Source organism: Arhodomonas sp. AD133 (genome assembly GCF_051195215.1).
GTDB lineage: Bacteria > Pseudomonadota > Gammaproteobacteria > Nitrococcales > Nitrococcaceae > Arhodomonas.
In genome coordinates this window covers 1-56811 of sequence record NZ_JBNAZM010000016.1, presented here as the reverse complement: position 1 = coordinate 56811, position 56811 = coordinate 1, and the positions used below count along the sequence as shown (strand labels likewise).

Genomic DNA, 56811 nt, shown 5'->3' with positions numbered 1-56811 from the left:
CTTCTCGCCCTGCCCCTGGAGGAGGCGCTGCGCATGGCCTCCCTCTACCCGGCCGCCTTCCTGGGCATCGATGCCGAGTACGGCCGCATACGTCCGGGCTACCGCGCCGATTTCGTCGCCCTCGACGACGATCTGCGCGTCGTCGGCACCTGGATCGACGGGGTAGCCGATAGCGATGCCCCGGCCGCCCCCCCGGCGCGCATCGGGGTGGGCAGCGGACCCGGCTGACCGGTCACCCGCGTCCGGCCATGACGATCGTCAATCGTGCCGGCGCATGAACAGCCCGATACGGGCATCGCATTTCATCGTGATAACGTGCCTTCAAGAACGCGACCGGTGTTTGCGCCCGTTTCCGGCCGCCGACACCGGGCGCGTCACGTTGTCCGTGCAACCCCCGGGGGCGCACGCATTTCTACGGCTGCCGCCACACGAACGCCACCTGGCTACCCCACTGGCAGATGTCGGTGAACCCCAACTGCGTCACGAGCGCGTCGTAGGTGGTCTCATCGATAGCGGCCGCCACCATCAGCGGCTCGAACGCCCCGCGGTCGAGCCGAGAGAGCTTGTCCAGGTCCGCCTTGACCGCGCGCACGAATCGGTCCATCGGATATTTGTGGGTCTGCGCCTTGAGCTCCACGGCCCAGTGTTCTGCATTGAAAGAATTGTCGTTAATGAGCCAGTCGAGACGAACGCTGCCCACCGTCACTTCGCGACGAAAATCGTATTGCATCCCGCTTTTGACATCGAGCCAGCTTGGGAAATCGATCTGCAACCAGTATTCCCAACCGCCTTCGACATAGAGAATCGGTTCGAGCAATCGATCGGACAACCACGCCGGCAGGTCGCTCGGCAAACGGGTGATATCGTACGGTTCCATCGAATTGCCTCCGTTTCATTTCTCATCTCGTGATTCCCAATACAAAGAACGCAGCGTGCCCGGCAATCGCCGTGTCCAGCGAACCCGGCTGCAATGCAGCCGGGTTCGGGCAGTGACGACCGTCATTCGTCCCTGGGCGTGAACTTGCCGAGCTGGGCGTTGTATTGCAGGGTGATGTCGTTGACGCCACCACCGAACTTCGCCACTGTGTGCGTGCCGAAAATCCGGCTGATGATCGTCTCGCTGCGGAACTCCGACTGCAGCCAGACATAGACGTAGGTGAACGGCGTCATCGTCACCGACTGGGTCGCCAGTACCGGCGTCGCCGAAATGGGCTTGCGCTCTGCAGGCTCCTGGTTGATCAGCGCCGACTGCGTAAGCCCGAACGTCAGGGACGGATCGGCGTTGAAGGGCACGTGGTTGTGCGCGGCAAACGTCCCACGGGGCACGCTCCCGTCGGAAACCGGCCCCTCGAACACCGTCTCCGGCGTCAGCGTGTAGAACGCGCCATCCTGGGCCGGCACCCCGGTCTCGGAGATCTTGACGATGTTGGCACCGTGCTTGAACGCCGCGTTGGAAGCGTAAATGCCGTACTCTTCCGACCAGGTCACCTCCGTGCTCTGAAACGGATCGATGGACAGCCAGATCACGTTCGGCGACTCCCCGTTGACGGGCTTTGCCAACATGATCCGTTGCTTGGCGTCCTTGACCTCACGCAGCGCCTTCTTGTCGAAGAGCAGTTGCAGGCTGTAGTCGACCATGGGAATACTCCTTCATGCGAACTGGAAAATAAGCGCCATTGTCCTGACACCGTTCGTCGCTTTCGCCGTGCTTTCAAGGAAACGGCTAATTGCGACGATTTCAGTCTCTCCCGGGACCTGCTTTCGGCGTTAGTCAGCGCGTATCGGGAATTCGGTTAGTTGTTTCGATTATTGGGCCCAGCGTATCCGGTTACTTGCGGAACCCGACGGAAAAACGGGTGCCAACCGGAACATTCCGGTTTCGACATGATCAGTGCGCGCTTCCGCGGGAATCAGCGGGCACCCGCCCGGCGACGATATTCTCGCGGGGACACGCCATAACGCCGCCGGAAACTCTTGCCGAAGCTGGACAGGTCGTCGAAACCGCAGCGGTCAGCAATCACACCGATGGGAACTTCCGGCGCGGCGTTCTCGAGCAGCCAACGGGCCCGGTCCAGACGAGCATCGCGAATGCATTGCCCTACCGTCTGTCCGCGACGCGCGAACATGCGGTAAAGCGCTGCCCGCGAGCAGCCTATTCCCCGGGCAACATCGGCGGCGGTGAGATGGTGATCGCCGTAGTGGCGCTCTATGAATGCCCGTGCGTGGTCGAACAGGCTCTGCGCGTACCACTCGTGGGGCGGAATCGTGCTATCGGAGTGCGAATCGTCCATGGCGCGCAACGACCTCTCCCTGTGGGTGGGCCGGCGTGCTGGCGCCGGTCACGTCACCCACGAGCCTGGAAAGCCGGACCCGCCACGAAAATACCTCCAATCGCGTAGTCGCGGTGGATGCCCAACGCGGAGGTCGTGGTTACTAATCCGATCACAGGTAATGCCACATGTCAGAGCGCTTGTGCGATTCGGCTGCCAGGCGCGCGAGCGAAGGCGTGGCAAGGCTCACGTCGAGTGAGCGCAACGCCGCAGCCGAATCGCACAAGCGCTCCCTTCGGGCGAGGCAGTCGGGCGCTCTCGCGGCGTTGCTCGTCGCTCACGTAGCGCTTGCTACACCACGCGCCTCGCGCCTTGCGAGAACACCCGACTGCCTCGCTGACATGTGGCATTACCTGTGATCGGATTAGTATGGCCCGTCGCTGCCTGACGATCGCACCCCGGAAACTAGCCGTACGAGCGAGGCCACGTCGTGAACGCCGAGGGTGCGCATGGCCTCCTCGCGGTGCTTGTCCACGGTACGCGGACTGATGCCGCCGAGATCCCGGGCGATGCGCTTGCTGGTCATGCCGGCGACGATGCCCGCCACGACCTGGCGTTGCCGTGGCGAGAGCCGATTCATGACGGTGGTATCGAAAAGACGGGCCAGCGGGGTTGGCCGCCAGGGTCTCGCGCACGGCATAGGCGATCAACCGCGCGGCGCTGTCGAATCCGAGCTTGCGGCAGATATTCGTTCGGTGCTTGCGCACGGTCTGCTCGGCGATGTCCAGGGTTTGCGCCAACCCGCGGCAGCTCAATCCAGTCCCGATCAGGCGCAACACCTCCCGCTCCCTAGGTGTAAGCTTTTCCATGCCCCCGGAACCGATTGGGACGCGAGCCGACCAGGATCACCCGCGGCTGACGCTTCCCCGCACCCCCGTGAATATGCTTATTTCGATTGTGTTAGCAGTGACACGTCGCCGATGCAGTCGCCGCAGACGCCTATTCGATCCGGGTTGGTCCGAGCTAGCATGAACAATGGCGCGATCGGGCGGGCATGTCATGGGCAACATCGTCACTCTGCGTTTCTACGAAGAGCTCAATGACTACCTGCCTGCCGCGGTGCGCCGACGGGCGTTCGAGCACTGCGTGCGGGCAGACGCTTGTGTCGGTGACACGATCACCGCCTGCGGCGTGCCAGCAGCGGCGGTCGACCTGGTCCTGGTCAACGGCGAGTCCGCCGGATTCGGCCACCGGCTCCGCCACGGCGACCGCGTGTCCATCTATCCGGTCTTCGAAACCCTTGATATCGAGTCGATGACCCACCTGCCCGGCCGGCCATTGCGCCGGCCACGCTTCGTCGTTACCGCCGCACTTGCCGACCTTGCCCGTGCGCTTGCGGCGAGCAGCTATCCGACGGTCCTGGCAGGCCCGGCGGATGAATGTCTCGATCTCGTGGTTCGCGGCTGGATTCTGGTAAGCGACGACGCCCGCACGCTCGCGCGGCTCGAACCGCCTCGCGCCTTCCGCATCCGCACCGTGAAACCCGGCGACCAGGTCCGCGAGATCGGCGAACGCCTGCAACTGCCCATCGGGTTCGGACACCGCCCACAGTAGCGCCTCCAAGCGCTGGCACGACGATCCGGACGATCCCCCGCGAGATGGCGGTAGTCCATTGCGGCGGCGAGCGCGCGGGAACCAACGGGTGCGCCAGCGAGTCGGGGCAGGCGTACACGGTTTTACACCGCACGCTCCTCGAAACGCATAAGGAGGCATAGATGCAGCGACCACAAGCGTTGCTTCGCGCATTCGCGATGACTTTGGCCATCACACTGGGCGGAGCCGGAGTGGCTTCGGCGGCCCTGCCCGACACCGGCGGCTCCGACGGCAACCCGAGCCTCGCCCCGCTGGTGGACGAGGTTTCGCCGGCGGTGGTCAACATCGCCACGTCGGCGACCGTGAAAGCCAAGCAGAATCCCCTGATGCAGCATCCCTTCTTCCGGCGCTTCTTCGATCAGGGCGAGATGCCGCAGCACCAGCGCCGCGTGCAGTCCCTGGGTTCCGGGGTAATCGTCAACGCGCGGGAGGGCTACATCCTCACCAATCATCACGTCATCGCGAACGCGGACGAGATCAAGGTCGGTCTCAACGACGAGCGCACCTTCAAGGCCGAGGTCATCGGATCGGATCCCGACACGGACATCGCGGTCATCCAGATCGACGCCGACAACCTTCACGCCGTGGACATGGGGGATTCCGGCGACCTGCGCACCGGCGACTATGTCGTTGCCCTCGGCAACCCCTTCGGCCTCAACCACACCGTGACCACCGGCATCGTCAGCGGCCAGGGGCGGACCCTCGCCGGCCGCGCCTCCGAAGTCCGCATCCAGGATTTCATTCAGACCGACGCCTCCATCAACCCGGGCAATTCGGGCGGCGCGCTAGTGAACCTCGACGGTGAGCTGGTGGGCATCAACTCCGCCATCCTCTCGCGCTCCGGTGGCAACATCGGTATCGGTTTCGCCGTGCCCGTCAACATGGCCGAAACGGTGATGGATCAGCTCGTCGAGTACGGCGAGGTACGCCGCGGCATGCTCGGTGTGCACGTCCAGGACGTAAGCATGGATATCGCTGAGGCCATGTCGCTCGATGGAACCGACGGTGCCCTGATCTCCCAGGTGAAACCGGATTCGCCGGCGGACAAGGCGGGCCTCGTCACCGGTGACGTCGTCATCGCCGTGGACGGCGAACCCATCGAGAGCGCAAGCGAGCTCGCGAAAGTCATCGGCCTCACCAAGCTCGGCACGGACGTGGAGCTCACGATCGTGCGCGAGGGCGACGAGCGCACCATGACCGCCACCATCACCGAGCCGGCAAAGCGGACGGCTCAGACCGGCGGCAGCGGCAACGAATCCGGTGAGGGCGTTCTCGAGGGTGTGAAACTCACCGAGCTCGACCCCCGTTCACCGCTCCACGGCGAGGTGCAGGGCATCATGGTCGCTGGCATCACGCCGGATGCGCCCGCCGCGCGTTACCTCGAGGAAGGCGACGTCATCACTTCCGTGAACCGCCAGCCCGTCAGCTCCCTGTCGGAATTCCGCAAGATCGCACAGGGCGAGGATCGGCTACTGCTCCACATCCGCCGCGGCGACGCCGCGCTTTACGTGGTCGCACGCTAGTCCCGTCGCAAGCCCCCGGCCCCGGGGGCCTCCGCCCCGCCGTCACACATCCGCCGGCGTCGGCCCTCCCGGGCCGGCCGCCTCCTTCATAACCCAGTCCCTGAAGGCCGCAACCTTCGGGCGTTGCAGGTAGGCGGCAGGATAGACGACGTAATAGCGGAACGCCGTCGCCTCGTCGTCCGCTTTGGGAAATGGCCTTACCAGCCGCCCCGCGGCGAGATCGTCGGCGACCAGCGCCCCCGAGACCAGCGCCACGCCGTGCCCGTCGATCGCCGACTGAACCGCCATGCTCTCCAGGCTGAAACGAGGGCCGCGATCGGCGTCCAGCACGTCCTCGACGCCGGCCGCCCGCAGCCACATCCGCCAGCTCGGGGCCGCGTCGCTCTCCGTCTGCCACTGCACGTGAAGCAGCGTGTGGTGCCGCAGATCCCGCGGCGCACGCAATGGATGGTCGCCGTCCAGTAAAACCGGGCTGCACACGGGAATGGCCGCCTCGGCCAGCAGGCACTCCACGGCCAGACCCGGGTAATGCCCGCGACCGTAACGCAGCGCGACGTCCACGTTGTCCTCGTAGAAGTCGGCACGCCGGTCGGTAGCGTCTATGCGCACGTCGTAGTCCGGATACGCGCGACGAAACCCCTCCAGCCTGGGCACCAGCCACTTGGCGCCGAACGACGGCGCGACACTCACGGTCAGTACGCGATCGTCGTGATGGCCACGCAATATGCGGTCGGCTTCGGCGAGCTTATCGAGCCCCTCCTGGAGGGCCGGCAGGGCAGCCTGCCCCGCCTCGGTCAGCCGCAGCGCCCGGGTCAGGCGGCGGAACAGCGGCGTTCCCACGTACGCTTCCAGTGTCTTGATCTGCTGGCTCACCGCCGCGGGTGTGACGTGGAGCTCCTCAGCGGCCTTGGTGAAGCTGAGATAACGCGCCGCGGCCTCGAAGGCGCGAAGTCCGTTCAAGGGTGGCAGTCGGCGGCTCATGGCAACATCCCGAATGGTTAAGAATTACTTTTCCATAATTCCATGAATACTCGTTTGTCCATGCGTTTACAAGAGAGGATATTGACCTTAACGCGATGAACGAGACGAATCGCGATCAAGAGTAACTAAACCATTAGACTGCCCTGTGGCAGGCGGGAGGTCACCATGACCGGCATGACGCGCACATCCCTCGGTGAACGCTACGGACGGGCGCTGCAACTCGACGACCGGCAAATGCAGCGCTATGCCGAACGCGCCCGCGCGGCGCGGTCAGCCGTGTACGCCGAGTTCTTCAAAGGGATCGGCCGTGGACTTCGTGCGGTTGCGGCCGGCTTCGATCGGCGCCGGCGGAGACGGGCCTCGCTGCGGGAGCTTAGTGCCCTCGACGATGGCCTTCTGCGGGACATCGGCATTCGGCGGTACGACATCCCCACCCTGGCCGACGCAAGCACCGCCGCAGGCCGCCGGACGCGGGGGATGCGCCGTCGCGGCATGAACGCGACGGTCTCGCCGCTGAACACCAACCGGAGACCGCGACACCGTCGTTGGCGACACACGGCGTAACGCATTACCGATGACGATAGCTATCCCCGGGGCACCGGTGCGAGCCCATAGGCGCAGGCGTCGCTGGCACGCTTGGAAGGCCGCGGGCTCGCCCCGCCCCTGGACTCGCACGAAATTACTAACCTTTTCGAAAGGTTAGTATAACCCGGGCATGTAACCGGTGGTCATGACCAGCAACGGGACCGGCGCCACCGCGATTCCCACCGTCGCGAGATACCGCGCGAAAGAATACACACCGCTCATGCCGGCCACCAGCGCGATGCCGCCACCGCCGCCGATTAGCGTGTTGCCCGGGACGTTGAGCAGCACGGCGAGGGTGACGTAACGGTGGCCCAGCAGCAGTGGAATGAACCGGGGCGGCGCCCGCTCAGTGAGCAGGGCCAGGCGCGCCTCGCCGTCCAACGGTACCATCTCCGCCACCAACCGACGCGCCCGTTCCAGCCCGAAGAACGCGAACACCGCCGCGATGAACGCCAGCGGCACGAACCGTCCGACCAGATATGCCGTCGTCAACGCCACGACCATGCTGAGGTAGACGAGAAGGGCGATTGGCGGTCCCAGCGTGAGCATCAGCGCCAGCCCGATCTCCGCACCGGGCACGAACGGCACCGCCGAGGCGAGCATGTACACCGCCGTCGTGGTCATGATCATGGCGTGCACCCGCGCTTCGTTGCTCGGGCGAACATCCACCTCCACCACGCCCACCAACCCGTCGCCCACCAGCCAGCCACCGACAATAAGGCCGACATACAGCGGCACCAGCAATATGGCACGGCGGCGCATTACGGCTGGCAATCGCGACGGGGATCAGGGCCACCGAATGCGGCCTCGCGAGCGGCGGCGACGTTCGCGTAGGCGGGCTGAACATCGGCGATGCGGCCCTCGAAACGGAAATCCCGGTCAATGGTCCAGTACCACCGCTCCCGGCGCCAGTTGATATGCGCCTCGATGCGGCCATCGCGCACCACACCGACGTAGACGAACCGGCCGCCTTCTGGATTCTCCAGCTCACCGCGGAAGTGAATACCGTCACCGGTCACGCGAACCCAGTACGCCCCCGGCGGATAACCGCAGGGCACACAACTGCCGGACCAGAAGCGGCCGTCGCGAAAATGCAGGGTATCCCGGCTGTCGGCAGGCCCTCCCGCCGGCCCGAAGTCGCCGACGAAGTCCATGCCGTCCAGCGGGCCGCGCGCGCCCTCCCCGGCGTCGGTGGCGAGAGCCGGCGCCCCCGCCATCACCGCAAGCAACGTGACGAGCGTTAGCAGCGGCACCAGCGCACGGCGCGTCTGCGGAGCGGGGAACGGTCTCATGGCGGCCTCCGTTCGTCCGCCGCCTCACCTTCGCAATTGTAGCCGGCGGTGCCGCACTGCCGCGCACCAAGAGCCCCCGGTGCCGACGATCGGGCAGTTGCGCCACGCGCAATCGCACCGTCTCCGGCGTGCTCGCATATGCAATAACGATTGCTTAACGCTTCGATCAGAAATATCCGCTGGTTGGCAGAACCCGGTCGGTTCACGCTGTCGCCCGGCGAGGCTATGAACCGCAATGAAACCAGCGAGTCGATACCCGACCATGACGGAAAGCTCCCTGATGCCGCTCGCGGCATTTGCCATGATCGCGACGATCACCCCGGGTGGTGCCACCACGCTGGCGACCGCCTCCGGCGCCCGCTTCGGTCTGCAACGCTCCGTACCGCTCATCGCCGGCATCGCCACAGGACTCGCGTTGCTGGGCGCTTCGGCGGCACTCGGCCTGACCAGTCTGCTAATGGCCATTCCCGTGCTCGAGCGCGCCCTCCGATTCGTGGGTTCCGTCTACCTACTGTGGCTCGCCTGGCGCATCGCCAGAAGCGGACGGCCATCGGATACGACGGACCTGGAAAGACCCGTGGGGTTGATCGGTGGTGCCCTGTTGCTCTGGCTGAACCCGAAAGCTTGGGCGATGGCGCTGGGGGCGGCAGCGACATTCACAGAAGCTGCCGCGAGCCCACTTGCGCTGGCCCTGGTTCTTGCCGGCGCGCTCGGCACGGCTGCGACGATCTCGCTGGCGCTGTGGTCCGTTGCCGGCGCCGTGCTGTCGCGGCTGCTTCGAACGGAACGCGCCTGGCGACTGGTCAACACCGTGCTTGGAGTGCTACTGGCGTTGTCGATCATCCAGATATGGCGATAGGGGCCGCGGTCATCCCGCGCCCGTCGGGCGCACCGCCCCAAGTCCGAGCACGCGGAGTGAACGTGGGGGCCTCCCCCGTGAGTCAGGCAATCCGTGCGAACAGGCCCCGCGCGATCACGTGGGGTTCGCCACCGACGCAGAGCTCGCCGCGGACGGTCATCACCCGGGTACCGGCATGCAGGCACTCGGCCCGGGTCTCGACCACAGAACCCATCGACACACAGCGGAGATAGGTCACATCCAGGTTGACCGTGACGATACGGGCGTCACGCGACAGCCGGCACGCAATACCCTGCGCGAGCGCAACGTCGGCGAGCGTTGCCAGGAAGCCTCCGTGGGCACATCCGTGTGCGTTGCAGTGCCCTACGCTCACGCGCACCCGCAAGGCGGCCCCATTTTCGGATACGCGACGAAAAACGCTGCCAAGGCATGCGGTGAATCCGCCCCGGGACCACTCCTCGAAGCCTTCGCCATACCATCGGTGCCGGTCATCGGCATCCGGCGCATTCATATCATTCACCCAGTGCCGCCGCCATATCCAGAGCGTCGTCGAGACGATCGTTGCCCCAGAACATTTCCTCGCCGACGAAGAAGGTGGGTGCGCCAAAAACCCCGCGTGCCCGGGCCTCACGGGTCTGGGAGCGCAAGCGTTGCTTGTTGTCCTCCTCTCTGGCACGACGGATTAGCGATCCCGCCTTCAGGCCGAGACGACCGAGCGCACCGGAGACGGCTTCGTCGGAGCCGACTTCGCGGTCATAACCGAAGTTGAGCAGCATGATCTCGCGACAGAAGTCACGTACCCAGGACGAATCACCGCCGGCCAGGGCCACACGCGTGGCGAGCAGACTGTCGCGGGGAAACTCGCTGGGCCTGCGCCACGGCAGGCCATACTTACGGCACTGGCGCTGCATGTCCTTCCAGACATAGCGCCCCTTTTCCTCCTGCACCACGAACACCGGCCCGGTCCAGCCGAGCTCCCGGAAGATGGGCCCGAGAAGGAATGGCTTCCACGTCACTTCGACACCGCGAAGGGCGGCTTCCCGGTCAATGCGCATGGCGCTCAGGTAGCTGTAGTTGCTGGCGAGATCGAACCAGAATTCCAGCCGGGATCCGGTAGTCTGCTGCTGACGTTGAGCCATCATAATGATCGACCTCCTGGAACCCGATCGAAAACCACCAGGCACCGGACTTCGACGCTCTGGCGCAACGGCGCGTCGTCCGGCACCGCCGGCAGATCGAAGGCAGCATGGGGCGTGAAGCGGGCGGTGCCACTGATCTGGGAGTCGTACTGCTTGAAGATCAACACCTCGTCGCGGTCCATTTCCGGGAAATAGCACCAGCGGTGCCCCGGGGCGTGCGTCATGAGGTATATCTCCCCCGAGCGCTCCTGATAGCGGATCTCCGCGCTGACGAAGTCCCGCGACGAGACGGTCCGTGCGTCGCAGACCGCGAGCGGCGTATCCACGACGGGCCCCGCAATCGAGCGCCAGATGTTGACGATGGCGAAGCGGGAAACCCGCTCGATGGCCGCTCGGTCCTCCAGCACCAGGCCGAGCCGCGCGAGCCCGGACGCTTCCGTGTAATCGTTATGAATGCGTCCCACGGCGGCCGGATTGCGGCCGTTGCCATGGCGCCCGAATGTCAGTGCCGGCCGGCCAACCTCGCGTTGACGAAGCGTGTGATCGAACACATAACCCCTGGACGCCCCGGTGGCCAGGCACGCCAGCTCGACGGCTTCCGGGTAATACCGCCGCACCACTTCGTCGTCATCGTGAAAGTCGCGGACCGCACTCGGCGCATGCCACAGCTCGAATCCCTCGCTGTGCAGTCGCGTGCGTCGCCCGCGGCGGGCATTGCGGATGTCGACGTTGCGCACGTCGTAGGCATTGGGGTCCTGCGGCCGCCCATCCCCGCGCTCGTACATGTCGATGGCAGGCCTGGCTTCGCTGCTTTCGAGGTAGCCGAGCGTTCCCGTTACCGTTTCCTCGACCGGAGGAACGGGCATCCAACTCGAGCTCGCCTCTCGCCCAGCGTATGCCGCCAAACGGTCAGTCTTTGCCTCTGCAACCGGGCGTTCCGGAATCGTCGTGCATCGCATGGAGTTCTCCTTCGCCAAGGTACGGCACGACGAGCATTCAACCTACGCACTACCAGGGACTCAAACGCATTTTTCGCCACGGCCACATGCAGTCAATGCATGCGACACAGGACGGCGTCCCGACGCGAATGACTCGCATGTGAATTTGGACCCGGAACACACTCCGCCGGGAAACACGGCATGAAAGCAGAACCGTGCCCGGGTCAGGCCATTATGGGGCCAGAACAGCGCTTGGAACTGCGTGGCACATGCAAGAGACTTCACATCGCCGTCACTTCCATGAGCGTTTGGGTAAACGCTCGAGACAACCACTTCTGGACGGCCAGTAACGCGGGGGACATGGATATCTGTACCGGGATAACGAAGTAGTACGAGAAGCTGGAGCGAATTCGCTGTCGGAACGGTGCGACCAAATGGCCACTTCGCAGCGCGTCAGCGACGAGCAGAGAGCGACCGAGCGCAACCCCGAGACCATCTTCCGCAGCCTTGAGCAACGCGGCATCATCCTTGAAAGCTAACCCGCGCTGCGGCGCGTGATCCTCGATTCCGGCCAATCGCAACCAGTCCCACCATGTCTCGGTCAGGTCGCCGCGCAACATGCTCGCGCGACCAAGATCCTCGGGACGGCAAAGGCTCAGCGATTCCGCATAGCCTGGCGAGCAAACCGGAAAGAGATCCTCATCGCCAAGCGGGTGTGCGGTGACACCGGGCCACACCCCCCGACCATAGCGAATGCCGGCATCCACGCCCTCACGCGAGAAATCGGTGAAATGCCGGGAAGCGGCAATCCGCAGATCGAGTGCTGGATGAGCTTCCATGAAAGCACCGAGGCGTGGTGCCAGCCATCGAGCGGCTACGGACGGCAGCATGCTGATGGTCACTATGGGCGGGCAATCGTTCGAGCGCAGTTCCGCGGCTTCATGCGTCAGCTTGGAGATAACGCTTTGGCAGACTGCCGCGAAACTCCGACCCGCGTCGGTCAAATACACCGTTCGGCCGCGACGCTCGAAAAGTACCACCCCCAGGTCATCTTCCAGTTCACGGACCTGTCGACTGACAGCACCGGGGGTGATCGATAGCGCATGCGCCGTCTGCGTGAAGCTCTCGTGCGCGGCCGCCACTGCGAAGATCTGAACGGCGCGTAATGGGGGCGGACGCCCGATGTTGTCCTTTTGACTATTTCTCATTAAAAACCACCAGTAATCATCGCTTCATTCTCCGTTCACGTCATCCGACAATCTCCCGGACACCGAAACCGGCCGGGGGCAGAATGATCATGACGAGCCGAAAATGTTTAACGGACATTTTGCGACTGCCGCTGCCACTACTCATTGTGATCGCCACGATTGCCGTGGGAATAGGTGCCGGCATGGATTCCCATGCATTGATAACGACGATCAACGACGGTTGGGGGCAACGCCTGGGAGAGTTCGCCGTGATCCTGCTGCCGTCGTTCACACTCGCGGAAGCCCTCTCTCGATCGAATCTGAATACCTCCGGGCTCGGCAGCGTGCTGCTCGGTCCCGTAACCGCCGCGGGGATGGTATGCCCGGACACGGCGTATGCCGCGCTCTCGCCGATGGGCGGAGATCGCCGATTCGCGCTTGCCCTCGGCGCGTATGCCGGATTCAAGCTCCTGTTCCCCGCCGGGCCCCTTCTCGTGGCTACAGCGCTGGGTGTCGCCACCGATTCAGCGCTGCTGCTGGGCGGCGCGATATTCGTGCCCGTATGGTTGACAGGCCTGCTCTGGAGCTCGCGATTCAACGGCGCGAGTCGTGATTCGAGCACACATGCCGAGGCGACTTCGTTGACGGGTTTCCCCGTTGCCATGGGGTCACTGACTCTACTACTGGCCCTGGTTCTCGCGGGCGTCGTCGTGGACCTTCGCGCCCACCCCGTACTCGGCTTTTTGACCCAGCCCGCTGGCGCTCTGGCCACCTCGGCCACTCTCGCCCTGACCGTGCTGCCGCGACCGGCGCGCCGCGAGTGCCTGGAGCGCGCCGTCGGCCGGACCACGGAGTTGCTCTTTCTGATTGGCGCCGGCAGCGCACTCGGCAGAATACTGGTGGAACTCGATGCACTGGACCGATTCACGTCAGTCAGCGCGGGCATGGAGGGCATACTTGGCCTGTTCGCGCTGACTGCGGCCTTCAAGCTGATCCAAGGCTCGAGCATAGCGACATTCGCTGCCGTCGCTTCATTCGCCGCACCGTTTACCGAATCGGGCGTTCTGCCGCCGCCAGCAGCGGTCCTGGCCGTTTGTGCGGGATCAATGGTCGCCATACTGCCCAATGACAGCTTCTACTGGCTAATTCGTCAGGACGCGTTCGGAAAGCACTGTGAGCGCAGTGCGCTCGTAGCGATTGTCGGCGGCAGCATCGTTCAAGGCGTCACCGCATTGGCTTCGCTTTACGCGCTGTGGCTATCCGGTGCGCTGAGTTGAACGCTCGCGCCCATGCCGTGGGCACAGCCAGAAACCGGCATCCGTGTGATCAGGGGCACCGCCGTCCCGCCACGACCCGCGATGCAGGATCAAAGGTCGTCGAATGCCGGGTGAAACCGTACGGTGCCCGGACGTCCACTCAGATAGCCCGCTCGAAGCTCCACGGCCATGAACGCTTCGGCGGGCACCTCATAGGCACAGGAGAGGCCGTAGTCGCTCGCGGGCACGAAACCGAATCGAGGGTAGAAGTCAGCATGACCGAGAACGACGACGGCCCCGACACCGAGGCGCCCGCACTCGGCGAGCCCTTCGCGTACGAGCAGCGATCCGAGACCACCCCCCTGCCGCGCGGGCGCGACTGCCATGGGCGCCAACACCATGACGTCAGAGTCACCATGCCCGGAAAGACTGCCAGGGGAGAACATGATATGACCGACTACCCGCTCCTGTATTTCGGCTACCAGCGAGATCACCGGACGGGCACGTTCCCGCAGGGCGGAGACCAGAAGGGCCTCGTCCGGCCGCCCGAATGCATGCTCGTTCACCCATCGGACGGCCTCGTGATCCGCCGGCACCTCTGAACGGATATACGTCATTTCACGTCTCTCCCCTTCGTCCCCAAAGCCAGGCAATGGTCCGCTGTCACGCCAGGTCTTCCGAGCCGAGCCCGGATGACCTGCCCTCGGTCAGGCGCTTTTCCGTGGCCCTCGCCTGAGCGACGATCCACTCGGCGACCGCGCGGACGGCCGGCCGACTGTCGCGACATCCGAGCACCCAGTAGGCATACTGGGAGTGCGGCACGGCCGCTTCCCGATCGAGCGTGACCAGGCGCCCTTCGTCGATGAGATGGTGAATGAGCGGCAACCGCCCCAGCGCAACACCCTGCCCGGCGAGCGCCGCCTGGATAACCTGATCGTACTGGTTGAATCGCAGAACCCCCTTGGGCGTGCGTTCGTCCAGACCCATGGCGGCCAGCGGCGTCTCCCAGCGCAGACCGGGGTGCTCCGGGTCATCGAAGTCAATCAACACGCTGTCGGCCAGCATCTTCTCGTTCACCGGCCTGGCACCGAGCTCCGGCGAGGCAACCGGCCGAACGATCTCGTCGAACAGATGCGTCCCCTCCCGGGACGCATCCCCCCGTCTGCCATAGCGGATCGCCAGATCGATCCCCTCCGCCCGCAGATCCTCGAGAGCGTTACTGGCGGCAACGCGGACGTCGATGCCCGGATGCTCCCGCTGAAACTCACCGAGGCGCGGCAGAAACCACAGCGCTGTTACACCGATGCTCGCGCTCACGGTGACGGGACGGCGTGCGCCGTCATCGAGCAGTTCCGACACGCCTCGTTCCAGTTGCTCGAGGGCCGGCTGAGCCACCGCATACAGTCGGGCGCCGTCCGCGGTGAGGCGGATTCGGCGATGCGCTCGCACGACGAGTTTGCGCCCCAGCGCCCGTTCCAGCGTCTGTAGCTGCCGACTCACCGCGGACTGCGAGCGATGGAGCTCCTCAGCGGCCCGGGTGATACTCAGCCGCCGCGCGACGACGATGAAGGTTCTTATCCCGTCGAGGGACGGTAACTTCCGCAGATTCGTGAACATGAATCACCGCTGCGCTAGCGCGCTGTTCGGCCTTCCCGGGGAAAGGCCATCACCCGTCGTGGGCGCCCGGAGAAGCCGGCTGCGCTCACAGTCCCCATTCGAACCCGATGGTGACGCGATCCGTGTCATCGAACTCACCGTAGAGACCGTGCTCCGGACCATAGAACACGTCAGCGCCGAATCTGACCGATAAATTGCTGGAAACGTCATAGCGGATCCCTGGCTGAACGAGACCATCGCCGTCGTGGAAACCATGTATCCACAGTACGCTCGCCGTAACGGTCTCGTGGAGAAATTCGCGTTCGAACAACAGGGTTACGCTGGTATCCACCGCGTCTCGGTTGAGATCGCGCGACGTCCCGGTGAGGCGACTCTGAAAGACCTGCCCACTGACGAAGGTATCGCCCGGTGCCTGCCAGTCCAGGCCAAGCACATAGCCGAGCTCGCCCGACGCGGCGATGCCGTCGCGATCTCCCGGATCCTTGGTGATAAAGCGCCGGTTCGACGAATAGGCGAGCTCACTTCGCAGCGTGAAGCTGCCGAAGGCCGTGCTCGCCGTGCCGCCGAAGGTGTGGGTTCGGCCGTACTCGGGGGTAACGACCACGCCATCCGCCGTCACACGTCGCCCGAAGACCGCAGTGTCATCATAGTGATAGAGATAGTTCAGGGTGAGATCCCAACCGCCGGCGAATACGGAATAACGAACGCCCGCATCCGAATCGGCGAAGAACCGGCCCGGACGATCCGGCGCCTCCAGCCTGACGGGGGTACCCGGTTCCGACTCCGGTACCAACCTGGGCGTGGTGAAGGCATAGCTAGCCCCCGGATCGGGTACGTCATGGTAAGTCCGGTCCGGAATCCAGAGCAGCTGTAGCAGACCATCGCCCACCGGCAGCTCCGCCTTGGCGGTCCACAACGGAATACGCGAGTCATCGTAATCCGCGAGTATGAACTCGCGATAACTCTGGGGGTTGACGACATCGAGCACCTTGAGCCCGTCCGCCTGCCCCCACACAGTCTGTTGCTTGCCCAGGCGCAGAAAAACGTCGCCAACGAAAGCGTCCAGATAGAGTTCGCGCAATTCGAGCTCGGCCCTCTCCTTTACAAACACCCGTCGGGACAAGGCAGCGCGGGTAGCCTGACTTGGCCGTCCCGGCTCCAGCTCGTCCGCGCCGTCGAACCGCAACCGGGCAATGCCGGTAATACGGGTGGACGGCGAAATATCGAGCCGTGCCTGCGGCGTCAGCGTTAGCTGGCTTTTCTGCAGGTCCCCGCCCACCGTCTGGAACGCCGTCTCCGCGTCGACGAGGAGCGACGTTTCCAGCCGCCCTGCCCAATCCAACGCCTCTGCCGCCTCGCCAACCAGAGCGAGCACGACGAACGCGAGCGCTCTCCCCGGAATCATCGTCTGTCGCATGCCATGAGCTCCACCGCGCTCCCCTGCGCTCCCCCGGTCAGTAGAAGCCACGGCGCAGCGATTGCCGGGTGAACACGCGCTCCGGCACGCGGGTGTGATAATCGACGTTGGAGAACTCGAACACGCTCTCGTGTCCACTCTTGTGGTTCACCGCGCGCAGCCTGAGGGCCGTCCATATGCCGTCGATTCGCTCGATACGCTCAACGTGGACCGTCTTCAGCGCGTTGCCGTTGACGTCCCAGATTTCCGTTCGCCGGGAAAAACGGGTCGTCTTATCCACGTACCAGCGCACGCGCCCGTAACCGAGCTCCCCGGCGGTCTCCCGGTCCACTGGTGTACCCTCGACCACGACCGTCTCTACTGCGTCGACGCGTTCCCGGCCCACGGTCTCGAAGCGATAATCCTCGAGCGGCACCTTGTTCTCGTTCTTGATGTCCTCGTAGGTGAAATCGGTACCGAGAAAGTAATCCCCCCGGTCGGAGGCGGGTATGCGCCGGACCTTGCGCAAGCTGGGCAGATAGAGCCACTGATCGTCGTCGCGGCCGGCAGCGGCATAGTCATAGGTGAGAAACGCCGTCCCCGCGATATTGGAAGGTGCCTCGTAGAAGATCACCGAGCGCTTCTCGTCGCCGAAGTACCGGCGAAAGCCCCGGGTTTCGCGTACGCGCGTCACTCCCCGGCGATCGGTGAGGGTCATGCGCAGATCCCGGGACACCGACACGCCTTCGTCACGGGCATCGACGATCTGCATCACGGCACGGCCCTCGGGCAGGTTCGGTTCAGCGGCCGCGGCCGGGTCATGGACGGCCACCGAAACGAGCACCGGGGCGGCCACCAGTGCGGCACGCATCACGTTACTGGCCACACCAGTGCCGCGCACGGGCGCAGTGCCGGTGAGAAAACGGGGGCGCAGCAGTTTGGCGAGCGCCGGCAGCACGGTCACACTGGTCGCGAAGGCCGTCGTGACGGCCACCGCCACCAGAGCACCGAAGTCCACGAGCGGCGGCACCTCACTGCTGGTCAACACCAGGAACCCCAGGGCGAGCGCCAGGAAATTGAACATCAACGCCCGCCCCGTGGACGCAAATAGCGGCGTGATACGCCGGTCGAGATCGGTGCCGGCCTCCGCACCGGCGAGAAGCTCGCGCAGGCGGTCGAGGGTGTGGATGGCAAAGTCGACACCCAGTCCGATGGCAATGGCAGCGAACATGGACGTCCCCACCCCGAGCCAGATCCCGCCCAGCCCCATCACGGCGTAGACGAACAGGACCGCGGAGGCCACGGGCAACAACGCGAACACCCCGGCCACCAGCGACCGGAACATGACCACGGCCATGAGCCAGACCATGAACAGCGACGCCATCAGGCTGGTTACGTGACTGGTCGCGATATTGTCGATCCAGTGGTAGTCGACCTGGATGCGACCGGTGAGCGTGGCCCGCATCGCTGCGGTATTGAATTCGTCGCGGATGTAGCGCTCCAGCGCGCTGACCAGACGGCGATTGTTGCGGTAGGCACCGGTATCCACTTGCAGACGCACGAGCGCACGCCGGTAGTCGTAGTCCACCTCTTCCTCGAAGTCGGTGGGGCTCCCCGAGGCCGCGTACAGCAGAAAGAGTTGAGCGATCAACGCGGCATCGTCGGGGATGCGGTAGGCCGCCGGGCGATCCTCATTCACGGCGCGGTGCATCTGTTTGATGTAATCCACCACCGACGTGGTGCCGTTCACATGCGGCAGTGTCTCTGCGAAACGTTGCAGGGCCTCTATTCGCCGTAAACGTGACGGGCGGAACAGGCCCTCGCGTTCCGGGGTCTCCACCACGATGTCCAGATGGTGAATGCCGTCCATGTGACGGTTGATCACCGCGTCGGCACGGTAGATGGGCTCACTGCGCTGAAAGTTCTCGATACGCTGGTCCTCGACCACGACCCGGCTGGCACCGTGGACACCCAGTGCCGCAACCACAATGGCACCCAACACCGTGATACGGGGACAACGCAGCACCGCCGCCCCGAGACCGACGAGCACGCGCTGGAGCCACTGGCCGTGTCGAGACGACCGCTGACCGAAGGTCGGAGTCGGTTTTGGCCGCAGCAACGCGAGCGCCGCGGGCAGCACGAGCAGTGAATAGACCCATGCCACGATCACGCCCAACGCCGCGAACAGGCCGAAATACCGCATCGGCGGCATGGCTGAGGCACCGTACAGCCCGGCGAATCCGGCTACCGTGGTGAGTGTGGTCAGGGTCACCGGCCGCCACATGTCCACCATGGCGGTGACTACCAGCTCTCGACCGCCCGCGTCCGGATGCTCCCGGATGAGCTCATAGTAGCGGCCGAAAATATGGACCGAGTCGGCGACGGCGATACCGATGAGAATCGCCACCAGGCCATTCGTTATCACGTAGAACGGCACACCAACCGCCGCCATGGTGCCAAGCGCCCCCACCACCGTGGCCAAGACGACGACGTTGGGAAGCAGCATTCCGCGTAGTGTCCGGAAAGCGAGCAGCAGCACGAGCGTGATAACGCCCCCTGCCAAGGGGTTGAGGCGCTTGGCATCGCGGTCGATGTAGCTGCCCAGGTAACCACTCACCGCTCCCTCGCCGGCGACGTGAATCCGGTCGTCGGCCCCTTTCGGCGCATTCTCCGCCAGACGCATCAGGCGTTGGTACGTCCCGGCGTTGCGCGCCTCGTCCACCACCTCGGCGAGGATCAGCGTGGCGTTGCCGTCCTCGGCGACCAGATTGCCCTGGTACAGCGGGAAATCGGCAATGGCGCGGCGAACCGAACGGGCCCCTTCGAGTGTGGCCGGCGGTTCGTCGAAGAACGGTTCCACCGCCATGCCGCCGGCGGTGCCGCGGATGTCGCTCTCGGTCGCGAGGCTCGTGACACCCGCCGGGTCGACGTTGTCCAGTGCCCGGATACGGTCAGTAAGCCACTGGACGAGTTTCAGGCTGGCGGGATTGTAAATGCCCTGTCGGCCCTCGTTGACGACGGCGACGACGAACGGGTCGTCCAGCCCGAATAGACGCTTCACCTCGTCGCGATACACCAGGGCCGGATTGTCGTCGGCGATGAAGGCATCCGCGCCGGTATCTTTCTGAAGGGCCGGCAACCAGGCGGCAGCCACGGCGATCAGCACGGCACCGGCGACGAGAATAGTCCTGGAATGGGCGGTCACCCAAAGGAAGAACCGCCGGCTGGCCGACTCATGTTCTGGCACGATCGATCCCCCATGTCGTGTATATACACTACATCGTCAAAAAATAGTGGCGCTCCACGCACCACTATCGCCCGAGGGGTGTCAGCCCACCGCCACCAGGTCCCCGAGCTCACTCTTGAGCCGCTGCCAACGTTCCTCACCCAGCCGCTCCACTATCTCTTGCTGCGCCCCTTCCCAGCAGCGCTTCGCCCGCTCGAGCAACTGTGTTCCCTCGGGTGTCAGGTGAATAGTGCGTTCGCGCCGGTAGCCCTCCTGGGAAACCGTCAGCAACCCCCGTTTCTCCAGCGGCCGCAGATTGCGGGACAGGGTCGTGCGATCCATGGCCATGTGCTCGGCGAGTGTCGTCAGCGAGGCGCCCGTCTCCATACTCGCGGCGACCAGCAGCGTGAACTGGGTGATGCGAAGACCGGTAGGCGCCAGAGCGCGGTCATAAGCCCGCGTCACCACCCGTGCGGCACTACGCAGATGGAAGCAGGCACAATTCTCCGCCACGAACTCGTTGGACACCATGATGCGATTCGTATCAAGACGTGTATATGCACGATATGACCACGAAAGACGTGCGTCAACTCCGCTCGCCACCGCAGCGTCCCCGGGCCGAGGCGCAGGCCGCGACGCGGACGCGTCGCCACGCCGCGGCCTGCGCCCCCTGGCACCAAATGGCAACGTCGCCAGCCTACGGGCTGGCGGAGACGGAGTAAGCGGAAACCCTGCCAGTTCGCATCAGCGGGACGTAAAGGCGATCGCCCGCGGCACCGATGTCCGCCACGCCCGGTTCCACCGCATGCGTCTCCACGGCCCCGCCCGCTTGCGGGAGGAACGTCAGCGTACCCTTCACCCAGTCGCTCACCACGAGGTAGTGACCGAGCGCTGCGACACCGTCGATATTGCCCAGCGCATCGCCATTGGGGACGGGCTCGATCCCGGCCCCATCGGCATCCATCAGCACCAGTGAACCCGGCGTCGCGGTGGTGAAATCGCTCTCGAGGCCCGTGCCCCAGTTGCCGACGATGAGCCGGCCGTCCTGTGCCAGGATGCCGTTGGGATGATGCAGACCGTCGTCCTCCGACCAGCGCGTGAGCCGGCCGTCGTGTAACCGGTACACCGCGTTCGCCATCATGTCGGTCACGTACACGTCGCCATCGGCCGTGACCGTGACATCGTTGAGAAACCGCGCGTCATCCGGCTCGAACGAGCGAACGAGCCGCCCTCGCTCCAGGTCGATCTCGTGCAGCGCCGTGATGTCGCTTACGTAGAGTCTGCCCTCGTGTATCGCCATACCCTTGGGCGCGTCCAGGCCCCCTATCCACTGGCGATTCACCACTGAACCATCCGGGTCGAGCAGCGAGAGGAAGCCCTCGCCGTCAGCCTCGCCCGGATGGCCGTCAATGTTGCTGACTATCAGGCGATCGCGTGCCGCATCCACCACCACCGATTCCGGCTCCGCGAATCCCTCCGTCGTCCACAGGTGGGTGAGCGGGGCTGGATCCGCCGCCATCGCATTCACACTCAATGCGAGCACGCCGGGGAGCAATGCACCGAATAGCTTCTTCATCTCGGATCTCCTGCTGAGGTGACACCGCAGGAAGCTAGATTTTCGATCCTTGACTCGCAAACACATCTCGATGCGCATCGAAAATTGATACTCTGCGCAGGCAAATCGTATTGAAACCGGAACAGCCGATGTCGGATGTGACACGAAGTGGGGTTTTTGCCGCCTTGCGGTCAGCGCTGAAGGCGCGTGGTATCACCTACGCGGAGCTCGCGCGGCGGCTGGGCATGTCCGAGCCCAGCGTGAAGCGACTGTTCCAGCAGCAGGACTGCAAGCTCAGCCGCCTGGCAGCGATCTGCACGGCCATCGACCTGCCGCTGGAGACACTGATCGAAGCCTCCAACCGCCCGGCCGGTCCGAGCGTGCCACTGTCGCACGATGCGGAGCGCCACCTCGCCGCGTACCCATCCCTGTTCTACTTCCTGCTGTTTCTCATGGACCGGTTCACGCCGCAGCAAATCGCCCGGGAGACCGGCCTGAGCCAGGCGAGTATCGAGCTCTACATGCGCGATCTCGATAGACTCGGCATCGTCGAGCGCGACGTGAGCGAACGCTACCGGTTGCTCATAACCACGCCGGTGGCCTGGCGCTGGACCGGGCCGCTGGCCCCCATTCTCAAGCGAATCAATCAGGACTTCGTCGGCTGGGCGGCAGAGAATGCCGGCGAGCCCGGGGTGCAGTTCATCACCCTCTCCCGACGCATGCGGGCGGATTCCGCGGACATGCTGCAACGCGAGGCCGACGAGTTCGCCGAGCGCATCCGCCAGACCGCTCACCGGGACCAGCTCATGTCGGCGGACTCGGAGCTCATGACAGCGAAGCTGACCCTCGCGCTCGCACCGTTCGCGTTTCACCGCATGCGCCGCATCGACGAGCACCCGCAAGCCGGCAGCCGGGCAAGCTGAACGCAGACGCACACCATTGCGGCGACTCGCCGATGCCTCGCCATGACCGCCATGATGGGATACGCTCTGCGCCGCGGATGCCGGCGTGGACGCCGGCGGCCGCCATCAACGCCGAGTACCTCGACCCGGAGCCCGAATGAGCCGCAGCCCCCGCTATCTGCAGATCAAGCAGTTCCTGCTGCAGCAGGTGCATTCGGGCGCCTACCCGACGCACCACCAGATCCCGCCGGAGGAGCAGCTCGCGCGCGAGTTCGGCGTCAGCCGCATGACCGCCAACAAGGCGATCCGCGAGCTCGTTCACGAGGGTTACCTGGTACGCCAGCCCGGGCTCGGCACGTTCGTCACCGACCTCAAGGCAGAGTCGTCGCTGCTCGAAATCCACAACATCGCCGACGAAGTCCGTAGCCGCGGTCACCAATACCGCAACGACGTGCTCCGCCGGGAGACCATCGCCGCGGACGAGGACATCGCGGTGCGCCTCGGCGTGCGCCTGGGCACCCACGTGTTTCACTCGGTCCTGATTCACCGCGAGAACGACATCCCCATCCAGCTCGAGGATCGCTATGTGAACCCGCGCTGGGTGCCGGACTACCTGGAGACCGATTTCTCCCGCCATACCCCCAACGAGGTGCTGAGCGCCGCCTGCCCCATCTCGGACATGGAGCACGTGGTGGAAGCCGTGCTGCCGGACGCCGAGGCCGCCGAGTGGCTGGAGATCTCCCCCGCCGAACCGTGCCTGCGCATGACACGCCGCACATGGTCGGACGACCACCTCATCAGCTACGCCCGCCTGCTCTACCCCGGCGACCGCTACAAGCTTCGCTCCGGCATGTCGGAACGCCAGCGCTAGCGGGGATACGCGACGCTCGCAGCCGGACCACGGTATATACATTCAAAGCATCCTCACCGTCCATTTCCCTGGGAGACGGCGGTACATCCGCCTCGTAAACTTCTAAGAAAGTCATTACAACTGTATGATTTTGAAAAAATAACCCGTTTTGTCGGGCAAATCCGGCAATGACGGGATGGATTCTTGACACCCGGGCTTGGCCTTTGTAATTGTATATACAATTCGTGTCAGGAGGAGAGCCGCCATGTCCGCGAACACCTCGCTGCTGTGGCGTGACATGACCGTCTTCGATGGTCTCCGCGAGCATCCGGAGCCGATGGCCGTCCTCACCCGGGGCGACCGCGTCGAACGGTTGTGCCCCATGCACGCGCTCACCGGTGCCGATATCGACGGCGCCCGCGAGGCGGGCAGCCACGGTGTGGTGACACCGGGGCTGGTGGATTGCCACACCCATCTCGTCTTCGGCGGCAACCGCGCGGGGGAATTCGAGCAGCGCCTGGAAGGGGCGAGCTACGCGGAGATCGCCAAAGCCGGCGGCGGCATCCTCGCCACCGTGCGCGCGACCCGGGAGGCCAGCGAAGACGCCCTTCTCGAGGCGGCACGACCGCGTCTGCAGGCGCTCATCGACGACGGCGTGACCTGCGTGGAGATCAAGTCCGGCTACGGCCTCACGGTCGCCGACGAGCTGAAGATGCTGCGCGTTGCCCGTCGACTCGGCGAGCGCCTGCCGGTGCGCGTGGTGACCACGCTCCTCGGGGCCCATGCCCTGCCGCCGGAATACAAAGGGGCGAGCGACGATTACATCGATCTCGTCTGCAACGAGATGATCCCAGCCGCCGTGGCCGAGGACCTCGCCGACGCGGTGGACGTCTTCTGCGAATCCATCGCCTTCAGCGTGGCCCAGTGCGAGCGCGTGTTTCAGGCCGCCCGGGCCCACGGGCTGCCCATCAAGGCCCACGCCGAGCAGCTCTCCAACCTGGGCGGTACCGCCATGGCGGCACGCTACGGTGCACTGTCCGCCGACCACATCGAATACCTGGACGACGAAGGCGTGGCCGCCATGCAGGAGGCTGGCAGCGTCGCCGTGCTGCTGCCCGGCGCCTTCCACACGCTACGCGAGACGCAGCTACCGCCCGTCGGCGCCCTGCGCGAGGCCCGTGTCCCCATTGCCCTGGCCACGGATGCGAACCCTGGCAGCTCGCCGATGTTCATGCCGACACTGATGCTGAACCTTGCGTGCACGCTCTTCCGCCTCACCCCGCGCGAGGCGCTCGCCGGCATGACCGCCCACGGCGCCCGGGCACTGCGCCGCCCCGAGCTTGGCCGCCTCGCCGAAGGCGCGCCCGCCGACCTGTGCGTGTGGGACGTGGAACGCCCCGCCGAGCTCGCCTACGCGGTGCAGCCCGGCCGGCTGCGCCAGCGTGTGATCAACGGGGAGGTCACCCACGATGCCTGAGCCCATCGACATGAGCCTCTGGCAGGGCCGCACGGACCCGGAACCGGACAGCGAGCGCTGGCACCAGCGTATCCGCGCCGTCGACGAAGCGGCCGGCCCCGGCGCGGCGCTGATCGGCTTCACCAGCGATGCCGGCGTGCGCCGCAACCACGGACGCACGGGAGCCGTCGGCGGTCCGAGTGCCATCCGCCGCGCCCTTGCCGGCCTCGCCTGGCACCGCAACGGCCCTGCCTTCGACGCCGGCGATGTCCGATGCGAGGACGACGCGCTGGAAAATGCCCAGTCACGACTCGGCGGCCGTGTCACCGGGCTCCTCGACGCCGGCCACAGGCCTATCGTGATGGGCGGCGGTCACGAGGTGGCATACGGAAGCTGGCAGGGTATCGCCCGTCACCTGGAGGCCGGCACGCAGCCACCGCGCGTGGGCATCGTCAACCTGGACGCGCACTTCGACCTGCGCGACCCGGCACACGTGCGCTCCTCCGGCACCCCCTTCGCCCAGATCGCCGAGGACTGCCTGGCGCGTGGCTGGCCGTTCCATTACGCCTGCCTGGGCGTGAGCCGCGCGAGCAATACGCGCGCACTCTTCCAACGCGCCGACACTCTCGGCGTGCTGGTACGCGAGGACCGCGAGATCACCGCCGCCGGCCTGGCGAAGGTGGACGACGCGCTCACGGCGTTCATCGACGCCTGTGAGCGGGTGTACCTCACCATCGATCTCGACGTGCTGCCCGCCGCCGAGGCCCCCGGGGTCAGCGCCCCTGCCGCCCGCGGCGTGTCCCTCGCCCTGCTCGAACCCCTGATCGAGCGCGTGCGCGATAGCGGCAAGCTACTGCTCGCCGACATCGCCGAGCTCAACCCGGACTACGACATCGACAACCGTACCGCCAGAGTCGCGGCGCGCCTCGTGCACCTGCTCACCCTCGACGGGTGAACGCTCGTGAGGTCCGTGACCCGCACCGGAGAGAGAGCCATGTCCCAACCGACCAACCGCCACGACCCGAGCCGCCGCATCGCCCCGCCCACCGGCACCGAGCGCTCCTGCAAGAGCTGGTTGACCGAGGCGCCACTGCGCATGCTCATGAACAACCTCCATCCGGACGTCGCCGAACGCCCGGAGGATCTGGTCGTCTATGGCGGCATCGGCCGCGCCGCCCGCGACTGGGCGTGCTACGACAAGATCGTCGAGACCCTGCAGCGGCTGGAGGACAACCAGTCCCTGCTGATTCAGTCGGGCAAGCCCGTGGGCGTGTTCGAGACCCACAAGGACGCCCCGCGCGTGCTCATCGCCAACTCCAACCTGGTGCCGGCCTGGGCGAACTGGGAGCACTTCAACGAGCTCGACCGCCAGGGCCTGATGATGTACGGCCAGATGACTGCGGGCTCGTGGATCTACATCGGCTCCCAGGGCATCGTCCAGGGCACCTACGAGACCTTCGTCGAGGCCGGCCGTCAGCACTACGACGGCAAGCTCGCCGGCCGCTGGATCCTCACCGCCGGCCTCGGCGGCATGGGCGGCGCCCAGCCGCTGGCCGCGAGCCTGGCCGGGGCGTGTTCGCTCACCATCGAATGCCAGCAGTCGCGCCTGGACTTCCGCCTGCGAACTCGCTACCTCGACGAGCAGGCCGACGATCTCGACGATGCCCTGGCGCGCATCGAGCGGTACACGAGCGAGGGCAAGGCCGTATCCATCGGACTGTGCGCCAATGCCGCCGAGGTCCTGCCCGAGCTCGTGCGCCGCGGCGTGCGCCCGGACATGGTCACCGACCAGACCAGCGCCCACGACCCGCTGAACGGCTACCTGCCCGCCGGCTGGACCTGGGAGGAGTACGTCAAACGCGGTCAGCGCGAGCCCGAGGCCGTGGTGGATGCAGCCAAGGCCTCCATGGCCGTGCACGTGCAGGCCATGCTCGACTTCCAGGCCCAGGGCATTCCGACCTTCGACTACGGCAACAACATCCGCCAGATGGCCCAGGAGAAAGGCGTCGACAACGCCTTCGATTTCCCCGGGTTCGTGCCGGCCTATATTCGCCCGCTGTTCTGCCAGGGCGTCGGCCCGTTCCGCTGGGCGGCGCTCTCGGGCGATCCGGAAGACATCTACAAGACCGACGCCAAGGTCAAGGAGCTCATCCCCGACGATCCGCATCTGCACAACTGGCTGGACATGGCCCGCGAGCGCATCAGTTTCCAGGGCCTGCCGGCGCGCATCTGCTGGGTCGGCCTCCGTGACCGCGCGCGCCTCGGGCAAGCGTTCAACGAGATGGTGCGCAACGGCGAGCTCAAGGCGCCGGTGGTGATCGGCCGCGACCACCTGGACTCCGGCTCGGTCGCCAGCCCCAACCGCGAAACCGAGAGCATGCAGGACGGCTCCGATGCCGTCTCCGACTGGCCACTGCTCAACGCCCTGCTCAACACCGCCGGCGGCGCCACCTGGGTGTCGATTCACCACGGCGGCGGTGTGGGCATGGGTTATTCGCAGCACGCCGGGGTCGTCATCGTCTGCGACGGCAGCGACGACGCCCATGCCCGACTGGGCCGCGTGCTGCGCAACGATCCGGGCACCGGCGTGATGCGTCACGCCGATGCCGGGTATGACATCGCCAAGCGCTGCGCCAGGGAGCAGGGGCTGGACTTGCCGATGCTGGAGTGACGCGGCGGGCGCTCCGCCCCGGTTCCGGTGGCACAGGGACCGGGGCGTGCGCTGGCGGCCATAATCCGACCTGGGGAGGGGAGAGAAGATGAGCGAGAGCGATCACGGCCTCACGGACCCGGCCCCGCGCGAGGCGACTCCCGCGGCGCACTGGAGTCACGTTCTGAAGTTCTGCGGGCTGAGCGCCCTGGGACTGTTCGTATTCTTCGTGCCGGTGACCTTCGGCGGGAAATCCACTATCCCGCTGGATCACATCGTCAGCGGCATCCGTGGCGGCCTGCCAGCGCTGATGCCCTGGTACGCGCTGGCGATCATCGCCGCCGGCGCCGTCTACCCGTTCGTACGCGGCACCTGGCACCGCAGCCCTGTGGACGCCGTATTCTCCGCGCTCAAGGTTCTCGGCCTGGGCGTGGCGCTGATGCTGGTCTTCGAGGTCGGGCCGCAGTGGCTGTTCGCGAAGGACCTCGGGCCGTTCCTGTTCGAGAAGCTGGTGATCGCCGTCGGCGTGCTGGTACCGGTGGGCGCGATCTTCCTCGCCTTCCTGGTGGACTTCGGCCTGCTCGAAAGCATCGGTGTGCTCTTCCGCCCGATCATGAAGCCCATCTGGGGCACGCCCGGACGGAGCGCCATCGACGCGGTGGCCTCGTTCGTCGGCAGCTACTCCATCGGGCTGCTGATCACCAACCGGGTGTACAAGGAGAGCAAGTACACTGCGCGGGAGGCGACCATCATCGCCACCGGGTTTTCCACGGTGTCGGCGACCTTCATGGTCATCGTGGCGAAGACGCTGGACCTGATGGCCATCTGGACCACCTACTTCGCGATCACGCTGATCATCACCTTCCTGGTGACGGCCATCACCGTGCGCATCCCGCCGATCAGCCGCAAACCCGAGCGCTACGTCAGCGGTGACGGCGAGCCGGAGCAGCCGCACACCGGCAACCTCCTTGTCGCCGCCTGGCGCGAGGGCATCGCCGCCAGCGGCCGGTCCCCGTCCGTACCCGCGAGCGTGGCCGCCAACTTCCGCGACGGCGTGCTCATGGCGATGAGCATTCTGCCGACCATTCTCTCGGTGGGACTCATCGGGCTCGTGCTCGCGAAATTCACCCCGGTGTTCGACTGGGTGGCGCTGTTGTTCTACCCGCTGACGGCCGCGCTTCAGCTCCCCGACGCCATGCTCGCCGCCAAGGCGGCCTCGGTGGGCATCGCCGAAATGTTCCTGCCGGCGCTGGTGGCCGTGGACGCCTCGCTGCCCACACGCTTCGTGGCCGGGGTGGTGTCGGTGTCCTCGGTGCTGTTCTTCTCGGCATCGATCCCGTGCATTCTCGCCACGGAAATCCCCGTGCGGGTCTGGGAGCTGGTGGTGCTCTGGTTCGAGCGCACGGTGCTCTCGATCCTGCTGGCGACTCCGGTCGCTTACCTCATCATGTGACTGCCACCGGGGGTGTACTCCGGCTACGCAGCACGAGTGCCAACGGCGGTCCCAGGGCGCGTCCCGGGCCGCCATTCCCGATCACCTGGAGGGAACCATGACCACCCTGAGGCTTACACCCGGCGAGATGACACTGGCGCAGATGCGTCGCGTGTACGCCGCTGCGGAGCCCGTCGAGCTGTCGGACCACGCCAACGCAGCGATCGCCGCCGGCGTCGACTGCGTCAACCGCGTCGTCGCCGAGGATCGCACCGTTTACGGAATCAACACGGGCTTCGGCCTGCTGGCCCAGACCCGAATTCCCCGGGATCAGCTGGAAAGCCTCCAGCGCTCGCTTGTGCTTTCTCACGCAACGGGCGTGGGCGAGCCGATCGACGACGCCCTCGTGCGCCTGACCATGGTGCTGAAGGTCAACAGCCTGGCCCGCGGATTCTCCGGTATCCGCCGCGAGGTCATCGATGCGCTGATCGCCCTGATCAACGCCGAGGTCTACCCGGAGATTCCGGCGAAAGGCTCCGTGGGCGCCTCCGGGGACCTGGCACCACTGGCTCACATGAGCGTGGTGCTCCTCGGCGAGGGCCGGGCCCGCTATCGCGGCGAATGGGTGCCGGCGGAGGAGGCGCTCGCCATCGCCGGGCTCGAACCCATCGCCCTCGCGCCCAAGGAAGGCCTGGCCCTGCTGAACGGCACCCAGGTTTCCACGGCCTACGCCCTGAAAGGCCTGTTCGAGGCGGAAGACCTCTACGCCGCGGCCACGGTGGGCGGCGCGCTGTCCGTGGAGGCGACGCTGAGCTCCCGCGCGCCGTTCGACGAGCGCATCCATGCCGTGCGCGGCCAACGCGGCCAGATCGACGCGGCCGCGGCCTATCGCCACCTCCTCGGTGAGCGCAGCGCCATCAGCGACTCCCACGCCAATTGCGACAAGGTCCAGGACCCCTACTCCCTGCGCTGCCAGCCCCAGGTGATGGGTGCCTGCCTGACCCAGCTCCGCCAGGCCGCCGAGGTGCTGGCGGTGGAGGCCAACGCAGTCTCCGACAACCCGCTGGTGTTCGCCGCCGAGGGCGAGGTGATCTCGGGCGGCAACTTCCACGCCGAGCCGGTGGCCATGGCCGCCGACAACCTCGCCCTGGCGCTGGCCGAGATCGGCGCGCTCACCGAGCGGCGGATCTCGCTGATGATGGACCGCAACATGTCGCAGTTGCCGGCTTTCCTCGTGGAAAACGGCGGCGTGAACTCCGGGTTCATGATCGCCCAGGTCACCGCGGCGGCACTCGCCAGCGAGAACAAGGCGCTGGCCCACCCGCACAGCGTCGACAGCCTGCCCACCTCGGCGAATCAGGAGGACCACGTGTCCATGGCGCCGGCGGCGGGGAAACGGCTGGCGGAGATGGCCGGCAACGTCCGCTCCATCATCGCCATCGAGTGGCTGGCCGCCTGCCAGGGTCTCGACTTCCGCGAGGGGCTGCAGAGCACCGAGCGCCTGGAAGGCGCCCGTCAGCGCCTGCGCGAGCGGGTGTCCTATTACGACCGCGACCGTTTCTTCGCCCCGGACATCGAGGCCGCCACGCAGTTCCTCGACGAGTCCACCTGGGACGAACTGCTGCCCGCCGGCCTGCTGCCGAGCTACTGAGCTCACTCGGCCCCGCGCTCGCACCCGCGGGGCCGGAAGCCCTGCTATCGCCAATAACGAAACCCGTTCAAAGGGGGAGAGATGAATGCAATCGTCCTGGCCGTCCTCGTGATGGTCGCGTTGAGTCTTGCCCGCGTTTCCGTCGTCTTCGCGCTCATCGTCGCCGCCCTGGTCGGGGGCTTGTACAGCGGCATGAGTGTCGGCGCGGTCCTGGAAGCCTTTCAGGCCGGACTCGGCAACGGCGCCACCGTGGCGCTGTCCTACGCCACCCTCGGCGCATTCGCCGTGGCGCTGTCGCGCTCGAGCATCACCGAGCTTCTCGCGGCGAAAGCCGTACGCAGGCTCGGCGTCGACGACGGCACTGGCAAGCGCCGCGTCGTCTACTTCAGCCTGATCGGCGCACTGCTCGTCGCCGCGGTGAGCTCGCAGAATCTCATTCCGGTACACATCGCCTTCATTCCCGTACTGGTGCCGCCGCTGCTCAAGCTCATGAACAGCCTCCACATGGACCGGCGCGCCGCCGCCTGCGGCATCACCTTCGGCATCACCGCCACCTACATGCTCCTGCCGGTGGGCTTTGGGTCCATCTTCCTCAACGACATCCTGCTCGCCAACCTCAACGAGGCCGGCGAATCCCTGGGATTGACCGTCACCCCCGGGATGGTGCCCCTGGCTATGCTCATTCCGGTTTCCGGGATGATTCTCGGCCTGCTGGTGGCGGTGTTCTTCAGCTATCGGGGTAATCGCGAGTACGCCGAGCACGGCATCGGTGACCACGAGTCAATGGACCCCGACAGCACCCACCTGGCGCCTTGGCAGCTAGGCGCCCTCGCCGTCGCCGTCGTGGCCGCGCTGGTCACTCAGCTCACCCTGGACTCGATGGTGCTCGGCGGGATCCTCGGCTTCGCCATCCTCTCGGTCAGCGGCGTCTTCCACTGGCGCGAGCAGGACGACGTGTTCACCGAAGGCATGCGCATGATGGCGCTGGTGGGCTTCATCATGATCACCGCCTCCGGCTTCGCCAATGTCATGCAGGAGACCGGTTCCATCGAAACGCTGGTGGAGAGCTCCGTGGCGATCATCGGCGACAACCGCGGCCTGGCGGCGTTGATCATGCTGCTGGTGGGGCTGTTCATCACCATGGGCATCGGCTCGTCGTTCTCGACGATCCCGATCATCGCCTCACTGTACGTACCGCTGGCCATCAACCTCGGGTTCTCGCCCATGGCCACGGTGGCCCTGGTGGGTACCGCGGCAGCGCTCGGCGACGCCGGCTCCCCCGCCTCGGACTCGACCCTCGGCCCCACCGCCGGGCTCAACGCCGACGGCCAGCACGACCACATCTGGGATTCCGTGGTGCCCACCTTCCTGCACTACAACATCCCGCTGGTGGCCTTCGGCTGGCTGGCGGCGATGACACTGTAGCGCCACGTCGATGCGTGCGCCGCCCGGGGCGGGCGGCGCGCCAACTAGACAGCGGCGGCGTCGTCGTCCTCCGGCGGCGTAGGCCGCACCAGTACCTCGTTGACGTCCACGTACCGGGGCTGGGAGACCGCGTAGAGCACAGCGCGGGCAATGTCCGCTGGCACCAGGCCGTGCTCCGGCGGCTCGTCAAAGAACGCGGTATCCACGACTCCGGGCTCGATCAGCGTCACTCGCACGCCACTGCCGCGCAGCTCCTCGCGCACGCCGTAACCGATCGCACTCACCGCCCACTTGGTGGCGCTGTACATGGATCCGGGAATGGTGACGCGCCCGGCCGCCGATCCGGTAATCAGCAGGTGCCCGCGGCTCTCGCGCAGGGCCGCGATGGTGTGCCGCAGGGTCAGGCCGATACCGTAGACATTCGTGAGGATCATATCCCGCCAAACGCTGGTGTCAGCACCGCTGAAACCACCGGGGCTACCGCCCATGCCGGCGTTGGCGAAGACCACGTCGATCCGGCCGAAGGTGGCGAGCGCCGCCTCGACCATGGCCTTCTGCTGCCCCTCGTCGTTAACGTCGCAGGCCACCGCCAGCGCCCGGTCGGCACCGCCAAGCTCTTCGACCAGGGCGTCCAGGCGTTCTCGCCGGCGGGCGGCGAGCACTACACGGTAGCCAGCGGCACTCGCCTGACGAGCCGTCTCCGCACCGATGCCGCTGGACGCGCCGGTGATCAGGAATACTGGATCCGACATGGCAACGTGCTCCCTCTGCTTGAATGTCCCCGTCGCCGCCGCGGATGACCCACACAGATAGCCGGGGTTGGCGGGGTACCTGGGGGCGGTAGCGTCTGCCGCCAGGGATGGCGGCAGTCGAGCGCACACGGACGGTTCACAGCATCCCCCGCCCCCACGTACCCCGCCAACCCACCCCCGAGCGCCGCGGAATGCACGACGCTACCGCTCATAGTTGGGACGAGGCCTACGCGTTGCAATGGAGGGAACACGGTCGCCGGATCCCCCCTCAGCCACAGGCGCAGCCTGTACGCGAAGCAACGAATCGACCGCGCCAGAAAAACGGATCAGAAGCGCGTCGTCAGAATTTCGACAGCCTCGAAGGCGTCGTTCATCAGACAGATGTGCCGCCACTTGTCGAAGGTGAGACACGGATGGGAGCTACCGAAAGCGACGATGTCCCCCACGCGCACGTCCTCCCCCACCGGCACCTGGAGAAAGGCGTGCTGGTCCATGATGCCGGTCACCGCCCAATCCGCCACGGGCAGCGGCGCGTCGTCCATCCCCGGGCGGTAACGCCGCAGCGGCATGGGCAGGTCCGCGTCATAAGCGATATCGCGCTTGCCGAGCCCGGCTACCGCCCGGCCGGGCTCCGGGACGGACTGGATATGGGCCCAGACCTCCATGGCCGGCAGCAAGCCATCTTCCGGGTCACCGTGGAGCCGCTCCAGGATCTCCGACTGCGCCCGCTTGTAGAGGCCGTGATCGTGGGCGACGTAACACCCCGGCCGTAGCAGCGGCAGGAAACGCTCGCGTGCGTCCGCTGCGCCGAAAGCCTCGGCGATCACGTCGTACCAGGCGGAGCCGGAGGCGGTCACCACGGGCCGCTCGACGGCGATCAGGTCCGCGTCGGCGAGCGCCCGGGTGATGGCCACCAGCTCGTCGCCGTAGGCGCGTACCCGGTCGGCCATGTCATCGCCGTGGATTACGCCCTCGTAACCCTCGATGCCGGCGACGGCTATCCCGGGCTGCGCGGCGATCACCTCGGCCAGCGCCATGACCTCCGCGCGGGAACGGCAGCCGCACCGCCCGCCTGGCACGCCGAGCTCGATGAGCACCTCCACGCACTGGCCACGTGCGGCGAAGAACTCACCCAGCGCGCGGGCGTTGTCAGCCGAGTCCACGGTGCAGTGATAGGTAACCTCCGGATCCTCGAGCAGGCTCGAGACAATGGCCATGTTGCCGGCGCCGACGAGCTCGTTGGCCATCAGCAGCCGGCGTACGCCGGCCTCGTAGGCAGCCCGGCACTGGGCGGCTGTGGCCAGCGTGATGCCCCACGCACCGGCGGCGGTCTGGCGGCGGAAAAGCGCCGGGGTCATGGTGGTCTTGCCGTGAGGGGCCAGCGCCAGACCGCGATCGTCCACGAAGCGCTGCATCCAGTGGATGTTGTGTTCCAGCGCCCGCTCGCGCAGCACCATGGCCGGCAGGCTCACTTCGTCACGGATGAGCGAAGCGCCCTTGCCGGCGCCCTCGACGGGCAGGCCCTTCTCGCCCCGCGCGACGGCGGCCCGGATCTCGGTGGTATCGATGGTCATTGCGTGTCTCCCCGCCAGCCCGGTGCGTCAGTCACCGAGCGGCTGCGTGTCGTCCGCATCGCGATGCGTGACGAGCTGGTATTTGATGCGTCGCATGTTCTCCAGCGCCGCCTCGCCGCAACGGCCGGCGAGCTCCGTGGCCAGGATGTCCATCATCGCCAGCAGCGCATAGCGCGAGGCGGTGGGCTTGAGGACCAGCTCCGTTTCGGGAATGTCCACCGCCAGAACGACGTCCACGGCCTGCGCCAGTGGCGAGCCCGGGCGGGTGATCGCCACCGTCTTCGCGCCGTAGGTACGGGCGATCTCCACCATGCGCAGACTCTCCGGGTAGCGTCCGGAGGTGGAGATGGTGAGCAGGACGTCGTCCGCTACCAGCGTGGCGGCAATCATCTGCTGGAGCTGGGTATCGCTGCAGGCGTTGACGTTCAGCCCCAACCGGAAGAGGCGATTCTCGCCTTCCCGGGCGACGATGCTGGAGCCGCCCCCGCCGCCGAATATGGCCACCCGCCGGGCCGTGGCGATCCAGTCCGCCGCCTGCGTGAGGGCTGCCTCGTCGACCTGGGCCGAGAGCCGTTCCAGCGCCTCGTGGGCGGCACCGATCACCGAAGTCACCGCCTTGAGCGGCGCTGGCGTCGCGTCGGGTTGCGCCCCCAGGTAACGACTGCCGACGGCGGTCGCCTGGGCAAGACGCAGCTTGAAGTCACGCAGTCCCTCGCAGCCGAGCCGCCGGCAGAACCGGGTGATGGTGGGGGTGCTCGTGCCCGTGCGCTCGGCAAGCTCGGTGGTGGTCGACTGCACCGCCCACGACATGTCCGCGAGGATCGCCTCGGCGATACGGCGCTCGGACTTGCTCATGGACGACAGACGATCACGCATGAGCGAGACAATGTCCTGTGTCTCCGTGGCTGTGCCGGTGGTGGCCACAATTGAACCTCCCTGCAGCGGGCGACGCCACACCCGACGGCGTCAGGCCGGGTCGCGATAGGCGATGAGATCGATCTCCACCTTGCCGTCGACCATCAGTGCCGACTGCACTGTCGAGCGCGCCGGGGGCCGCCCCTCGAAGTACTCTTTGAACACCCGGTTGAAGCCGGAGAAATCCCGCGGGTCGTCCAGCCAGGCGTTGACCTTGACCACATCGTCCAGCGTATAGCCGGCCTCGTCGAGCACGGCCTGAAGGTTGGCGAAAGTCTGCCGGGTTTGCACCTCGATGCCACCGGGCACGATTTCACCGTCGCGCATCGGGGTCTGACCCGATACGTAGAGAAAACCGCCCGCCTCCGTGGCACGCGCGAAGGGCATCGTCTGACCGCCGACACCAGTAACCGGGCCCGCATAGCGCTTGATACTCATGGGTCTGACTCCTCTGCTCGCCAGGTAAAGAAGATTTTCTTCATATTCGCTCTTGACGATGCCCAAAAGCTAGCACAACATCCCTTAAAGTGAAAATTATCTTCACGACAGGTTCGGGAGGAGTCCATGCACAGACTGCAAGATGCCGCCTCGTGGCTGGCATCCCGGCTCGACCGGGCGAACCGCCTGGCGGTGGGCGTGCTGATGGCGGTATTGATCGTCGACGTCTGGGTGGGCGTCCTCGACCGCTATCTCCTGCACTGGCAGATCAACTGGGTGGAGGAGGCGGCCCGCTACTTCATGATCTGGGCGATTCTGCTGGCCGTGCCGAGCTGCACCGTCAACCGCCAGCACATCCACCTGGAGCTGGTGGTGGGCGCCATGCCACGGCCGGTGCGCATCGCGTTCGCGCGCGTCACGGAAATCACCACCTTCGCCTTCTTTGCCTACCTGGCGATCGCGGGTCAGGGCTTCGTGGCAGACGGGCTGGAACAGTTCTCCGGGTTGTTCGGCATGCCCATGGCCATTCCCTACGCGGCCATTCCCGTCGCCTTCGGGCTCGCCGCCGTGCAGACGCTGCTCGCGTTCATCGCTCACTTCCATCGTGACCCTCACGACCCACAAACCGTCGAGGAGCTCGAGGCATGACCGTCGCGATCGTACTGCTGGCGCTGCTCGTCATCGGCGCACCCATCGGCGTGGCTCTGGGCGTGGCCGGCCTGGTCGGACTCTATGCCGTCGGCGGCTCCAGCTTCACCGAGCTCGCCCCGGGCAAGGTCTTCAACGGCCTGAACATCTTTCCCTTTCTGGCCATGCCGCTGTTCATCCTCGCCGGCGAGATCATGAACCACACCGGCATCACCAGCCGGGTCGTCGCCTTCGCCCAGGGCCTGGTCGGCCACCTGCGCGGCGGTCTGGCCCATACCAACATGGTGGCATCCGTGTTCTTCGCCGGCATCACCGGGGCCGCCACCGCCGATGCCGCGGCGTTCGGCCGTACCCTGGTGCCCGCGATGGTGAAGGAAGGCTACGCGCGGCCCTATGCCTGCGCGGTCACCGCCGCGGGCTCCATCATCGGCCCGACGATCCCGCCCTCGGGCCTGATGGTGCTCTACGGATCGCTCATGGGCGTATCCATCGGCGGACTGTTCGCCACCGGCGTCCTGCCCGGCATTCTGATCTGCGCGGTGTGCATGGCGATCATCGCCGCCGGCGGTCGGGTGAAGGGCCTGCCCAAGCACGAGCGCCGGCGCTCGCTGCGCGAGCTCGGGCGGCTTTTCCGCAGCTCGCTGCTGGCCCTGGTCATGCCGGTGCTCATCCTCGGCACCATCCTCTTCGGCATCGCCACGCCCACCGAGGCCGCCGCGATCGCCGTGGCGTACGCCATCGTCATCGGCGCGTTCGTCTACCGTGCGCTGTCGCTGCGGGCACTGTTCGCGATGCTGGTGCGCACCGCCCAGATCTCCGGGGTGATCTACCTGATCATCGGCGCGGCAGCGATCCTCGGCTGGTGGCTGAGCTTCGAGCGCATCCCCCAGGCGCTCGCCACCGCGGTCATGGGCTTCTCCCAGAGCCCGGACGTGGTGCTGCTGCTGATCATCGGCCTGCTGCTGGTGGTGGGGATGGTGATGGACATCAACGCCATGCTCATCATTCTGGCGCCGGTGCTGGTGCCGCTCACCCAGCAGATCGGCATGGATCCGCTGCACGCGGGCATCGTGTTCGTGCTCGCGCTCAATATCTCGCTCATGACCCCACCCATCGGCGCGTGCCTGTTCGTGCTCTCGTCGGTGACCGCCGAGCGCGTCGGCCGTATCGCCTACGAGCTCATGCCCTTTCTGATCGGCGAGATGCTGTTGCTCTTGCTGATCGCCTACTCCCCGGCCTTCACCCTCTGGGTGCCGCGCTGGCTGGGATTCTGACGACAGACGGAGGAGAAACCATGCGACGTCTCTGCAAACACCTGGTGAGCGCCGCCCTGGTGGGCGCCGTGGGCCTCGCCGCCCCGCTCGCGAGCCACGCGGCGCAGGCCATGCGCTTCGCGCACGACAACAAGACCGACATGACCGAAAACCCGGCGCACGCCTTTACCGGCGTGTTCGCCAACCTGGTGGAAGCCTCGACCAACGGTGAGGTGACCGTCGAAGTCTTCCCCAACAACCAGCTCGGCAGCGCCAAGGAACACATCCAGATGGTGCGCGACGGCGTCATCCAGGGCACCCTCGCCTCGGTGGGGGCTTTGACGAGTTACTATCCGCGCATCGGCGTGCTCAATCTGCCCTTCGCTTTCAACGATATCTCCGCCACCTACGAGGTCTTCGACGGCGAGTTCGGCAAGGCGCTGGCCGCCGACATCGAGCGCGAGCTCGGTGACGTGAAGGTGCTCGGCTTCCCGGATACCGGCGGCTTCTTTTCCATCACCAATTCGGTGCGCCCCATCGAGACCCTGGAGGATTTCGAGGGCATCCGCATCCGCACGATGACGCTGCCCGCTCACCAGAAGCTCATCCAGGCGCTCGGCGGCGAGGCCTACCCGCTGTCCTGGGGCGAGGTGTACTCGGCGCTGCAGACCGGGGCAATCGACGGCCAGATGAACCCGATCCCCACGGTGTCATTCGCCAAGTTCGACGAGGTGCAGAGCTACCTCACCCTCACCAACCACCTCTTCTCGCCTTACACGCTGCTCATCAACCGCGAGTACTACGAGAGCCTCACCGAGACCCAGCAGAACATGCTGCGGGCCGCCGCACGCTCGGGCATCGCTGCCTCCCGCGGACTCTCGCGCATCATCGAGGCGTCCGAGGACCGCGGCCTGGCCGGACTTGCGGAGAAGATGGAGGTGAACGCCCTCTCGCCGGAAACCCGCGAGCGCTTTCGCGAAGTCGCGCAGCCGGCGGTGCGCGGGTACCTGGAGAAGAACCTCGACGACAAGGGTCGCGAGCTGCTGCAGCTCTTCGTCGAGAAGACCCGGGCGGCCAACGCCGATCACTACCTCCAGTAACGCAACCCCGCCTCCCGGACCCCGGGTCCGGGAGGCCCGGCAGGAGCATTCATGAAGGCCTTCGTCGCATCCATTGCCACGGAAACGAACACGTTCTCGCCCGTCTACACGGACATGAGCTCGTTCAAGGCGAGCCTCTACGCCCCCCCCGGCGAGCACCCGGAAACGCCCACACTGTGCAGCGCGCCGTTCATCGCCTGCCGCCGGCGCTTCGCGGAGCTGGGCTGGGAGCTAGTGGAAGGCACGGCCGCCTGGGCGGAACCCGGCGGACTGGTCAATCGTGCCACCTACGAAGGGCTGCGTGACGAGGTGCTCGGCCAGCTTCGTGCGGCGATGCCGGTGGACGGTGTGATTCTGGGGCTGCACGGTGCGATGGTCGCCGACGGCTACGATGACTGCGAGGGGGATCTGCTCGCCCGCGTTCGCGAGATCGTCGGTCCCGGGATAACGGTCGCTGCGGAGTTCGACCCGCACAGCCACCTCACGCAGAAGCGCCTCGACAACGCCGATCTGCTTATCGCCTTCAAGGAGTTTCCGCACACGGACTTCGTCGAGCGCGCCGACGAGCTCGTCGAGCTCGCTGTCCAACACATGCGCGGCGAGATCCGCCCGGAACGCTCGGCCTTCGACTGCCGCATGATCGAGGTCCTGCCCACCAGCATCGACCCCATGCGCTCGTTCCTGGAGCGTGTACGCCGCATCGAGGCCGAGGATCCGGCCGTGCTGTCGATATCGCTGATTCACGGCTTCATGGCCGGTGACGTCCCGGACATGGGCACCCGAGTGCTCGTGATCACCGACGGCGCCCGGGAACACGGCGACCGCCTCGCGCGGGAGCTCGGCATGGAGCTGTTCTCCTTCCGCGGTCGCGCGCGCCCCCCCTACCTGCCCCCGGAGGAGGCCGTGGACCGCGCCCTGGCGAGCGACCACCGCCCGGTCGTACTCGCCGACGTGTGGGACAACCCCGGCGGCGGCGTTGCCGGCGACGCGACGCTGATTCTGCGCGAGCTCACCGCCCGGGGCGCCACCGATGTCGCGGTCGGCACGATCTGGGATCCCGTCGCCGTACAGCTCTGTCGTGCCGCCGGGGAAGGCGCCCATATCCGCCTGCGCTTCGGCGGCAAGACCGACGAGAAGGCCGGCTGCCCCTACGATGCGTGGGTGACCGTCAAGCGCGTGGTGCCGGACGCCCATCAGAGCTTCGGCGACAGCCGCGTGCCCCTCGGCGACGCGGTGTGGGTCAACCTCGACGAGGGCATCGACGTCATCCTGAACACCGTGCGCTCCCAGTCCTTCTCCCCGGATCTCTTCAGTAACCTCGGTATCGATCCGCGCGACCGGCACATCCTGGTGATCAAGTCCACCAATCATTTCTACGAAGCCTTCGCCGCCATCAGCGACGAGATTCTTTACGTGGACGCCGGCGCCCCGTACCCGAGCGACCCGCGCACCACGAACTACCGCAAGCTCCGCCGGCCCATCTGGCCGATCGTCGAGCACCCTCACGGCGAGACACGTTGATCGCAGCAAGAAGCAGGTTTCAAGTACCGGGTTGCGAAGCGCTGGCCGACAAATCCCGGTCAACGAGCTGTCGGCTACCGGAAGTAGTCGACCTCTGTATCGGCGCGAGCTGGAAGGTAAGTCGGCCGCTCTCGGCAGCCGACATCTCTGCGACGGGATGTCGGCCAGCGCTGCGCGCTCGCCGACCTACGGCAACTGAAAATCGGGTAGATCGGCTGCACTCGGCAGCCGACACCTCTGCGTCCGGCACGTCGGTCAGCGCTTCGTGCTCGCCGACGGCGACTGGAGGAAGACGAAGAGCGGCAAGAAGAAGACGACGAGTAGCCAGCCCCCGCCTCGCCGGCCGCGGCGATGTCGGCTGCCAAGAGCAGCCGATCTACCCGGTTAGACGCGCTGAAAGACGGCAAGTCGCAAGTTCTCAAGTATCGGGTTGCGAACCGCCACGACGCGGCCACACCACCGGGGCCGCGAAGGCATCTAACGCGGTTGCCGGGAGCGGTAGCGGGCGTTGCGGACTTGATGAACATGCGCATGGCACATGGTGCGTGCCGGGCCCTAGGCACTGACAGGCTCGAACGGTCCGTCGAGAACACATCGAGGCGAAGAGGAGAACACCATGCCCCCGGTCGCTTTCACCCTGGGCGAACCACTGCTGCGGCTGAGCCCGCCCGGGTACGATCTGCTGGAGGCCGCCTCTGCACTAGACGTTCACGTCGGTGGTGCGGAGGCCAACGTCGCCGTCGGGCTCGCCCGGTTGGGTACACCCACCGCACTGCTGGCCCGACTGCCGGACAACCCGCTGGGGGCGATGGCGCGCGGCGAGCTGCGCCGGGCCGGGGTGGACATCGACCATACCACCCTACAGCCCGGCGGCCGGATGGGGCTGTACTTTCACGAGGACGGCCCCGCCCCCCGCGGCGCCCGGGTGGTCTACGACCGCGCTCACTCAGCCATGGCAACGGTGGCCCCCGGAGATCTCGCACTCGAGTCACTGCAAGCACCAACGACACGGCTGCTCCACACCACCGGCATCACCCTCGGCATCGGCGCGGGCGCCCGCACGCTCGCCCTGGAGGGCATGACCACTGCCCGCGACGCCGGCGCCTGTGTCAGCTTTGACGTCAACCATCGCGCCAGCCTGTGGGACGCGGCCACCGCCCGGCCCCACTACGAGGCCGCGATGCAGCGCGCGGACATAGTCATCGTCGCCGAGCGCGACCTGGCGGGTATCTGGCCCGCGCTACAGGATCCCGCCCTCCTCCGCCGCCAATGCGGTTGTTCCGTGCTGGTGGTCACCCGCGGCGGCAACGGCGCCATGGCCGTCACGACTGACGGCCGGACTGTTTACCAACCGTCGATTCCCGTCACTCAGGCCGCCGGGCGCATCGGCCGCGGCGATGCGTTCGCCGCCGGATTCCTGCACGCCTGGCTGACGACAACGGAGATCCCAACGGCGCTCGCCTGGGGCTGCGCCGCCGCAGCGCTCAAGTACACCCTCCCCGGCGACCTGCCGATGTTCGACGCCGCGGCTGTGGCAACGCTCGCCGCCACAGGGGGTAACGACGACATCGCGCGCTGACCGCTGTATCCACTCGGGCAACGGCCATCGCCCGCCTGCCCTGCACCAGCGGGCAGGCTACCTGCCTGGGCACGACGCGGCTCATCCGCCACAACCGCGTCCCCGCGTCCGCACACTCGACAGAGACCCTGGTAGGTGCGATGGTCGAAACGGTCATGGCCTGCGCCGCCAATACGCCCCCAAGGAAACGCCGGAAACGGGAGTCCGAACGCATGAGCTACCTCTTGGAAACGATCGGGATGGATTTCCTGCTCACGGCCGTGGTGGTCGTTCTGGTGCCGGGCACGGGGGTGATCTACACGCTATCCAACGGCCTGTTCCGCGGCTCCCGGGCCAGTGTTGCGGCGGCGTTCGGCTGCACCATGGGCATCGTGCCCCACCTGCTCGCCAGCGTTCTGGGGCTGGCTGCCGTTCTGCACACGAGCGCGCTGGCCTACCAGATTCTCAAAGTCGCCGGTGTGGCCTATCTGCTCTATATGGCCTGGAACATGTGGCGGGAGACAGGCTCGCTGTCGCTCGGCGCCCCGGAAACACTGGAGACGAACGGCGGCTCGGATGCCTCAGACAATCGCCGACTGGGCGCGGTAGCGATCCGCGGCACGCTCATCAACATCCTCAACCCGAAGCTGTCGGTATTCTTCCTTGCCTTTCTGCCGCAGTTCATTCCCGCGTCCGCGGCGGACGAGCTCATACGCATGGGCGTGCTGAGCGCGGTGTTCATGGCACTGACGTTCGCGATCTTCGTGGCGTACGGCATGGCCGCAACCCTGGTCCGCGACTACGTGCTCGACTCCGCCCGGGTGACACGTTGGACGCAGCGGGTTTTCGCCGGCGCATTCGCGGCATTCGCCGCCAAGCTCGCCGTCACGGACCGCTGAGCCGCCGCACGATTGCGCGGCTTCAACGCCGGGACGACATTTCGCACGATACGCGGCGCCAACCACGCGCAGTGCGGAGGACACCATGGACGATTTGCCCCATCTCGAAGCCATCAGCGCCATCACACTCTTCACGGCCGACATGTCCCGCGCCGTGCGTTTTTATGAAGCATTGGGCTTTCGGCTGCGTTACGGTGGCGAGCGCAGCGAGTTCACCAGCTTCCATGTCGGCCCCGGGTATCTGAACCTGATGAACGGCGCTCCCCCCGAGCGCCCGTGGGGCCGCGCCATCCTCTACGTCTCGGACGTGGACGGAATGCACCAACGCGCTGTCGCCGCCGGGCTAGGACCGGAGACCGACCCCACCGACGCCCCCTGGGGAGAGCGTTACTTTCACCTGCGCGACCCGGACGGCCACGAGCTGAGCTTCGCCCGCCCCCTGGATCGCTGACCCATCGCCGGAATCCGTCAGCGAGCCGTGTCCACCAGGCGGGCGCGGGATTCCTCGTCGAGGTCGAGGCTTTCGCCATCGTCGGGAATGTACAGGCGCGAGGCCACGACCGCCGCCTGCGCGGCGACCGCGAGCCCCTCGCGGGTCACCGGGCAGTGGCTCAGCGCCTCCAGGTGGTTCGCGATCACGATCCCGGTGGACAGACGTGCCAGCTCGATGACGTCATCGATGCCCATGATGATCTCGTGGCCGACGTCGAAACGCGCGCCGCCGGCCGGGACAACGCAGACCCCGGGCTGATGGGCGGCAACGAACCCACGGACCGCGGGCGTGAGAATCGTATCGCCGCTGAGGTAGAGACTCGGCTCCCCTGGCATCTCCAACAGATACCCCACGCCGTGTTCCATCAGCCGCCCTACCAGCCCCGTGCCGTGGGTGCAGGGAACCGTTCGGATGGTGCCCCCCCATAGGGGCACCGGTTGTTCATGGCCGCGAGGCAGCGGCTGGACGTTCAAACCCCGCTGCGCCAGGTACGAGGCATCGTGAGGCGTGCAGATCACGGGCGTTCCCGTCTCCCTCAACCAGCGCTTCGCGGCACGATCGAGATGGTCGAAATGCCCTTTCTGACAATGCGTTATCAGACAGTGTGTAACCGTCGCGAGAACGGCGTCCGTACGGTCGGGCAGTTCTACCAGTGGATTGCGGCGCCGTTCACCGGTCACGCGCAGCGGCGGCAGCGATTGCTTTCCCGCGAGCATTGGATCCACCAGCACCCGGTTTCCCCCGAATTCCACGATGATGGTCGCATTGCGCAGTTGTCGGATTTTCATTCGGATACCTTGGGTGTGGCACAGCTACTAACCCGGTCATGCCTCAGCGCGTTCGTATGCGTTGCCGGGAAGGCGCACCTGTCAACGCCTGTAGTCGGACACGTGACCGGCTCGCCAATTGTGCCCGCGCCCGGGCGCGACTAGGATGGCAAACACTGCCGATATTTGTTCAATATCCGCCATGCCGAGTCCGATGCGCATTGGCCTGCTCCTGTATCCGGGCTGCATGCCCGCGGGGCTGTTCGCCTTCGCCGACCTGCTTCACGCGACCAATCGCCGTGTTGGCGCCCGACTGTTCGAAACCCGCTACGTCGGACTCGAGCCGGGCACCGTGACCTGTGCCCACGCGGTGCCATTGGAAATCTCGTCCACGCTGGAAGCCGCCGACACCGACGCCGTGCTGGTACCGGGGTTCTGGGCGGAATCGGCATCGCAGGTCGCCGAAACGGTGGCGGAAAATGCCGGACTGATCGAGGCGCTGGCCTCTCGCACCGGTGGTGGTGCGTTGTGGAGTTATTGCACCGGCGTCTGCCTGCTCGCCGCTAGCGGACGTCTGGACGGACGGACCGCTACCGTCACGTGGTGGCTGGCGGACGCCATGCTCCGCGACCATCCGACGGTGGACTGGCGAACCGAGCGGGACTGCGTATTTGACGCTGAATCCGCCACTGCCTCGGGCGTACACGGCTACCTGCCCATCGGGCGCACGGTCATCGAGCGACGGGTCAATCCGACGGTCTTTCACGACCTCATCAACCTGATGGTATTGCCCCGCCCGGTACAGCCACACAGCGCTTTCCGGGCCATGAGCATCATCGAGCAACCCCACGGACTGCTGCGCCAGCTCCACGCGGTCGTCGAAGGGCTCGCGGCGGAGCGGGTGACAGTCCAACGCCTCGCTGCCGCGCTTGGCACGTCCACACGCACACTGGCACGGCGGGTGAGCGACGAGACCGGGCTGACGCCCGCGGACTACGCCCGCCGCGTCAAGCTGAACCAGGTCAGCGAACGCCTCATTCTCACTACCAAACCCGTAACCACGATCAGCGCCGAGTTGGGATTCAGCAGCGAATCCAACCTCACTCGCGCATTCAAACGCGTGACCGGCCTGACGCCGCTGGCCTATCGCCAGACATTCGGGCGAACCTGACACAGGGGGGAATCGGTGCTCTCGCGCCGCCCCGGTGCGCGGTCAGGGCCCCATGTCATATCGTGAAATCCGGATAGTGCCGGCACACCTGGCGGGCGAAATAGTCGAAGGTGGCGTTCACGATGGCGGGTTTGAGCAGATAGTCATGGGCCTCACGCGCCAGTTCGGCAGGCACTGGCCGCACGGGGCCCGCCGATGCCGCACGAAGCTGCATGCGCGCCGCGCGCTCCATGTAGACGGCCAGGTACGCCGCTTCCTGGATGCTTTGCCCTGCCACCAGCAACCCGTGGTGGGCGAGGAGAATGGAACGCCGCCCTTCCAGCGCTCCCGCGATGAGCTCGCCCTCCCGATCCGCCACGGGCACCCCGGGCCACTCCCGCAGAAAGGCGCAGTCCTCGAAGAACGGCGTCGCGTCCATGTGCGCGACGACCAGGGGCTCTTCGAGCATGGACAACGCCGAGATGTAGGGTGGGTGCGTGTGGATGATGGCACCGACATCCGGCCGGGCGCGATAGACCCACAGGTGGAAGCGGGTGGCGGGGTTCGCCATGCCCTCTCCCTGCATGGTGTTCAGGTCGTCGTCGACGAGCACGAAATCCTGCGGCTGCGCCTCGTCGAACCCCAGGCCGAAGCGTAGCGTCCAGTAGCGCTCGGACGCGTCCGCCCGGCTGGTGATCTGTCCGGCCAGGCCGGCTTCGTGCCCTTCCATGCCCATTAGCCGGCATGTCACCGCCAGCGCCTCGCACGGATGGTAGTCGCGCTGGCGAAGATGGTGGCTCATCTCCCGGTCGCTGCGCTCCAGGAAATATTGCTTGTCGCGCCCGGATGTCATCACCGCCCTCCGCTTAGCCAACGCCACGTTATCGCCCACCCGGCAGCGTAGGTGGCGAGTCCGCTGGAAGGTAGGCTCTGGCGCAATGCCAGCTATTGGCAACCGGCGAGCCCGGCGGACCGGGTGCAGATGAGATCCTCGACCAAACGCGTGAGGGGAGTGCTCGCGGTATTGCGACGCCGTATCACGACCACCCGCCGCCGGGGCACGGGCACCGCCAGCTCGCTGCGAACGAGTCCCTGTGCTTCGACCATGGTGTGCGGCAGGCTATCGGGCAGGACGGCGGCACCGACTCCGGCGCGAACAAGCTGGAGCATGGCGTCCATTGTCTCCACCTCGGCAACGATATTCAGCCGGTCACTGTAGTGGTGGTCCAGCAACCGCCGCAGGGCATAGCCGGCGGGGAAGGCAAGCAACCGCACGCGCTCGTCCACCTCCGCACCGGCGGACGAAGGAAACGCATCAGCCTCGCGATGAACCAGGGCCATGCGCTCCTCGAACAACGCCATCGATTCCACATCGGCGCTGGCCACGGCCGCATCGTAGACCAGCCCCAGGTCCACCCGGCCGCGCTCCACGAGCTCGACGATCTCCGTGGACCCACGGCAGAGTACCTGAAACCCCGCTTCCGGGCGCTGCTCGCAGAACTCCCCCAGCACGGGGGCCAGGAAGTAGGCATTGAGCGTGTGGGCGCTCGCCACGCGCACGGTGCCGCGGATCACCCCCTCACCGCGGCTGACTTCGCCCACCGCGCTATCGATGGCGCCGTAGGCGGCACCGACACGCTGGCGCAGCCGCGCGCCCGCCGCCGTGAGGATCACACCTCGTCCGTGGCGTTCGAACAGGGCAACGCCCAGGCTTTGCTCGAGCTGGCGGACGTACTGGCTCACCGTCGGCTGGGACAACCCCACCACTTCCGCGCCGTCAGTGACCGAACGCGCGTCGGCGACGGCCAGGAAGGCTCGGAGCCAGACGTCCATGGGCTGGGCAGCGCGTTCCGTGCTCATGCCTGAACTCCACGACCCGGTGGCGAACGACGCCACCGGTGCAAGCGAATGCCGGTGCTACGATTCCGGCCGGTAGCCGATCTCGATCCGCGTTTCGCCGGAGAGGCGGTAGACGCTGACGTGCTCGTGCACGTACAGCTCCTCCAAATCCGGCCCACCTGTCTCTACGGGCACGCCCTTGACGAAAGTCACGTTCTCCTCGGAGGACCGATGTTGTTCGAAGCCATCCAGCCGGTCTTCATAGAACGCCACGACGTCAGCCACCGAATCCGGGGTCGTCATCATGGCCATCGATACCGCCGCATCGCCCAGACGCTTGCCGTTCGGCTTGAAATTGCTCATGTCGCGGTGGTGGGCAGTCATCTTATGGTTCGGATAAACGGGTAAGGTCACCTCGTCTTCGGTACCTTCCGCCATCCGGGCAAACTGTTCGGCAACCTTGTCGGCCTTCTCCATCGCCTCCTTGCGCGCCTCTTCCGGCGAGCGCGGGGTACGCTCCTTCGACTCGGCGCTGGCCTGACAGGCATTCAATTCAGCCTTGGATACGCCAAGTTCCTCCCGCATGTTGCGGCTGACGCAGTCGCTGAACGCCTCCGAGGGGCCCTTCGTGCTGAGTAGTTCCCCGCATGCCGAGATGGTGGCTTCCGCCGCCCGTGGGCATTGTGATGGATCGACGTCGAGGCACTGGGAGACCTGGTCGGTGGCGCAGGAATCCTCGAGCTGCCCCCTCATCATCTCGAGGGCCTGCTCCTTGTCCATTGCCTGAGCGTGCCCGACGGCAAGGACGCAGGACAGCAGAACGGACGGAATACCGATTGTGCGCATGGTGACAACGCTCCTTGTCCGGATTGTGGTGGGCAACGCCGGGAGGCCGGGCTGTAACGGCGGGTGCGAGCCATCCCTGCGTCGCGAAACATGTGCCCGTGGCGGGCAACGTCGAGCCCGACATTATCCAGTGTGGGTGCACCGCGGCAACACCGGCGTCACCATGCCCGGTGTCGTTGGCGGCAACCAGCAGCCCCAATAGCCGAACCGGACGGTCTGCGTCCCTGTCGTGCGACAACGACAGCGGTGGCCACGCCAATCCGTCCGCCCACCGATACCCCCCGAGGGCGTTGGCGTATCGGTGTCATGATAGCCGCCGCGGTCTCGGCGGGCTGCTCCATCAGGGCGCCGAAGCGGTCGGTGCTATACGGACACCGCGTCCTGGGCATCGAACAGTCCGGCCGTTCCGGGCGCATCACAGGTGGGCGGCGTCACGACGACATCCCGCACGCCCACGGCGGCGAGGCGATACCATCGCCCCGCCGCACTTCCCTCAGGCGGCCATGCACGCCGAACCGATCTGCTCGATATGCCGGTGATCCGTCCCGCAGCACCCGCCGACCACGTTGATCCAGGGTAGACGCTGGCGCAACTCGCGGTACTGGCTGCCGAGCTCTTCGGGATCGCCGTCATCCAGATCATCTGCCGCATCGAGCTCCTCGTGGCTGAGCCTGGAGGCATTCGCGCGAATGCCGCGCAGCCGTCGCGTCCAGTCACCGCCGTCGAGCACGCCGGCGAAATGCGTCGGGTGCGCGCAATTGATCATGAAGTACGCCGGCCCCTCGCCGGTGGCAGCATCCACCGCCTCGACGGCTTCCTTCAGCGGCTGTCCGGTGGGCAGACGCCCGTCGGTCTCCAGCGTGAAGGAGATCGCCACCGGCATGCCGGCGTCGATCGCCGCCCGGGTGACACCGATGGCCTCGTTGACATTGGTCATCGTTATCGCGGTGACCATGTCCGCCTCGGTGGTGGCGAAGGTGTCGATCTGACTCGCGTGGTACCCCCGGGCCTGCTCCGCGCTCATCGCCGTGCCCGGGTCATAGCCATCTCCGCGTGGGCCGAGACATCCGCTGATCACCATTGGCGTGCGTTCGGTCTCGAGCTCCCCGCGCAATGCCGCAAGCAAGGCGATGGCGTCACGATTGGCCTCGGCGAGCTGCGCCGCGGTGTAACCGAGCCGTTGCCCCCAATCCGCGCTCGCCCGCCACGTGGCACTCTCCAGGATGAAGCCGGCCCCCTGCGTCAGCGCGATACCGGCGTGCCGGCGGAAGTACGCTTCGAGGACCGCGCGCCCGTGGCTATCGCGCAGGCGGTGGAATGCCGCGAAGTCCGGCAGCTCCAGGCCGTCGTGGAAGATGAGCGTGGTCTCGATGCCGCCGTCGGTGAGGAAAAGGCCGCCTCGGAGCTGGGGCAAATCGTGTCTATACTTCGTCATAGTCGCGTCCTCCTCGTCGGTATGCCACTAACGTTGGTGGCGTCTCATGGAGAAGGGCGTGGGGCCGGTCCTCACGATGTGAGGCGGCGGAACGCGGAACGGGCAGGAAGGCGTGGCGGATGACGAGCCATGCTCCGATCATCGCGGTTTTGCCTCCCAAGGCGGCGACGCTGGACGAACGCGACAGCCTCATCGCCCAGGGTCTGCTGGAGGACGTGTGCGCGGCGCTCACGCGCTTCCCGGAGCTGCAGGTCGTGTCATGGGCATCGTCAGCGGATCTGGCGCCACTGCCCGATGCCGATGTCGGCGCCCGGCTCGGTGCGAGCCATTTGCTGAGAAGCCACGCGGACCGTGCCGGCGATCGCCTGCGCGTGACCGCGGTGCTGGTGGACAGCGCCACCGGCAGGCAACTTTGGAACGAGGCGCTGGAAACCCCGACGGATAGCGTGCTCGATATCCGCCAGGAGCTCGTCGCCCGCGTCGCCGCGACGCTGAATGCCCGCCTCGAGCAGTCGCTGCTTGCCGCCGTGTACCGGAAGTCGCCGGAAGCACTGGCCGCCTACGAGCAGGTTCTGCGTGGGCTCGCACTTCTGCGCGAAGGGTCACCGAGCGCCGACGCGGCCGCGCGGGAATGCTTCCGGCAGGCACTGGCGCAGGAACCGAATTACCCACGCGCGTACGCCGGACTGTCGCTGTCCTACTTCAACGAGTGGAGCTGCCAGTTCTGGGGGCAATTCCGTGAGAACGGCCGACTCGCCTACGGCTATGCCCACAAGGCGCTGGATCTGGACGACGCCGACGCCATGCTCCATGTCGTCGTGGGCCGCGTTCACCTCTATCACCGCCGCTTCGAGCAAGCCGCCTGGTACCTGGACCGTGCGCTCGCGCTGTGCCCCAACGATGCCGAGAACCTGATCCAGCTCTCCATGTGCCAGGTGTTTCTCGGCCACGCCGAGACGGGTAAGGAGCTGGCCGAGCGGGCCATGCGCCTGAATCCGTACCATCCGAACTATTACTATGCCTACGCGGCCTTTCCCTATCTCCTGACCCGCGATTTCGAAATGGCCCTGCAGGTGGGCGCTCGCGCGAGTGGCGCTCCCATCGTCGACGTTCCCGCATTCACGGCCATTGCCTACGCCTTCCTCGGGCGAATGGCCGAAGCCCGTGACGCGCTGGAGAGTTACCACGCGGCGTTTAGAGAACGCATTACATTCGGCCGCGAGCCGTCGCCGGGAGAGGCCCTCCAGTGGCTACTGGAAGTGAATCCGTTCCGCCAGGAAGACGACGTGGCGCTCATTCACGAAGGATTCCGCCTGCTCGGCGAAACCAACACGACGTCGCCGGACCGTGCCGGCAGCGATCGATGCGAACGAGCCCGGCTTGCACGGCACGGCGGCGGCTGGACCGCGGCATTCGCCGGCCGCACTGCCCTGCTGCCCGACCTCAAGGGCGTGCACGACATCCAGCGTCTATTGCAATCCCCCGGCGAGGACATCCATTGCCTGGATCTGGCCGGACGCGGCGCCGAGCTGGATACCGGCGCGGCCATACTCGACGAGCGGGCGCGCCACGAAATCCGCTCCCGCATACGTGCGCTCCAGGAAGAGCTGGCGGACGCCGAGCACCAACAGGACATCGGGCGTGCGGAGCAGGCCCGCGAAGAGCTGGACCGATTGGTGGAGGCTCTGTCGGCCGCGCTCGGCCTGCGCGGCCGCACACGACGTCTCGGCAATCTCAGCGAACGGGCGCGCACCACCGTCACCTGGCGCATCCGCCATGCGGTCAGCAGGATTCAGACGGTGCACTACCCGCTGGGCAGGCACCTGCGCAACAGCATCCGCACCGGCACCTTCTGCACCTACCGGCCCGAGCGTCCCGTGCAGTGGCATTTCTCGTACAACGGTGTCGGACAGGACATTCCGGCACGGGCCTCCAGCCACTACTAATCCTCTCAGAGGTATTGTCATGTGTCAGAGCGCCAGAGCGGTTCGGAGGCAAGGCGCGCAGTGACGCTGAGACCTGGCAATACTTTCGAAAAGGTTAGTATGTTGCCCGGCCACACCACGCGCCTCGCGCCATCGGCGCACAGTCCGGCTGACGCATGACAATAGCTTTGAGAAAATTAGTAACGTTCCGATTCTTCAGACTCGAACGCAGCCGCTTCGCGCTCCAGCCAGTCGATGAACCGAACAGCCACTGCCGGCGGGCTGCCCGAACTCGGAGTGATCAGGCTGTAGCCAAAAGGGGACGGGAACACGTACCGGTTCCCGAACGGGCGAATGAGTACGCCGCTTCGGATCCGGTCTTCCGCCACCACACGTCCGACCAGAGCCACGCCGTGCCCGGCAATGGCCTGCTCCAGCGCGTGACTGAAAAGCGAATACTGCTGCTGGACCGGCGCGGGAACTTCGGGTGCCCCGGCATGGTCGAGCCACTCCCGCCATGTGGGAATCGCAGGTTCAGCGCACACGACGTGGAGCAACCGATAATCGACGAGATCGCCAGGTTCACGCAGCGGCGGCCCCTTTTCCAGCAGTGACGGCGCGCAAACCGGGAACATGGGGTCCGACAAGAGCAGACTGTCGTTCACACCCGGCCACGGGCCTCGACCATAGCGGATCGCCAACCGCCCGTGCGCCTCCCCCCATTCCGGCTGGGCAAAACTCTGACTGGCATCCAGTGCGACCTCGGCATTACCGGCGTCGAACGCCGGCAGACGCGGCAGGAGCCAGTGCTGCACGAATGACGGTGGCGCGCTAATCGACAGCCCGGCCGTGGGCGTGCGTTGCGCCTCGAAATACGCATCCGCCAACCGCTGCAGGCTGGCGCCCGCGTTGTCCGCCAGACGCCGGCCGGCATCGTTGAGGCGCACACCATGCGCGCGGCGTTCGAACAGCGTGACGCCAAGCTGCGATTCCAACTGCTTTACCTGCCGGCTCACCGCCCCCGCCGTCACGTGCAGTTCGGCGGCGGCCAGCTTGAAGCTCTCATGGCGTGCCGCGACCACGAAGGCACGCAACGCGTTCAAAGGCAACCGGCCAAGCATGAGATGAGTTTTCCTGAGCCTTGCATAACCATTAAATCGTTCGTCGCCCCGTGAACACAGTGCTAGCCTCGCTTCGCATCCGCAATGGTCCTGGCTGATGGGAGACCCGGGGATGAGCACACAGCATGTCGCAAATACGCCGGCAAGTCGACGTGGCTTGGACGGCCGTGCCACCGGGTTGATGACGTTGTTCTGCGTTGCCCTGGGCCTTCAGCAAGTGGCAATCAAGGCGGTCGCCGGCGACGTACCTCCCCTTGTGCAGATTGCACTACGCTCAGCCATCGCCGCTATCCTCGTATGGGCACTCGCGCATTCCCGCGGCCAGGCAATATTCGAACGCTCCCGGCTCGGCCCCGGGGCACTTGTGGGATTGGGCTTCACCTTCGAGTTCGTATTCGTAGCGCTGGGGCTCAACTACACGCTCGCGTCCCACATGGTGGTATTCCTGTACACGGCGCCGGTGTTCGCCGCCCTCGGCCTCCACTTTCTGGTTCCCGGCGAACAGCTCGCGCCGCGTCACTGGATCGCCGTGGCACTGGCATTCGCCGGAATGGTCATCGCCATCGCCCCCAACTCGACGGATGATGACAACGCCCTGTACATCGTGGCTGGCGATGCCCTGGGCGTCCTTGCGGGGATAAGCTGGGCGGCGACTACCCTCGCCGTACGCACCACCCGACTGTCCGAGGCACCGGCACTGCAGACGCTGTTCTATCAACTGCTCACCGCAGCGGCACTGCTTCTACCGATCACCTGGCTCGTTGGCGATCTCGGCGCCGCGCGGGCCACACCGGAGGCAATCGCGAGCCTGGGCTTTCAGACCCTGATCGTTTCGTTCGCGGCTCTGCTGCTGTGGTTCGCCCTTCTCCGACGCTATCTGGCCTCCCGCCTCGGGATCCTATCGTTTCTCTCACCCCTGTTCGGAGTCGCCTTCGGCGCGTTACTGCTGGGCGAGCCGATCAGCCTGAACTTCATGGTTGGCGGCGCAGCCATTCTCGCTGGGATCGTCTGGATCAACCTCTAGTGTCCTGAATCATAACGTCGTTGCATTCCTGATCAGCCGCACGTCATTGCTGGGCGTTGGCGAAATGGTTTTCGCAATGAATTAACATCGTCCTTCTCGAGAAAAGCCAACGCAGAGAGGAGACGCGCACATGTCAATGGTTACCTGGAACATGGACGATAGAACGGATTCAACCGAGATAAAATGGGTTGAAAACGCCCAGCAACTCGTCAACGAATTCGGTTACGTCTGCCTGCAGGTAGCGGGGGGCCGGCGTGGGGCGAGGCCACGTCAGGCGATCACAACGGCGCACACGGCCACTGAGGCCCGGCAACACCCTTTCCGGGCCCATTGCACGCCAGCGCCCGTATGGGTGTTTGAATCCGCCGCTGATAGCCACCCCACGCACAGACGTCGGACTCGTGTCCGCACAGGTTCGGCGCTGGCTTCGGACAAGATGGGCGATGGATGCCTCCCATTGTCGATTGACAGCATGCGGACGCAAACGGGATTGCGGGCTATATTATTGCGAATTTTACCCGTAAAAAATAATAGGTTATGACCCCTTGTCGACCGATGCCTTTCGGCTGTGTTGACAAGACAAACATGGCCGTGTCTATTAATGAACCGGGATTGCTCGACAGAACAATTCCCAACAAGAAACACATCCAACATGGAAGGGGAATAAACTTATGGCGAGCCTGGTTCGCGCCCGCAACACCAGTGCCATACTCGGTGTTTTTCTTCTCGGCGCCTACAGCCAATGCGGCTTCACCAGCGACGGCGGATTGCTGGTTTCCCAGTCGCCGGACCGCTCGAATCCGACCGCTCTGGCGCAGGCCACACTGGATCCGGGCGGTGACTACTACATCTTCTACGATGCACCGGCGTCGGATATCGGCCGCGTCACCTTCCACATCAACGGCGAGCGTTATCACCGCGAGTACATGGTGCCCTATGATATGGAAGGCGGCCCGGTGAAAGCCGCCCGTGCCCAGGATATGGGCGCATTCGTCGAGGGCCGGAACGTGGTCGGGGTCTCGGTGGACGGCGAGGCGGCGGCACAGGCGGCATTCACCGTCGGCGACTCGGGGCCGGACACTACGCCCGAGCCCTTCGATTTCCAGGACGTAGCGGACGTCCAGCCGGGCGTGCTCGTGGCCTCGGCGCCCATTACCGTGACCGGTATCGACGCGGCCGCACCAATCAGCATCGTCGGTGGCGAGTATTCCATCGACGGCGGGGCATTCACGTCGGCCGACGGCACCGTCGGCAACGGCAGCAGCGTGACCGTGCGTACCACCGCCGCGGATTGCGGGGAACCACCGGTGACGGCCGTACTGATGGTCGGCGGCGTATCCGCCAGCTTCAACGTCACCACGATCGCCGATGACGGCGGTGCCCGGGACGCCAGCGAGGTCCTGTTCGAGGAAGACTTCGACGATCAGCCCGACTGGACCAGCGCCATGCACAGTACGGACCGGGTGCAGACGACCGGCACACACATCGTGCCCGAAGGCTGGTATTCCATCCGGCAGGATCCCACCTGGTCACCATCGATGGGCCATTCCGACCGGCATGAGACCATCGAGATCCTCGCCCGCAACAGCGACAAGACCCGCACGGGCACCGGCAAGAGCTACGTGAGCTGGCGCGACAGCATCGAGGATCCCCAATGGTACTGGGCCTCGGAGAGCATGCTGTCGAAGTACTTCCCGGAAGGTCACGACGAGCTCTTCGTCCGCTTCTGGATCCGCTTCGATCCCGACTGGACGCCGTTGGGCGATACCGGAATGAGCAAGCTCTTCCGCATCTCGGCCTGGGACGAGGACAAGGGCAACATCTACAAGGCGTTCGGTGACGGCCCCAACGGCCCGATCATGTTGTGGGACTACTACGCGGATTCATACGGTGCCCGCAACAAGCTGGCATTGCGCGGTCACCCGACCAGCGAGCATTACCTGATGACGGATCCGAAGCCCATCAATCTGCCCCGGCGGTTCGGCAATGGTAGTGCGTCGCTGAACTTCGACAGCAACATTCGTGACTTGAACGGCGACGGCGTTGAAGACAACGAGGTCGACAGCCTGTTCAACCTGGTCACGGGGGAACCGGTATCAGGCATTGTCTCCCACGACGAGCTATGGGGTGACAAATGGCACAAGATCGAGTTTCACGTGAAGATGAATTCCGGCCCCGGCGTATTCGACGGCGTGCTGGAACAGTGGATCGACGACCAGCTCGTCTTCCGGAACACCGAGATGCCCTGGCGCGGGTACGACAGTACCGGCGAGGTGAAATGGAACGTGGTCCACATTGGCGGTAACGACCATTTCCACGCGTACTCGGACCAGGAACGCCGCGAGGAGTGGTACGCGATCGATGACATCCTGATCGCCACCAAGCCGCCGGAGAAGGACGCTGACGGAGTCTGCGTCCGATAGCGTCTCTCACCTGCGGTTGCCCGGCGCGTTGCCGGGCAACCGCTCTGGATCACGACATTCGCTTCGACAACGCCCGCGACCCAACGCTCCGGCGGCAGCTCTCCATCCGTCGCTTGTGCGCCCGATGTACTCACCTTTTCGAACGTATTGTCAGGTCTCAGTGGCCGTGCTACCGATATGCCATTCCACAAGTGACGAAGTGTACTCGCCCGTGCCATCTCCCAATCAAACACTCATAACACCTGCGGTAATGGCTGCCGGACGGACGATCGTCCCGAGTGCCGAGTATGCCCGCCACATCTCGGGCACCGTCACGCTCGATAGCCGCGGTAGCGGCTGGCGCGGTCTTCGGATGCTGTGGCACACGCAGGCCACGGACGTGCAGACGATGGAGCGCCCTACCACCGGGGCCCATCAACTCGTCATGTTCTGTGCGGGTGAAGAGTGTGGAACGTACAGCTACGAAAATCGCCCATGGGAGCCATATCGCAAACGCCGGCACGAGTGGTTCATTGCACCCGCGTACGAGAACCACATCCGCTGGCGGCTCGACGCGCAGACTGCGCAACGCGAACCGGCGACCATCTGTCGCATACATCTCTGCCCGGCAACCCTCGAAGAGGCCGCCCAAGAATACGCCGGAAGACGCACACCCGCGTTTTCACTGCCCCACCGCATGGGCGTTAACGATACGCTGATGACGAGCCTGGCCTACGAGCTGAGAAAGGAGCTCCTGGAACACACGCCCACCAGCGTGAGTTACGGCTCGATGGCCGCTTCCATGCTGGCGGCGCATCTGCTGCGCCGCTACTGCTCGCTGCCGCGCGAGCTGCCCGACGACCGGGGGAAGTTGAAAGCCGACGCCAAGCAGCGTGTGCAGGACTATGTCGAGGCGCAGCTGGCAGAACCCATCACTCTGGCGGACATGGCCGAGGTGGCTTGCATGAGCAAGTACCACTTCGCGCGCGTGTTCAAGAACACCTTCGAGCAAACGCCACACCAGTTCCTCGTGGCGTGCCGCCTCTCGAAGGCGCGCCAGCTGCTCAAAACGAGCGACCTGGCGATAAGCCGTGTCGCCGAAACCACCGGCTTCGGAACGACCGGCACCATGAGCCGCGCGTTCCGAAGCCACCTGGGCCTATTACCCTCAACCTACAGGAAGCGCCACCGGGTCACCCGCTAACCAGGACACCGGACCACGCGCGGCGCCCCCGAGTTCCACAGTTTGAGGCGATTCGCGGCATTTCTGAGCCTGTAACCGATTGATTTTCCTTTGGTGTATGGGCC

At 65.8% G+C, this 56811-nt stretch carries 53 protein-coding genes and 1 pseudogene (1 of these 54 only partly in view); 26 read left to right on the top strand and 28 right to left on the bottom strand.

What is annotated here, in order from left to right:
- A protein-coding gene (nagA, locus tag ACPEES_RS11340; protein WP_435103598.1) for an N-acetylglucosamine-6-phosphate deacetylase crosses the window boundary here: on the top strand, positions 1-228 show its final stretch. It extends 966 nt beyond the left edge of the window; 228 of the gene's 1194 nt are visible here — the last part of the coding sequence; its start codon lies beyond the left edge, outside the window; the stop codon is at positions 226-228.
- Positions 229-412: 184 nt separating this feature from the next.
- Here the strand turns inward: nagA and ACPEES_RS11335 are convergent, their stop codons facing one another.
- From ACPEES_RS11335 to ACPEES_RS11315, 5 genes and pseudogenes are all read right to left on the bottom strand, one after another.
- Complete coding sequence (locus ACPEES_RS11335) at positions 413-877, bottom strand: hypothetical protein (RefSeq protein WP_435103597.1); 465 nt, start codon at positions 875-877, stop codon at positions 413-415.
- 122 nt (positions 878-999) lie between these two features.
- Positions 1000-1638 carry a hypothetical protein gene (locus tag ACPEES_RS11330; protein ID WP_435103596.1) on the bottom strand — a complete coding sequence of 213 codons (639 nt, stop codon included), beginning with the start codon at positions 1636-1638 and terminating at the stop codon, positions 1000-1002.
- Between the two features lie 272 nt (positions 1639-1910).
- Positions 1911-2291 carry a helix-turn-helix transcriptional regulator gene (locus ACPEES_RS11325; protein ID WP_435103595.1) on the bottom strand — a complete coding sequence of 127 codons (381 nt, stop codon included), beginning with the start codon at positions 2289-2291 and terminating at the stop codon, positions 1911-1913.
- Positions 2292-2694: 403 nt separating this feature from the next.
- Positions 2695-2910: a LuxR C-terminal-related transcriptional regulator gene (locus tag ACPEES_RS11320; RefSeq protein ID WP_435103594.1), complete on the bottom strand. Its 216-nt coding sequence runs from the start codon at positions 2908-2910 to the stop codon at positions 2695-2697.
- Positions 2911-2977: 67 nt separating this feature from the next.
- Positions 2978-3139: pseudogene (locus ACPEES_RS11315) on the bottom strand (response regulator transcription factor); the annotation flags it as partial.
- A 166-nt stretch (positions 3140-3305) separates the two neighbouring features.
- Between ACPEES_RS11315 and ACPEES_RS11310 the strand changes: the two are divergent.
- Both ACPEES_RS11310 and ACPEES_RS11305 read left to right on the top strand, forming a co-directional pair.
- Positions 3306-3884 carry a hypothetical protein gene (locus tag ACPEES_RS11310; RefSeq protein WP_435103593.1) on the top strand — a complete coding sequence of 193 codons (579 nt, stop codon included), beginning with the start codon at positions 3306-3308 and terminating at the stop codon, positions 3882-3884.
- A gap of 161 nt (positions 3885-4045) precedes the next feature.
- Positions 4046-5446 (top strand): DegQ family serine endoprotease, encoded by a 1401-nt coding sequence (locus tag ACPEES_RS11305; RefSeq protein ID WP_435103592.1) that lies wholly within the window; start codon positions 4046-4048, stop codon positions 5444-5446.
- Between the two features lie 42 nt (positions 5447-5488).
- On the opposite strand, the gene ACPEES_RS11300 is transcribed toward ACPEES_RS11305, so the two are convergent.
- Positions 5489-6427: a transcriptional regulator GcvA gene (locus tag ACPEES_RS11300; protein WP_435103591.1), complete on the bottom strand. Its 939-nt coding sequence runs from the start codon at positions 6425-6427 to the stop codon at positions 5489-5491.
- A gap of 165 nt (positions 6428-6592) precedes the next feature.
- Between ACPEES_RS11300 and ACPEES_RS11295 the strand changes: the two genes are divergently transcribed.
- Positions 6593-6991: a DUF1127 domain-containing protein gene (locus ACPEES_RS11295; protein WP_435103590.1), complete on the top strand. Its 399-nt coding sequence runs from the start codon at positions 6593-6595 to the stop codon at positions 6989-6991.
- A 135-nt stretch (positions 6992-7126) separates the two neighbouring features.
- Here the strand turns inward: ACPEES_RS11295 and ACPEES_RS11290 are convergent, their stop codons facing one another.
- Both ACPEES_RS11290 and ACPEES_RS11285 read right to left on the bottom strand, forming a co-directional pair.
- On the bottom strand, positions 7127-7774 hold the full coding sequence (locus ACPEES_RS11290; RefSeq protein ID WP_435103589.1) for a hypothetical protein: 648 nt from the start codon (positions 7772-7774) through the stop codon (positions 7127-7129).
- Positions 7774-8304 carry a hypothetical protein gene (locus ACPEES_RS11285; RefSeq protein WP_435103588.1) on the bottom strand — a complete coding sequence of 177 codons (531 nt, stop codon included), beginning with the start codon at positions 8302-8304 and terminating at the stop codon, positions 7774-7776. The genes ACPEES_RS11290 and ACPEES_RS11285 overlap by 1 nt, the downstream gene beginning before the upstream one ends.
- A 262-nt stretch (positions 8305-8566) precedes the next feature.
- Between ACPEES_RS11285 and ACPEES_RS11280 the strand changes: the two genes are divergently transcribed.
- Positions 8567-9163, top strand: coding sequence for a LysE family translocator (locus ACPEES_RS11280; RefSeq protein ID WP_435103587.1), 597 nt, complete (start codon positions 8567-8569; stop codon positions 9161-9163).
- Between the two features lie 82 nt (positions 9164-9245).
- Here ACPEES_RS11280 and ACPEES_RS11275 read toward each other — a convergent pair whose 3' ends face one another.
- The 4 genes from ACPEES_RS11275 to gcvA all read right to left on the bottom strand — a co-directional run bounded on the left by ACPEES_RS11275 (position 9246) and on the right by gcvA (position 12448).
- Positions 9246-9674: a PaaI family thioesterase gene (locus ACPEES_RS11275; RefSeq protein WP_435103586.1), complete on the bottom strand. Its 429-nt coding sequence runs from the start codon at positions 9672-9674 to the stop codon at positions 9246-9248.
- A 1-nt stretch (position 9675) separates the two neighbouring features.
- Positions 9676-10305 carry a 2-hydroxychromene-2-carboxylate isomerase gene (locus ACPEES_RS11270; protein WP_435103585.1) on the bottom strand — a complete coding sequence of 210 codons (630 nt, stop codon included), beginning with the start codon at positions 10303-10305 and terminating at the stop codon, positions 9676-9678.
- A complete protein-coding gene (locus tag ACPEES_RS11265; RefSeq protein WP_435103584.1) occupies positions 10302-11168 on the bottom strand; it encodes a CmcJ/NvfI family oxidoreductase in 867 nt (288 codons plus the stop codon). Before ACPEES_RS11265 ends, ACPEES_RS11270 begins: the two co-directional genes overlap by 4 nt.
- A 353-nt stretch (positions 11169-11521) precedes the next feature.
- Complete coding sequence (gene gcvA, locus ACPEES_RS11260; protein ID WP_435103583.1) at positions 11522-12448, bottom strand: transcriptional regulator GcvA; 927 nt, start codon at positions 12446-12448, stop codon at positions 11522-11524.
- Between gcvA and ACPEES_RS11255 the strand changes: the two genes are divergently transcribed.
- Entirely contained in the window at positions 12406-13704 is a 1299-nt protein-coding gene (locus ACPEES_RS11255) for a GntT/GntP/DsdX family permease (RefSeq protein WP_435103582.1), read from the top strand. The genes gcvA and ACPEES_RS11255 overlap by 43 nt on opposite strands.
- An 89-nt stretch (positions 13705-13793) precedes the next feature.
- Here ACPEES_RS11255 and ACPEES_RS11250 read toward each other — a convergent pair whose 3' ends face one another.
- From ACPEES_RS11250 to ACPEES_RS11225, 6 genes are all read right to left on the bottom strand, one after another.
- The gene (locus ACPEES_RS11250; protein WP_435103581.1) at positions 13794-14300 is read right to left on the bottom strand and encodes a GNAT family N-acetyltransferase; all 507 of its coding nucleotides are present in this window, start codon (positions 14298-14300) and stop codon (positions 13794-13796) included.
- Positions 14301-14346: 46 nt separating this feature from the next.
- The gene (locus tag ACPEES_RS11245; RefSeq protein WP_435103580.1) at positions 14347-15300 is read right to left on the bottom strand and encodes a LysR substrate-binding domain-containing protein; all 954 of its coding nucleotides are present in this window, start codon (positions 15298-15300) and stop codon (positions 14347-14349) included.
- 85 nt (positions 15301-15385) lie between these two features.
- Positions 15386-16717 (bottom strand): DUF1302 family protein, encoded by a 1332-nt coding sequence (locus ACPEES_RS11240; protein ID WP_435103579.1) that lies wholly within the window; start codon positions 16715-16717, stop codon positions 15386-15388.
- Between the two features lie 37 nt (positions 16718-16754).
- Positions 16755-19943, bottom strand: coding sequence for an outer membrane lipoprotein-sorting protein (locus tag ACPEES_RS11235; RefSeq protein WP_435103578.1), 3189 nt, complete (start codon positions 19941-19943; stop codon positions 16755-16757).
- Positions 19944-20024: 81 nt separating this feature from the next.
- The gene (locus ACPEES_RS11230; protein ID WP_435103577.1) at positions 20025-20453 is read right to left on the bottom strand and encodes a MarR family winged helix-turn-helix transcriptional regulator; all 429 of its coding nucleotides are present in this window, start codon (positions 20451-20453) and stop codon (positions 20025-20027) included.
- Positions 20454-20619: 166 nt separating this feature from the next.
- A complete protein-coding gene (locus tag ACPEES_RS11225; RefSeq protein ID WP_435103575.1) occupies positions 20620-21498 on the bottom strand; it encodes an SMP-30/gluconolactonase/LRE family protein in 879 nt (292 codons plus the stop codon).
- A gap of 128 nt (positions 21499-21626) precedes the next feature.
- On the opposite strand from ACPEES_RS11225, the gene ACPEES_RS11220 reads away from it, so the two are divergent.
- The 8 genes from ACPEES_RS11220 (at position 21627) to ACPEES_RS11185 (ending at position 31843) form a co-directional block, all read left to right on the top strand.
- On the top strand, positions 21627-22400 hold the full coding sequence (locus tag ACPEES_RS11220; protein ID WP_435103574.1) for a helix-turn-helix domain-containing protein: 774 nt from the start codon (positions 21627-21629) through the stop codon (positions 22398-22400).
- Between the two features lie 136 nt (positions 22401-22536).
- Complete coding sequence (gene hutC / locus ACPEES_RS11215; RefSeq protein WP_435103573.1) at positions 22537-23250, top strand: histidine utilization repressor; 714 nt, start codon at positions 22537-22539, stop codon at positions 23248-23250.
- Positions 23251-23494: 244 nt separating this feature from the next.
- Positions 23495-24706, top strand: a complete 1212-nt coding sequence (hutI, locus tag ACPEES_RS11210; protein WP_435103572.1) for an imidazolonepropionase — start codon at positions 23495-23497, stop codon at positions 24704-24706.
- Positions 24699-25640, top strand: a complete 942-nt coding sequence (hutG, locus tag ACPEES_RS11205; protein ID WP_435103571.1) for a formimidoylglutamase — start codon at positions 24699-24701, stop codon at positions 25638-25640. The genes hutI and hutG overlap by 8 nt, the downstream gene beginning before the upstream one ends.
- A 39-nt stretch (positions 25641-25679) precedes the next feature.
- Positions 25680-27356: a urocanate hydratase gene (hutU, locus tag ACPEES_RS11200; protein ID WP_435103570.1), complete on the top strand. Its 1677-nt coding sequence runs from the start codon at positions 25680-25682 to the stop codon at positions 27354-27356.
- 88 nt (positions 27357-27444) lie between these two features.
- The gene (locus tag ACPEES_RS11195) at positions 27445-28788 is read left to right on the top strand and encodes a YjiH family protein (RefSeq protein WP_435103569.1); all 1344 of its coding nucleotides are present in this window, start codon (positions 27445-27447) and stop codon (positions 28786-28788) included.
- Between the two features lie 97 nt (positions 28789-28885).
- Complete coding sequence (hutH, locus tag ACPEES_RS11190) at positions 28886-30418, top strand: histidine ammonia-lyase (RefSeq protein WP_435103568.1); 1533 nt, start codon at positions 28886-28888, stop codon at positions 30416-30418.
- A gap of 81 nt (positions 30419-30499) precedes the next feature.
- Positions 30500-31843, top strand: coding sequence for a Na+/H+ antiporter family protein (locus tag ACPEES_RS11185; RefSeq protein ID WP_435103567.1), 1344 nt, complete (start codon positions 30500-30502; stop codon positions 31841-31843).
- A gap of 44 nt (positions 31844-31887) precedes the next feature.
- On the opposite strand, the gene ACPEES_RS11180 is transcribed toward ACPEES_RS11185, so the two are convergent.
- The 4 genes from ACPEES_RS11180 to ACPEES_RS11165 all read right to left on the bottom strand — a co-directional run bounded on the left by ACPEES_RS11180 (position 31888) and on the right by ACPEES_RS11165 (position 35522).
- Complete coding sequence (locus ACPEES_RS11180; protein WP_435103566.1) at positions 31888-32595, bottom strand: SDR family oxidoreductase; 708 nt, start codon at positions 32593-32595, stop codon at positions 31888-31890.
- A 326-nt stretch (positions 32596-32921) separates the two neighbouring features.
- On the bottom strand, positions 32922-34169 hold the full coding sequence (locus ACPEES_RS11175) for an amino acid deaminase (RefSeq protein WP_435103565.1): 1248 nt from the start codon (positions 34167-34169) through the stop codon (positions 32922-32924).
- 27 nt (positions 34170-34196) lie between these two features.
- Positions 34197-35093: a MurR/RpiR family transcriptional regulator gene (locus tag ACPEES_RS11170; protein ID WP_435103564.1), complete on the bottom strand. Its 897-nt coding sequence runs from the start codon at positions 35091-35093 to the stop codon at positions 34197-34199.
- 42 nt (positions 35094-35135) lie between these two features.
- On the bottom strand, positions 35136-35522 hold the full coding sequence (locus ACPEES_RS11165) for a RidA family protein (protein WP_435103563.1): 387 nt from the start codon (positions 35520-35522) through the stop codon (positions 35136-35138).
- Positions 35523-35648: 126 nt separating this feature from the next.
- Between ACPEES_RS11165 and ACPEES_RS11160 the strand changes: the two genes are divergently transcribed.
- From ACPEES_RS11160 to ACPEES_RS11130, 7 genes are all read left to right on the top strand, one after another.
- The gene (locus ACPEES_RS11160; protein ID WP_435103562.1) at positions 35649-36170 is read left to right on the top strand and encodes a TRAP transporter small permease; all 522 of its coding nucleotides are present in this window, start codon (positions 35649-35651) and stop codon (positions 36168-36170) included.
- A complete protein-coding gene (locus ACPEES_RS11155; RefSeq protein WP_435103561.1) occupies positions 36167-37444 on the top strand; it encodes a TRAP transporter large permease in 1278 nt (425 codons plus the stop codon). Before ACPEES_RS11160 ends, ACPEES_RS11155 begins: the two co-directional genes overlap by 4 nt.
- A gap of 20 nt (positions 37445-37464) precedes the next feature.
- Entirely contained in the window at positions 37465-38523 is a 1059-nt protein-coding gene (locus ACPEES_RS11150; protein WP_435103560.1) for a TRAP transporter substrate-binding protein, read from the top strand.
- Positions 38524-38574: 51 nt separating this feature from the next.
- Entirely contained in the window at positions 38575-40044 is a 1470-nt protein-coding gene (locus ACPEES_RS11145; RefSeq protein ID WP_435103559.1) for a M81 family metallopeptidase, read from the top strand.
- Positions 40045-40660: 616 nt separating this feature from the next.
- Entirely contained in the window at positions 40661-41623 is a 963-nt protein-coding gene (locus tag ACPEES_RS11140; RefSeq protein ID WP_435103558.1) for a sugar kinase, read from the top strand.
- Positions 41624-41835: 212 nt separating this feature from the next.
- Positions 41836-42501: a LysE family translocator gene (locus ACPEES_RS11135; RefSeq protein WP_435103557.1), complete on the top strand. Its 666-nt coding sequence runs from the start codon at positions 41836-41838 to the stop codon at positions 42499-42501.
- 85 nt (positions 42502-42586) lie between these two features.
- Positions 42587-42952 (top strand): VOC family protein, encoded by a 366-nt coding sequence (locus tag ACPEES_RS11130; RefSeq protein ID WP_435103556.1) that lies wholly within the window; start codon positions 42587-42589, stop codon positions 42950-42952.
- A gap of 17 nt (positions 42953-42969) precedes the next feature.
- On the opposite strand, the gene ACPEES_RS11125 is transcribed toward ACPEES_RS11130, so the two are convergent.
- Positions 42970-43782, bottom strand: coding sequence for an MBL fold metallo-hydrolase (locus ACPEES_RS11125; RefSeq protein ID WP_435103555.1), 813 nt, complete (start codon positions 43780-43782; stop codon positions 42970-42972).
- A gap of 193 nt (positions 43783-43975) precedes the next feature.
- Between ACPEES_RS11125 and ACPEES_RS11120 the strand changes: the two genes are divergently transcribed.
- Positions 43976-44932, top strand: coding sequence for a GlxA family transcriptional regulator (locus ACPEES_RS11120; protein WP_435103554.1), 957 nt, complete (start codon positions 43976-43978; stop codon positions 44930-44932).
- Between the two features lie 55 nt (positions 44933-44987).
- Here ACPEES_RS11120 and ACPEES_RS11115 read toward each other — a convergent pair whose 3' ends face one another.
- From ACPEES_RS11115 to ACPEES_RS11100, 4 genes are all read right to left on the bottom strand, one after another.
- Positions 44988-45764 (bottom strand): aldolase, encoded by a 777-nt coding sequence (locus tag ACPEES_RS11115; protein ID WP_435103553.1) that lies wholly within the window; start codon positions 45762-45764, stop codon positions 44988-44990.
- A gap of 92 nt (positions 45765-45856) precedes the next feature.
- Positions 45857-46771, bottom strand: coding sequence for a LysR family transcriptional regulator (locus ACPEES_RS11110; RefSeq protein WP_435103552.1), 915 nt, complete (start codon positions 46769-46771; stop codon positions 45857-45859).
- 57 nt (positions 46772-46828) lie between these two features.
- Positions 46829-47596, bottom strand: coding sequence for a hypothetical protein (locus ACPEES_RS11105; protein WP_435103551.1), 768 nt, complete (start codon positions 47594-47596; stop codon positions 46829-46831).
- Positions 47597-48089: 493 nt separating this feature from the next.
- Complete coding sequence (locus tag ACPEES_RS11100; RefSeq protein ID WP_435103550.1) at positions 48090-49031, bottom strand: homocysteine S-methyltransferase family protein; 942 nt, start codon at positions 49029-49031, stop codon at positions 48090-48092.
- A gap of 119 nt (positions 49032-49150) precedes the next feature.
- Here ACPEES_RS11100 and ACPEES_RS11095 point away from each other — a divergent pair, with 119 nt between their 5' ends.
- Entirely contained in the window at positions 49151-50977 is a 1827-nt protein-coding gene (locus tag ACPEES_RS11095; RefSeq protein ID WP_435103549.1) for a hypothetical protein, read from the top strand.
- A gap of 176 nt (positions 50978-51153) precedes the next feature.
- Here ACPEES_RS11095 and ACPEES_RS11090 read toward each other — a convergent pair whose 3' ends face one another.
- The gene (locus tag ACPEES_RS11090; protein ID WP_435103548.1) at positions 51154-52077 is read right to left on the bottom strand and encodes a LysR substrate-binding domain-containing protein; all 924 of its coding nucleotides are present in this window, start codon (positions 52075-52077) and stop codon (positions 51154-51156) included.
- Between the two features lie 112 nt (positions 52078-52189).
- Between ACPEES_RS11090 and ACPEES_RS11085 the strand changes: the two genes are divergently transcribed.
- The 3 genes from ACPEES_RS11085 to ACPEES_RS11075 all read left to right on the top strand — a co-directional run bounded on the left by ACPEES_RS11085 (position 52190) and on the right by ACPEES_RS11075 (position 56707).
- The gene (locus ACPEES_RS11085) at positions 52190-53101 is read left to right on the top strand and encodes a DMT family transporter (RefSeq protein ID WP_435103547.1); all 912 of its coding nucleotides are present in this window, start codon (positions 52190-52192) and stop codon (positions 53099-53101) included.
- A gap of 671 nt (positions 53102-53772) precedes the next feature.
- Positions 53773-55524, top strand: coding sequence for a hypothetical protein (locus ACPEES_RS11080; protein WP_435103546.1), 1752 nt, complete (start codon positions 53773-53775; stop codon positions 55522-55524).
- A gap of 388 nt (positions 55525-55912) precedes the next feature.
- A complete protein-coding gene (locus ACPEES_RS11075) occupies positions 55913-56707 on the top strand; it encodes a helix-turn-helix domain-containing protein (protein ID WP_435103624.1) in 795 nt (264 codons plus the stop codon).
- Positions 56708-56811 lie beyond the last annotated feature (104 nt).

Bases quoted from the DNA above. Each gene is read 5' to 3' on its own strand.
- ACPEES_RS11175 (WP_435103565.1), bottom strand. From the start codon at position 34,169: ATGACCATCGATACCACCGAGATCCGGGCCGCCGTCGCGCGGGGCGAG.
- ACPEES_RS11320 (WP_435103594.1), bottom strand. From the start codon at position 2,910: ATGAATCGGCTCTCGCCACGGCAACGCCAGGTCGTGGCGGGCATCGTC.
- ACPEES_RS11150 (WP_435103560.1), top strand. From the start codon at position 37,465: ATGCGACGTCTCTGCAAACACCTGGTGAGCGCCGCCCTGGTGGGCGCC.
- ACPEES_RS11075 (WP_435103624.1), top strand. From the start codon at position 55,913: ATGGAGCGCCCTACCACCGGGGCCCATCAACTCGTCATGTTCTGTGCG.
- ACPEES_RS11265 (WP_435103584.1), bottom strand. From the start codon at position 11,168: ATGCCCGTTCCTCCGGTCGAGGAAACGGTAACGGGAACGCTCGGCTAC.
- ACPEES_RS11330 (WP_435103596.1), bottom strand. From the start codon at position 1,638: ATGGTCGACTACAGCCTGCAACTGCTCTTCGACAAGAAGGCGCTGCGT.
- ACPEES_RS11270 (WP_435103585.1), bottom strand. From the start codon at position 10,305: ATGATGGCTCAACGTCAGCAGCAGACTACCGGATCCCGGCTGGAATTC.
- ACPEES_RS11325 (WP_435103595.1), bottom strand. From the start codon at position 2,291: ATGGACGATTCGCACTCCGATAGCACGATTCCGCCCCACGAGTGGTAC.
- ACPEES_RS11110 (WP_435103552.1), bottom strand. From the start codon at position 46,771: ATGAGCACGGAACGCGCTGCCCAGCCCATGGACGTCTGGCTCCGAGCC.
- ACPEES_RS11250 (WP_435103581.1), bottom strand. From the start codon at position 14,300: ATGACGTATATCCGTTCAGAGGTGCCGGCGGATCACGAGGCCGTCCGA.
- hutC (WP_435103573.1), top strand. From the start codon at position 22,537: ATGAGCCGCAGCCCCCGCTATCTGCAGATCAAGCAGTTCCTGCTGCAG.
- ACPEES_RS11300 (WP_435103591.1), bottom strand. From the start codon at position 6,427: ATGAGCCGCCGACTGCCACCCTTGAACGGACTTCGCGCCTTCGAGGCC.
- ACPEES_RS11140 (WP_435103558.1), top strand. From the start codon at position 40,661: ATGCCCCCGGTCGCTTTCACCCTGGGCGAACCACTGCTGCGGCTGAGC.
- ACPEES_RS11155 (WP_435103561.1), top strand. From the start codon at position 36,167: ATGACCGTCGCGATCGTACTGCTGGCGCTGCTCGTCATCGGCGCACCC.
- ACPEES_RS11145 (WP_435103559.1), top strand. From the start codon at position 38,575: ATGAAGGCCTTCGTCGCATCCATTGCCACGGAAACGAACACGTTCTCG.
- ACPEES_RS11285 (WP_435103588.1), bottom strand. From the start codon at position 8,304: ATGAGACCGTTCCCCGCTCCGCAGACGCGCCGTGCGCTGGTGCCGCTG.
- hutI (WP_435103572.1), top strand. From the start codon at position 23,495: ATGTCCGCGAACACCTCGCTGCTGTGGCGTGACATGACCGTCTTCGAT.
- ACPEES_RS11295 (WP_435103590.1), top strand. From the start codon at position 6,593: ATGACCGGCATGACGCGCACATCCCTCGGTGAACGCTACGGACGGGCG.
- hutH (WP_435103568.1), top strand. From the start codon at position 28,886: ATGACCACCCTGAGGCTTACACCCGGCGAGATGACACTGGCGCAGATG.
- ACPEES_RS11125 (WP_435103555.1), bottom strand. From the start codon at position 43,782: ATGAAAATCCGACAACTGCGCAATGCGACCATCATCGTGGAATTCGGG.
- ACPEES_RS11165 (WP_435103563.1), bottom strand. From the start codon at position 35,522: ATGAGTATCAAGCGCTATGCGGGCCCGGTTACTGGTGTCGGCGGTCAG.
- ACPEES_RS11180 (WP_435103566.1), bottom strand. From the start codon at position 32,595: ATGTCGGATCCAGTATTCCTGATCACCGGCGCGTCCAGCGGCATCGGT.
- hutU (WP_435103570.1), top strand. From the start codon at position 25,680: ATGTCCCAACCGACCAACCGCCACGACCCGAGCCGCCGCATCGCCCCG.
- ACPEES_RS11290 (WP_435103589.1), bottom strand. From the start codon at position 7,774: ATGCGCCGCCGTGCCATATTGCTGGTGCCGCTGTATGTCGGCCTTATT.
- ACPEES_RS11090 (WP_435103548.1), bottom strand. From the start codon at position 52,077: ATGCTTGGCCGGTTGCCTTTGAACGCGTTGCGTGCCTTCGTGGTCGCG.
- ACPEES_RS11335 (WP_435103597.1), bottom strand. From the start codon at position 877: ATGGAACCGTACGATATCACCCGTTTGCCGAGCGACCTGCCGGCGTGG.
- ACPEES_RS11275 (WP_435103586.1), bottom strand. From the start codon at position 9,674: ATGAATGCGCCGGATGCCGATGACCGGCACCGATGGTATGGCGAAGGC.
- ACPEES_RS11085 (WP_435103547.1), top strand. From the start codon at position 52,190: ATGAGCACACAGCATGTCGCAAATACGCCGGCAAGTCGACGTGGCTTG.
- ACPEES_RS11220 (WP_435103574.1), top strand. From the start codon at position 21,627: ATGTCGGATGTGACACGAAGTGGGGTTTTTGCCGCCTTGCGGTCAGCG.
- ACPEES_RS11310 (WP_435103593.1), top strand. From the start codon at position 3,306: ATGGCGCGATCGGGCGGGCATGTCATGGGCAACATCGTCACTCTGCGT.
- ACPEES_RS11230 (WP_435103577.1), bottom strand. From the start codon at position 20,453: ATGGTGTCCAACGAGTTCGTGGCGGAGAATTGTGCCTGCTTCCATCTG.
- ACPEES_RS11195 (WP_435103569.1), top strand. From the start codon at position 27,445: ATGAGCGAGAGCGATCACGGCCTCACGGACCCGGCCCCGCGCGAGGCG.
- ACPEES_RS11095 (WP_435103549.1), top strand. From the start codon at position 49,151: ATGACGAGCCATGCTCCGATCATCGCGGTTTTGCCTCCCAAGGCGGCG.
- ACPEES_RS11255 (WP_435103582.1), top strand. From the start codon at position 12,406: ATGGGGGCGGACGCCCGATGTTGTCCTTTTGACTATTTCTCATTAAAA.
- ACPEES_RS11130 (WP_435103556.1), top strand. From the start codon at position 42,587: ATGGACGATTTGCCCCATCTCGAAGCCATCAGCGCCATCACACTCTTC.
- ACPEES_RS11080 (WP_435103546.1), top strand. From the start codon at position 53,773: ATGGCGAGCCTGGTTCGCGCCCGCAACACCAGTGCCATACTCGGTGTT.
- ACPEES_RS11245 (WP_435103580.1), bottom strand. From the start codon at position 15,300: ATGTTCACGAATCTGCGGAAGTTACCGTCCCTCGACGGGATAAGAACC.
- gcvA (WP_435103583.1), bottom strand. From the start codon at position 12,448: ATGAGAAATAGTCAAAAGGACAACATCGGGCGTCCGCCCCCATTACGC.
- ACPEES_RS11160 (WP_435103562.1), top strand. From the start codon at position 35,649: ATGCACAGACTGCAAGATGCCGCCTCGTGGCTGGCATCCCGGCTCGAC.
- ACPEES_RS11105 (WP_435103551.1), bottom strand. From the start codon at position 47,596: ATGCGCACAATCGGTATTCCGTCCGTTCTGCTGTCCTGCGTCCTTGCC.
- ACPEES_RS11115 (WP_435103553.1), bottom strand. From the start codon at position 45,764: ATGACATCCGGGCGCGACAAGCAATATTTCCTGGAGCGCAGCGACCGG.
- ACPEES_RS11120 (WP_435103554.1), top strand. From the start codon at position 43,976: ATGCGCATTGGCCTGCTCCTGTATCCGGGCTGCATGCCCGCGGGGCTG.
- hutG (WP_435103571.1), top strand. From the start codon at position 24,699: ATGCCTGAGCCCATCGACATGAGCCTCTGGCAGGGCCGCACGGACCCG.
- ACPEES_RS11135 (WP_435103557.1), top strand. From the start codon at position 41,836: ATGAGCTACCTCTTGGAAACGATCGGGATGGATTTCCTGCTCACGGCC.
- ACPEES_RS11240 (WP_435103579.1), bottom strand. From the start codon at position 16,717: ATGCGACAGACGATGATTCCGGGGAGAGCGCTCGCGTTCGTCGTGCTC.
- ACPEES_RS11185 (WP_435103567.1), top strand. From the start codon at position 30,500: ATGAATGCAATCGTCCTGGCCGTCCTCGTGATGGTCGCGTTGAGTCTT.
- ACPEES_RS11100 (WP_435103550.1), bottom strand. From the start codon at position 49,031: ATGACGAAGTATAGACACGATTTGCCCCAGCTCCGAGGCGGCCTTTTC.
- ACPEES_RS11280 (WP_435103587.1), top strand. From the start codon at position 8,567: ATGACGGAAAGCTCCCTGATGCCGCTCGCGGCATTTGCCATGATCGCG.
- ACPEES_RS11225 (WP_435103575.1), bottom strand. From the start codon at position 21,498: ATGAAGAAGCTATTCGGTGCATTGCTCCCCGGCGTGCTCGCATTGAGT.
- ACPEES_RS11305 (WP_435103592.1), top strand. From the start codon at position 4,046: ATGCAGCGACCACAAGCGTTGCTTCGCGCATTCGCGATGACTTTGGCC.